The following is a 57,671-nucleotide window of genomic DNA, read 5'->3' as shown; positions in this document are numbered from 1 at the left end:
TGAAAGAAGAACTGGAAGCGATGAAAGAAGAGTTGCTCAGTGTTGAACAGGTGCGACAAAGTCTGAGCGACGAAATGCTGGCCGTGTTTCTCGACCCGCAAGGGCGGATCGAAATGGCCAATACCATGTTCCAGACCGAGATGGGTTACCGGGAATCCGATCTGAAGGGCCGGCCGCTGCTGGAACTGGTGCCGGATGAATTGCGCACGACCGAGTTCTACACCCGTCTTGCCGATGCACTTAATCGCAGAGAACATTTCAGTGGTGCGGTGCGTTTGCGCCGGGCGCAGGGCGATGAGGCCTGGTTGCGTGTGATCCTGCAGCCGATTTTCACCGGCAAGCAGCAATTGCAACGATTCTCGATCTACGCCAATGATCTGACTCGTACCATTGAGTCTTCCTGCGAGCACGAAAACCTGATCAAGGCGCTGCAGCGTTCAACCGCCGTGATCGAGTTTAATCTGGATGGGATTGTGCTCGCCGCCAACGACCATTTTTTGCGCCCCATGGGTTACACCCTCGATCAGATCCAGGGCAAGCATCACCGCATATTTTGTGAACCGGAAGAATACAACTCGGCAGAGTACAAACGCTTCTGGGACACCTTGCGTCAGGGCGAATACGTCACCGGCCGCTTTAAACGGGTCGATGCCCACGGTAATGTCGTCTGGCTGGAAGCCTCTTACAACCCGATCAGCAACGCACAGGGCAAACTCTACAAGGTGGTGAAATTTGCCACCGTGATCACCGAGCAGGTCACGCGTGAGCACGCGGTGGCTGAAGCCGCCACGATTGCTTTTCAGACCTCTCAACAAACCGATGAAGTCTCCAAACGCGGTGCAGGTGTGGTGAAAGAAACGGTGGATGTGATGCGTGATCTGGCCGAGCAAATGCGCGATGCAGCAGACCGTATCGAAGCACTAAGCAAACAATCACAGGTGATCGGCACCATCGTTGCCAGTATCACGGACATTGCTGCACAAACCAATCTGCTGGCCTTGAACGCGGCTATTGAAGCGGCCCGCGCGGGTGAACAGGGACGTGGTTTTGCAGTGGTCGCCGACGAGGTACGCAAGCTGGCCTCACGCACCACCGAAGCCACGCAAGAGATCGTTGGTGTTGTCCAGAAAAACCAGGCCCTGGCCGAACATGCGGTCCAGGTGATTGATGCCGGCAAACAACAGGCTGAACGGGGTCTGCAACTGGCTGGTGAGGCTGGCAATGTGATCATCGATATCCAGGACGGTGCACAACGGGTAGTCAGCGCAGTCGGGCGCTTTTCCAGCCAGTTGCAGGTTGCAGGATAACGGTCTGCCCATCACACAAAAAACGGCGCGCCAGTGCCGTTTTTTTTTATGCCTCGTAGGCCCACGCCGACGGCATAACACGTCCTGGCCCGGCGTCAGGTCGGCCAGTCTCTGACAGGGCTCAATGGCTAAACGGCGCACCATGAAGTTGTCGCCAGGGCACCGCATCTGCCTCCATACCGAGCCTGCAAGCCGGTTATTGACTCCATCACCCTGCGGTGCCGCGAAGCAACTGGAGAAAATCATGATCGATACCCGCGAAGCACTGTTTTGCATGGGTCTACTGATGTCTACCACTGCGACCGCCGCCGAAATCAGTCCGGATGAGGGCGACGGCGCCGAAAAACCGCGCGCTGCCAACGCGCCCTCCCGGCGATCCATCCCCGATGCCGGGTTTGTAAAGGAAGCCAGCAGAGCCAAAGAGGAAGACATTGCCGCCGCCAGACTGGCCTTGCAGCACACCCGGACACCCGCCGTGCAGCGCTTTGCCCGGCACGTTATTCGCGAGCAGTCTGCTGCGGGTCATCAACTTGAGATTATTGCGCCCCCGAGTATCGACAGAGCAGCCCGCACCCAAGCCAGTCAGGAAGATGACCTCGCGTCACTGCACGGACTGCGTGGCAAAGCCTTCGACAAGGCCTACATCCACATGCAAGTGGCCGCGAATGAACAGGCAGTCCAACTCTTTCAGACCGAAGCCCGATCCGGGCAAGACCCGGATCTCAAAACTTTTGCCGCGCGCACACTACCCATGCTCCAGCAGCATTTGCAAAGCGCACGCCAACTGGCAGATGAACTGGCTTGATGCTCAGTGCGGCCTGGGCGTGCCAGCCAGCGGTGCACGCCCGGTTAAGGCTGCACCACCTTATGCCCGTGCTGGACGGGTGGTGGTGTCTGCTTGTGCGGTAAATGGTGATAGTGATCAATTGCAATCGCGTTCTGGCGCAATTGTTGTTGTACCTGCAAACGCGGTTCGAGCGGGCTGTGGGCATCTTTGCCGTCTGGATCGTGCCTCATGATGGGTACTCCGGTAGAACATGCTTTCACCGTATACCTCTCCTCACCAGCAGCCTGTCAGTGCTCTGGCAATCCAGCGTACGGACGGTACCCACAGCCAGAAGGTCACGCGGTAGCAGAGTATCTGGCAGCAAACGGTTTTTGCCAGCACTGCGCCAGGATCACGCCGGCCAGCGCGACACTCCCACCCGCAAGATGATAGGCATGCACGGCTTCACCAAACCAGCCTGCGGCGATCACCGCCGTCACCACTGGCAACAAGTTCATGAAGATGGCGCAACGATTGGGTCCCAGCAGCTTCACTCCTTGCATCCAGAAAAACGGCAACACCACGCTGGCCAGCACGCCCGCATAAGCAATCAGCGGCAAGCTGGCACGGTTGGGCAAGGCTGCGTCGGGCGGCAAGCGCAATACCACGATCAGCATGAATGCCATGGCGCAGACCGCCTGAATGTAGGTGGATTGCCAGGACGGCAATCCGGTCTGCCAACGCCGCAATAGCACGCCATAAAGTGCATAAGACAATGCGGCCGCCAGCATCAGCAGGTCACCGGTGTGCACCCCGCCAGACACCAGCAGAAGCGGATGACCCGCAGTGATCAGATAAACCAGTCCGCCAAACGACATCAGCCCGCCTGCCAGCATGCCCAGTGTTGGTGATTCGCCCAGCAGCAAGACCGACCACAGCATGGTCAAGAGCGGCACCAGCGCAGTCATGATCGCCATATTGGTCGCCGTAGTGGTGTGGGCCGCCTGATAAGACAAACACTGGAACAACGCCATGGCGAGGAAACCCAACAAGGCGAGTTTGGGCCAGTGCGCCTTGATCGCGGCCCGATTGCGCCAGGCCCCACGGAGCACAAATGTACTCATCACCAGCACAGCCAGCACCAGCCGCCAGAAGGTGATGGCAAAAGGGTCGATGGTATGGGCCGATAACCGCGACACCATGACATTGCCTGCCCATAACAAGATGGCAAACAGTGGAAACAAAGATGGAAATGCGGACATGGCGATCAGCCCTGTTGAGATAGAGCCCTGATCGTGCAACCACTCAACCAGGCCGTCTCACGCTAAACTGGCAATAACTATCGCAAAAATGCCAGACATGATCGCCACCCCTTCACCCGATGTGCATATCCATCATGAAGACACGCCCATGCCGGTAGCCGTGCTCGCTGCGGATTACCCGAACGGGGCATTTGTCGCGCCACACCGGCATCGTCGCGCACAGCTTTTGTATGCGGTGGAAGGCGTCATGCTGATTGAGGCCGCGAACGGGCGTTGGGTTGTGCCACCTACTCGCGGTGTCTGGCTGGATGCCGGCCTGGAACATACCGTACGTATGAGCGGCCATGTGCGTATGCGCACGGTGTTTGTCGAACCCGGCACCGTCGCGCACTTGCCCCAGGGCAGTTGCGTGGTGGACGTCCAGCCTTTGCTGCGTGAGCTGATTCTGGCGGCGGTCGCAATCCCGTTCGATTACGCACCAGGCAGCCGTGACGAGATGGTGATGCAACTGCTGCTGGCTGAACTGGCCGCCATTGAACGTCTCCCCCTGTACTTGCCCTGGCCGGAGGACGAACGACTGCGCCGCCTGTGCGATGCCATTCTCCACGCGCCGCATGAAGAACATGCCACAGCAGGCTGGGCCACAACACTGGGCATGGCCCCCCGGACACTGCACCGGTCATTCCAGCGTGAGACCGGCATGACTCCTGGCCGTTGGCGTCAGCATGCGCGTTTATTGCTGGCACTGGAACGGCTGGCGCATGGCGAGAAAATTGTCACGGTAGCGCTAGACCACGGCTACACCAGCCAAAGTGCCTTCACCGCCATGTTCAAGCGCCATTTTGGCGTCGCGCCGTCCGCCTTCTATGGCTGAGCCAATAAAACCCCGACGCCCCGGTGAAAACCTTTGAAGAGACGGGTTGCCCGATCCTTCACACCATGAAAACGGCGCCCCGCAGGGCGCCGTGTTTGCATGCCGGACACGTAGCAATGCTTAGCTGTGGACGTGGCCGTCTTTGTCGATCACGGTCAAGTCAACAAAGCTGGAACCTTCATGGTTGCCGGAAGTGAACTTCACGCGGAACCCGCCCAGATCGTAGTCACGCAGATCTTCCAGCGAAGAAATCAGCTTTTCACGCGTGAGGGCTTTGCCAGAACGCTTCAGGCCTTCCACCAGCACGCGAGCGCCGATATAACCTTCCAGACTTGGGTAATCGACATTTTCAATGCCGCTGGCTTTCAGCGCCTTCACGTAGTCAATGGTGACCGGCTTGATCGGGTTGTACGGCGAAGGCATGACTTGCGACACGATCACGCCAGAGCCGTCGTTCTTCAACGCAGTAATGAGGGCCTCGGTACCGACAAACGACACGTTATAGAACGGGCCAATAAAGTTCTGGGCGCGTGAGGCCGTGATGAACGCGGCACTGGAGGTATATGCCGTGACCATGAACACCGCGCTGGCCGGTTTCTTCACAACCAGTTCTTCCACCGCCTTCTTCACGTCGGCGCTGTTACGCTGCACGGTGGCAGTGGCGTTGATCTTGATCCCGTTCTTGGCGGCGGCTTCTTGCATGGCCTTCAGACCGGCTTGACCGTAGGCATCGTTCTGATAGAACACGTTGATGCTTTGCATGCCCATCTTTTTCATGGAGCCTGCAATTTCTTCAGCTTCATCGCGGTAGCTGGCGCGGATGTTGAACACGTTGCGGTTCACCGGGCTGCGCAAGCCTTCTGCGCCAGTAAACGGCGCGACGAACGGAATGCCACTCTGGTTCACCAGCGGCAGCGCGGCGTTGGAGGTCGGGGTACCGACGTAACCAAACAGGGCAAATACGCCTTGATCCTTGATCAGCTTTTGCGTGTTGGCCGCAGTGCGATCCGGCTCATAGCCATCATCCAGCGAGACCAGCTTGATCTTGCGGCCGTTCACGCCACCGTGCTGATTGACCCAGTCGAAATACGCTTTGGCGCCACGGTTTACGCCCTTGCCCAGTTCTGCGGCAGGGCCGGAGAGTGCGGCAGATTGGCCGATCACGATTTCATTGTCGGTCACGCCGGTTTCAGCGTGCGCCAACACGGCGGCAAAAGACAGGGCGGCCAGAAGGCCCATACGCAACGACTTCATTGTGTCTCCAGTGGGGTCGTGTAGTTGGTGTTAACGATAACAAATGCCTCAGAGCCACCGGTCACATGAGTAGACGGGTTGGTCTGAGGAGGTGCAACAGTGGGTCCGCGCCATACAGGCACAGCCAGAAATAAAAGGATGTTCAAGCAGATTACGCAGGCACTTGTGCCAGCGCAGAGACCGAACAGGCAGTGCCGGAAGGCCAGGCCCTCCTTCACCACGACAATCTGACCCGCCGGTTGACCGGTATGCCATGAGGCATATCGCAACGCCGGGTGTTCTGTTTTGTATGCCGTTGTAATATATCAGAATTTGCTAAAACGTGCTCATCTACACGTAGTCCATTCAGCGCCGCCAGGCGGATTGAACCTTTGATCCTGGCAACAAAAAAGCCAGATCAGTGTGGCGCCGTCCGGCACCTGGCTCTTTACGCAAGAGCGCGGCAAGGCTTTGATTCTGTTATAGTTCGCAGCCTTGTTTGCCATGCCCGGATACACCCATGAGTCTCTTGTCGCACCAACTGGAACTTCTCTCCCCCGCCAAAACGGTTGAAATTGGCCGGGAAGCGATCCTGCATGGCGCAGACGCGGTGTATATCGGCGGGCCATCGTTTGGTGCGCGCCATAACGCCAGCAATACGATCAGCGAAATCGCAGGGCTGGTGGAATTTGCCCACCGCTTCCACAGCCGCATTTTCGTCACGCTCAATACCATCTTGCATGATGCCGAACTGGAACCGGCTCGCCAGCTGATTCACCAGCTCTATGATGCCGGCGTGGATGCACTGATCGTGCAAGACATGGGCCTTGCAGAGCTGGATCTGCCGCCGATCCAGCTGCATGCCTCAACACAATGCGATATCCGCACACCAGAAAAAGCACGGTTCCTGGCAGATAGCGGGTTCTCACAAGTGGTGCTGGCCCGTGAACTGACGCTGGAAAAAATCCGTGCAGTGCGTGATGCGCTGCCGACCGATACCACCGTCGAGTTCTTTATTCATGGTGCGTTGTGTGTCGCGTATTCCGGCCAGTGCTTTATCAGCCACGCCGATACCGGTCGCAGCGCCAACCGCGGCGATTGCTCCCAGGCCTGTCGTTTGCCCTATACGCTGACAGATAACACAGGCGGCGTGGTGGCGTTCGACAAGCATCTGTTGTCGATGAAAGACAACGACCAGAGTGCCAATCTGGAAGCGTTGATTGATGCCGGTGTGCGCTCCTTCAAGATTGAAGGCCGTTACAAGGACATGGGCTACGTGAAGAACATCACCGCCCATTACCGTATGTTGCTGGATGAAATTCTCTCCCGTCGTCCGGAACTGGCCCGCGCCGCCAGCGGCCGTACGGACATCTTCTTTACGCCAGACGTGGACAAGAATTTCCACCGCGGCCACACCGACTATTTTGTGAATGGCCGCCTTGAAGATATTGGCGCGTTTGATTCGCCCAAGTATGTCGGCGTAGAAATCGGCACCGTCACCCGTCTGGGAAAGACCTGGTTCGAGATCGACACGGCAGCATCACTGGCCAATGGCGATGGTCTGAACTTCATGAAAAAACGTGAGGTGATCGGCCTGCAAGCCAACGTGGTTGAACGCATGGGCACCGGCGAACGCGGCGAGATCTGGCGCGTGCACCCCAACGAATACATGAGCGAACTGGAAGGCCTCAAACCTGGCCTGACCATCAACCGCAACCGCGATCACGACTGGGAACAAGCGCTGACGCGCAAGTCCGCTGAGCGCAAGATCGACGCGTGGCTCAAACTGACCGATCACACCGACGGCCTGATGCTGACCATCACTGATGAAGACGGTTGCAGCGCCAGCGTGCACGCCCCGCTGGATCTGCAAGTGGCCCAGAACGTCGAAAAAGCCCAGTCGACCTTGCGTGAAAACCTGGCCAAGCTGGGCAACACCATCTTCAACCCGGTCGATGTCAGCATTGCCACCCGTGACACCTGGTTTGTGCCCGCCGGGGCGATCAACGCACTGCGCCGTGATGCCGTCGCTGCACTGGAAACCGCCCGCATTGCGGCCTGGCAGCGTCCGGAGCGCAAGCCAGAAGTACTGCCGCCAGTGGCGTATCCAGAGACATCCCTCTCTTATCTGGCCAACGTTTACAACGATGCTGCCCGCGCCTTCTACACCCGTCACGGCGTGCAACTGATCGCTGCTGCGTACGAAGCGCACGAAGAACCGGGCGAAGTGTCGCTCATGATCACCAAGCACTGCCTGCGGTTCTCTTACAACCTGTGTCCCAAACAGGCCAAGGGCGTGAAGGGCGTACAAGGCCAGGTTCGCGCCGAACCCATGACCCTGAAGACCGGCAACGAGACTTATACCCTGCGCTTTGACTGCAAACCCTGTGAGATGCATGTGGTCGGCAAGATGAAGAGTCACATCTTCAAAGAACCACCGCCCTCTTCCGTGCCGTTGCAAACCATCCAGTTCCACAAGAGTGCGCCGGCGGGTATTGGTGGTCGCAAAGTGTAACGGACGCGTTTGGTCCGACCATGAAAAAACCCGGCAGCCTGCGCTGACCGGGTTTTTTCATGGCGAGCAGTGATGTGTTACTCCGCCGTACTGCTGGTTCCAGCTTTGGCTTGTGTCGGCGGGAAGGCTTTGGCTTCTTCTTTTTGATCAACATAGTGACCGGTGTAGCGGGCGACGATGGTTTCTGTCGGCACACCCTTCATGCAATCAGCCATCACTTTGTTGCCAATCGGGAAGGTCTGGTGATGCACACTGCCGCTGGCGTGCACCACGATCTGCACGGCGGGCAATCCGGCTTCTTGTGCCTTCTGGATAAAGTATTGCTGCGAATCAAAGGGCACATCGCCATCAAGCTTGTCACTAGTAGCGAACAGCCGGAATCCTGGCATGGGCCGCGCGCGAGGCAACTGATCAACCGGGTCCCACACTTCTGACGTGCCGATGCCCGTGATATCTGCGGTCCAGCCCTTTTCCTGAATGCGGTATTTCACCGCCGTCACGCCGGATGAGGCCACGCCGCACAATACGTCCTGCCGCTCTGAAATCAGCGCACCGACGAGCCCGCCCCCTCCAGACTGGCCGATGATGCCCAGTTGCTGGATCTGGTATTTGCGTTTGATCTGGTCCAGCGCCGCGTTGACCACCAGGGTTTCATAGTGGGTTCGGCGCACTCGCTGGCTGCCGCTGCTGCCATCCGTACCCGGCCGGCCCAATATCAGGTACGGCAAACCGGCACGTTGCTGTTCGCGCTCTGCAGCACGCGTCAGCACACGGGGTGAGCTTTTTTCGTACTGTGCTTCTGCCATCTGTTTGCCATCCAGCCGATCGCCTTCCATAAACACAATCGCGCGATCAATCGGCGCACCGGCGGCAAAGGCAGAGGACGGAAAATACACCACGCATTCGTGGTAGGCGCCCACATCCACCCAGACCGCATTGACTGTACGTGCGCACTGATCCGCTGTCGCGGTCGAGCCCGACATGATTTCACTGCTGGAAAAATGATCGTCCATGCCATAGGTTTTGACGACCGGGGCGGCGCAGCCACCCAGCAAAGTCGCTACCAACGCCAGACAACTCACTGCTGCAATCCGGTACTGCTTGCTCATTTCTTGTTCTCTTTTGTTCTGGTTGTAAATGGACAACGAAACTCAGCCACACACCTGCGCATACAACAACGCCCGCACAAGGCGGGCGGTAGACAACGAGTAGCCTGCGGCATTCTGACAAGCCTGCGCGAACTTTTGTTTACAAGTGTTGCGTCTCAGTGCGGGTCTGCCGCAATCAACTGCGCCAGACGCTGAACCACACGGCCATCCAGTCCGTGCCCCAGATTGGGGAAGAGATCGCAAGTCACGTTGCCACCCAGCGCTTGCAACTGTTGGTAGGCATCCATGGCATTTTGTGCGGCGATGACCTGATCGTTCTGCCCATGCAGCAAGTGGAATGCAATCTGGGCCGGTGCCACGGAGGGCGGTGCTCCGAAACGGCCGGCGAGTGACACCACACGTTTTGCCAAAGGTGGGGACTGCTGCGTGGACTCTAACGCCATGATCGCGCCTTGCGAGAACCCGGCCAGCGTTGTGGCAACCGGGTGCACACCCGTTTGCTGTTGCCAGTGGCGGACAACCTCGACAAACCGTGGCATGGCAGCAGCGATGCGTGCGGGCCGTGAAGCTTCGGTAACGCCTTGCACGGAGAACCACTGCCAGCCCTGGCCAAAGTCGGACGGATCAGGCGAACGCACACTCACGATCCACGCTTTGGGCAATACCGGCGCCAGCGCCTCGCCCAATGGCACCAGGTCTTCCGGCCGGGAGCCAACACCATGAAAAAACAACCAGAGTTCGCGGTCGGGGGCAGCTACATCGGCCGGTTGCTGAATGATCAAGGCGTCTTGCATGGCGGGTTTCCTGATTAAAAAGCGCAGATAGCGCCATTGTCATCCGGCCCAGGCTTGAGCACCACCTGCAATTTGGCAGTAAAACTTGGTAGTTTACCTTCGTATATGCTAATTTGTGAGCATGAACTCATATTCACCCGACGCCGAACAGGCCCAGGCTGCCGCATTAGCCAGCAACACGCGTTCGCTAATGGGCAAATTGCGTCGTCAGCTGCGAGAGCACTCCAACCACGCCACCCTGACGCAGTCGCAGATCAATGTCGTGCTGCATCTGGAGAAATCCGGGCCGGCCACAGTGTCTGAACTGGCCCGGGCCGAGCACATGCGTTCGCAATCCATGAGTCCTATCGTGGCCAGCCTGATCAAGGTCGGGTTTGTCACTGGCACGCCCGATGAGGTCGATGGCCGCAAAACCTTGCTGGCTTTGACGGATGCGGGATTGGGCTGGTTGCAAACGGGCCGCAGTGCTCGGCAAGACTGGCTAAGTCATCGCATTGAAGAGCGCCTGAGTGATGCTGAACGCGCGGCCTTTGCCAGCGCGCTTGATCTGCTGACCCGGCTGGTTGAGGACTGACCCGGCCACCTTGTCACAGATCTGTTGAAAACCTGGAATACCGATGTCTCCCACGACTGTGTTGTTGTTTCTCCTATCCGCAAAGGCCCACGCATGAAAACCCGCGTCGGCCTGTTTCGGGCCATGAACAGTTTCAACTTCAAGTTGTGGACGGTGGGCTCGCTGGTGTCCAACGTAGGCACCTGGATGCAGCGCACTGCGCAAGACTGGCTGGTGCTCACCCAACTGACGCACCATGATGCTTCCGCCGTTGGCACGGTCATGGCCTTGCAGTTTGGCCCCCAACTGTTGCTGATGCCCTGGACAGGCGCAGCGGCGGACTACTTCAACCAGCGCAAGCTCTTGCTGGTCACCCAGGCCATCATGGGCGTACTGGCTCTGGCGTTGGGTTTGATGACAGTGCTGGGCGTGGTGCAGTTGTGGCAGGTCTACGTGTTTGCCTTTCTGTTCGGTTGCGCCTCTGCGTTTGATGCGCCTGTCCGGCAAATTTTTGTGACCGAGCTCGTCGGTGACAAAGACTTGCCCAATGCCGTGGCGTTGAACTCGACGTCGTTCAATGCCGCCCGGATGATCGGGCCGGGCGTAGCGGGCCTGGTGATCGCCGCCGTGGGAACGGGCTGGGCCTTCCTGATCAACGGGCTATCGTTCATTGCCGTGCTGGTCTCGTTACTGATGCTGCGCGTGTCAGAACTACACCCCAATGCGCGTGCAACCAGCACGCGGGGCGGAATCATGGTGGGCCTGCGTTATACCTGGGCAAGACCAGACCTGCGCGCGACGCTGATCATGCTGTTCCTGATTGGCACTTTCGGGCTCAACTTCCCGATCTTTATTTCGACCATGGCGGTCGGCGCCTTTCATGCCGATGCCAAGGCCTTCGGGCTGTTGTCATCGATCATGGCCGTCGGCACGGTAGCAGGTGCCTTGCTCGCGGCGGGCAGAGAAAAACCCGAATTCAGTACGTTGCTGACCGGTGCCGCCGTATTCGGGCTGGGCTGTGCCCTGGCCGCCATTGCGCCTGACTACTGGTTGTTTGCCGCAGCGCTGGTCGTGATCGGCATTGCGGCGCTGACCTTCACCAACACCACCAACAGCCTGATGCAACTGGCCACCGAGCCCGCCATGCGCGGCCGGGTGATGGCATTACGGCTGGGCGTGGCCGTGGGGAGTACGCCCATTGGTGCGCCTATTGTCGGTTGGGTTGCCAACGTCTACGGTCCGCGCTGGGCCATGGCGGTTGGGGCTGCATCCGGCTTTGCTGCCGCGCTGGTAGCACTGGCCGCGCGCAAGAACATCAGTGAATCTGCTGTGGCCGAGACTGCGGCCACGTAAATGAAAAACGGCGCCCACGGCGCCGTTTTTGGTATCGCCCATGCCAGAATGGATCAGCAACTGGCAGCTTCAAGCACGCTGCATTCTCGCCCTTTGGCCGGGTTGCGCATGGCTTCGCGCGTCATCAGATTAATGTCGGCGCCCATCTGGTCGCTATAGCCCTTGAGCAGCGCCAGCGACTCGTTGGGCTTGGCGAAGATCTTGCGCAAACCAGCATCGATCAGTTGACCAAAATCAGCGTCGCCCTTGCGCGTCATGATGGCAAAAGGCTCGACAGAGATCGGCGCGCCATAGACAAAGCGGTCATCCGGCAAACCGGCCTTGCGGATGGCGCTCTGGCTCAGGATTTCCCCATCTACATAAGCATGTGCCTTCCCCTGGCTCACGGCGGCAATGCCATGCGCGGCATCCGGCACCGGCAGGACTTTAACGCCACTGGCCACGCGGGCAATCAGGGCGGCTTGCGATGATCCCGTTTGCACGGCCAGTGTTTTGCCGGAAATCGTCGATAGTGACTGTGCGCCACTGCTCTTCAGGCTTACGAGGCGGGACTCGGTGATATAGGTCACGAGCGAGAAATCCGCTTGCTGCAAACGCGCCCGTGTCACGGTGGTCGAGCCGCACTCCATATCGATCTTGCCGCTGGCCAGTAAATCAAAACGGTTCTGCGCCGTGACCGGCACATACTGGATACGCAGGTTCTTGTTGTGGACCGCAGGTCCGATTTGCTCCGTGACGATCTTTTCACACAACGAGACCATAAAGCCCGTGGGTTTTTCATTGTCTGACCAAGACAGGGGCATGGATGATTGCCGATACCCGATGCGCACTTCACCATTGCTGGCGATCTGATCCAGCGTGCCGGCCACGGCAGGCAGCGCAAGGGCCGCGATAACAACGAACAAAGAAGATTTGAGTGGCATATGCATTTCCTGGCAGCTGTATCCTCAATCACGGCCATTACGATCAATGACATCAAGCTGCGTATAAATTGATAATTTGAGAGCCTCCGATGTTGGCCTCACGCCACTACTGCTCCTTTGCTGTGCATCAACAAGCCATGGGCAGATGTGGGTGGGTCCGCCAGGCGGCGGACAAATAAAAACGGCCGGCATCCGCAGATGTCGGCCGTTTTGTGTTCTGGCAGTGCCTCAGGCGTGGAGCGCCCTGGCGTGCCAGTCCACGTGTTCACCTATAAAACTGGCAATGAAGTAATAGCTGTGATCGTAATCAGGCCGCAGATTCAGCTGCAGCGGGTGGCCCACCGCATCGCACGCGGTTTGTAGCAACGTTGGCCGGAGCTGTTTTTCCAGAAATTCATCACCCAGCCCCTGCTCCACCAAAAGCGGCAAGCGCTCCGTGGCGTGGGCAATCAGCGCCGTGGCATCCCAAGCTTGCCAGTCTGCCTGGTCCGGCCCCAGATAGGCGTTGAATGCCTTTTCTCCCCACGGCACCTGGCTGGGGGCCACGATGGGAGAAAAGGCCGATACGCTGCGATAGCGCCCCGGATTACGCAGTGCCAGAACCAGTGCGCCGTGCCCGCCCATGGAGTGCCCGCTGAGGGCACGGGCCTGGCTAACCGGGAAGCGGGCCTCGATCAACGCGGGCAGCTCGGTGACCACATAGTCATACATACGGTAGTGGTTTGCCCACGGTGCCTGGGTGGCGTTGAGGTAAAACCCGGCGCCTTTGCCCAGATCGTATGCCGCATCATCGGCCACATCATCACCACGCGGGCTGGTATCCGGCGCGACAATGGCAATGCCGTGTTCTGCCGCATAACGCTGCGCGCCTGCCTTGGTGATGAAGTTCTGTTCCGTGCAAGTCAGCCCGGACAACCAGTACAACACCGGTACCGGGCCATGCTCTGCCTGCGGCGGCAGATAAATGGCGAAGTTCATGGCACAACCCAACGTCACGGACTGATGCCGATACACGTCTTGCCAGCCGCCCGCGCAGGCGCGATGTTCAATGCGTTCCATTGTTCACCTTGATCAGTAATGAACAACAGAGCGGATCGATTTGCCTTCGTGCATGAGATCAAACGCCTCGTTGATCTTGTCCAGCGGCATGGTGTGCGTCACAAACGGGGCGAGTTCGATCTTGCCCTGCATGGCCTCTTCCACCATACCCGGCAGCTGGCTACGGCCCTTCACCCCGCCAAACGCCGTGCCTTTCCAGGAGCGGCCAGTCACCAGCTGGAACGGGCGAGTCGAGATCTCTTGCCCTGCGCCAGCCACGCCGATCACCACCGACTGGCCCCAGCCACGATGCGCGCATTCCAGTGCAGCACGCATGACGTTCACATTGCCGATGCACTCAAACGTGTGATCAACACCCCAGGTCGTCATCTCGACAATGACTTGCTGAATGGGTTTGTCGTAATCCTTGGGGTTGATGCAATCCGTCGCGCCAAACTGTTTGGCCAGCGTGAACTTGGAAGGGTTGGTATCGATCGCGAAAATCCGGCCAGCCTTGGCCTGACGTGCCCCCTGAATAACTGCCAGACCAATACCGCCCAGCCCGAACACGGCCACGCTGTCACCTTCTTGCACCTTGGCAGTGTTATGCACCGCGCCAATACCCGTGGTCACACCACAACCCAGCAGACACACTTGTTCCGGGTTGGCATCCGGGTTGATTTTGGCCAGCGAGACCTCGGCCACAACGGTGTACTCAGAGAACGTCGAGCAGCCCATGTAGTGATAAACCGGCTTGCCCTCGTACGAGAACCGCGAGGTGCCATCAGGCATCACGCCCTTGCCTTGGGTCGCACGCACCGACACACACAAGTTGGTTTTGCCCGACTTGCAGAACAAACATTCGCCACATTCTGCGGTATACAGGGGAATGACGTGATCGCCCGGCTTGACACTGGTCACACCCTCGCCCACTTCAACCACCACGCCCGCGCCTTCATGGCCCAGCACGACCGGGAAAAGGCCTTCCGGATCATCGCCCGACAAGGTAAAGGCATCGGTATGACACACGCCGGTATGGGTGATTTTGACCAGCACTTCGCCTTTTTGCGGCGGCGCGACGTCAATTTCAACAATTTCCAGTGGCTTGCCTGGGGCAAAGGCGACGGCGGCACGTGATTTCATGATGATCCTCTTGCGGTGGGGCCGGCTCGGACGAGCAGGTGTGAATGAGACATGCAATGCCCGGACGGGCATGCAAGATGACTGGTCCAATAGAGCGCGCAGTATAGCCGTGACAAGGCAAGCTGCGAAACCCGCAGCGCTGGCTTGTCACGCTTTGAATGCGCGCCGATTCACCCGTTGTAGCTCATCTGCCTGCAGATGAGCAGCGGTTTACTTTGCCGGGCTGCGGCCTGCGGCTTTGGCATTGCTGGCGGCCAGTTGGCGGATCAGGCCATCCACCCCGTCCTTCTGGATCACCGAGCCAAACTGGTTGCGGTGACTGTTGATAAAGCTGATGCCCTCAACCGAGATGTCGTACACCTTCCAGCCAGCAGCGGTGTTCTCAAAATCCAGATCAAGTGCAATGGCTTGCTGTCCAGGCTGATTCACCACGCTGTGCACGGTTTGTTCATCCGCCGAATCCCCTGGGCGAGCGCCTTTGACATCCACTTGCGCGCCCTTGTGATTACTGAGCACCGCCACCCAGGTTCTGACCAGCATGGCTCTGAATTCGGTGGTCAGCGCCTGTTGCTGTTCCGGTGTGGCCGATCGCCAGTACTTGCCGACAGCCAGCGCAGTCATGCGGCCAAAATCAGCCAGCGGCACCAGTCGTGCGTCAGCCAGTGTTTGCTGTCTGGCTGGATCCTGGGTGTTGGCGTTGATGATCTCCAGCACGTCTTTGCTAACGCCCCGCACAATCTCCTGGGGTGAGGTCGGGTCGGCCTGGACGGCCAAAGCAAAAACAGGCAGCAATAATAGTGCAGCTGCAAACCAAACCTTGATACGAGTCATCAGTCGATCCCCGACGTTAAGTCACTGGCTACAGGCCAGACCGGCACCATGCCAGCCAGCCGAACAGCAACAGTGCATGAACCGCATTACCATCAGATGACCCAGCACAGGCAAGAGCCCGTCGCGCGACAAACACCTCATCATCAAGGTAATGACGCCAGGGCCACAACGGCATCAACCAGCGCATTGGGCCGCGCCTCACACCAGAGCATCACCGTATCAGCCAGCGTCATCTGCCCTTGCAATGGCCGCACCACCACGCGTTCTGGCGCCACCTGCGCCATGGCCAGCGGGACCAGTGCCACCCCTTGCCCGCACCCCACGAACGCCACCTGCGAGGTCAATGCACGGACCTCATGCAAGATGCGCGGCGAGAACCCGTTGGCCTGGCAGCAGGCGATCAGTGCATCAAAGTACGCCGGGTTCAACTGCCGCGAGAACATGACGAAGTCTTCATCGGCCAGCGCCGGTAAAGCTACCGTGTCTTGCGCTGCCAACGGATGCGATCGGTGCAGCGCCACGCCCAGCGGCTCTTCATTCAGCGGCAACACGCGGATTCCTTTGCCGGACTGGCCCTCATGCCGCACGAAGGCCAGATCAATATCACCAGTCTGCAAAGCATCCACGGCCTCGCCACTATCGATTTCCTTGATGGCAACGGTCACACGCGGGTGCGTGGTTTTCAGCTTTTCCAGCAATGGCGGCAAGACATCCAGCATGGCGACCGTAATCGCGCCAATGGTCAACACACCCGTCTGTCCATTGCGCACCTCTGTCACCGTGCGCTCCAGTTGTTCCATCTGTGCGGCAAATTTGCGTACTGCCGGCAAGATCGCCAGGCCTTCTGGCGTCAGTTTCGCGCCGCGGCGGGAGCGCTCGAACAACTTGATCTTGAGCGCGTGTTCAAGGGTCTGGATGTGTTCTGTCAGCGGCGGTTGCGTCATGCCCAGACGCCTGGCCGCACGGCCAAAGTGTTCTTCTTCAGCAACCGCAAGAAACAACCACAAGTGGCGCATCAATCTGAAATTGATCATTTTTGATTGGTTTTCCGTATCACAGATATCTTTATATTCGATTTTACGGAATAAAACGGTTCATCAACAATTTGCCCTGCCACGGCGACAGGGCATACCGGATGCCTCCGGCCAGTGGCGGGAGCCTGCCTTGAACCAATATCCGTTGTTTGTACTCATGGCCGTTATCACGCTGTTGAGCCCTGGTCCGGGTGTACTCAAATCGGTGACGAATTCGCTCAACTACGGCTTGCGCCGCGCCATGATCGGGGTGGCCGGGCTGGCAACCGGCGTGTTTTGCGTCGCAGCACTGTGTGCCACCAGCCTGGGCGCGCTGCTGGCGGCTTCTCCAGCCATGTTCTGGCTGGTGCGCATCGCAGGCGCTGCGTATCTGGTTTACCTCGGGATCAAACTCTGGCGAGCCGCCGGCCTGGCCGTCAACCGCGAATCCGGACAGATGAAGTCTCACCGGGCCCTGTTTGTGGAAGGCTGGCTGCTGCAGTTTTCCAACCCCAACGGCATTTTCTTTTTTTTGTCGGTCCTGCCGCAGTTCATTGATCATCACAGCCGCTATCTGCCCCAGTTAACCTTGCTGGTACTGACATTCTGTGGCCTGCTGATACTGGTCCACAGTGGTTACGCGGGCTTTGCCGGGCAGTTACAGCGTTGGGCGGGACAAGGACGCAGCGGTCAATGGCTCAATCGGCTGGGTGGACTGGTGTTCATCTTGTTCGGGGTACTTTTGCTGAAACCCATGTTCTGACCACGCGTGGTACCGGTGTGCTCATCATGGATCGGTTCATCATCATTCTTTATTGACAGATAATTCCATAACATCTAGCCTTGAACCATGGTGAGACCTAGAGAATTTGATCGGGATGAAGCGCTGGACCGCGCAATGCGTGTGTTCTGGGCCAAAGGCTATGCCGCCACGTCGACGGAAGATTTGCTCGGCGCGATGGGTATTGGCCGGCAAAGCCTGTACAACGCGTTCGGCGACAAGCGCACGCTGTACCTGGAAGCGCTGGAGCACTATCAGCAAGAAAGCACCTCGGCCCATCTGGCACGGCTGAATGCGCCTGCGTCTGCGCTGGAGGGGCTTGCGGCTTTGTTGATCGGGCTGATTGAAGAGGATGACGCCGAACGAGCCCTGGGCTGCATGGGCGTTGGTGCCACCTGCGAATTTGGCGCAACCGATCCGGAACTCGTCAAGCTGCGTAGCAAGGCTGGCCCGCTATTAACCCGACGGGTAGCAGAGCGCGTGGCAGAGGGTCAGGCCCGTGGCGAGATCGACCCCACACTCAATGCTGAAGAAGCGGCCGGTTTTATTCTGATGTCCATGGAGGGGCTACAATTGAGCGCCCGTGCCGGCGGTGAGGCAGAAGCTTTGCGCACGCTGGCCCGCTTTGCCATAGGCCGGATCAAGGCACACTAAACCGCGCTGACAGATCATGCCGGGCACCAGGCCGGCATATTTTTTTACTTTGTTATTGACTGAAATGTCAAAAATGGAACTGATCATGACTCACACTCAACCCTTTGCAGGAAAAACAGCCATTGTCTTCGGAGGCTCTCGCGGGATAGGTGCAGCAGCAGCCCGGCGACTGGCGCGGGATGGCGCGGATGTCGTCATTACATATGTTTCGGCCCCTGAAAAAGCAGCCGAGACGGTGAAAGCCATCGAGGAACAGGGTGGCAAAGCACTGGCCGTGAAGGCCGACAGCGCTGACCCGGCAGCGATCAAAGCAGCAGTGATTCACGCCGTAGAACGCTTTGGCCAGCTGGACATCGCGGTGGTGAATGCCGGCATCCTCATGATCAAGGATGTAGCCGACTTCAGCGTGGAAGACCTGGATCGCATGCTCAATATCAACGTGCGTGGTGTGTACCTGGCCATTCAGGCGGCAGCGGGGTTCATGCAACGTGGTGGGCGCATCATTACCATTGGCAGCAACGCCGCCGTACGCAGCGGTCACCCCGGTTCCAGTGTGTACTCCATGACCAAGGGTGCCGTGGCCATCATGGTGAAAGGCATCGCGGTTGACCTGGCCCCGCAAGGGATCACCGTGAATAACATTCAACCGGGCCCGATCGCGACCGACATGACCTCAGACATGATCGACGCGCTCAAGCCGATGATCCCGGTTCGGCGCGCGGGCGAGCCAGATGAAATTGGCGGTCTGGTGGCCTATCTGGCCAGCGCGGAATCGGGTTATATGACGGGATCGAGCATTACGATCGACGGCGGGCTGGCGCTCTGAGCACGCGACCACACCGGGCGTGCCATGCCAGCGGTTCGTAGAGCACGCCCAGGCCGCGTTCCTCGTTGTTGCGGCTATCTGTCAACGCAACCGGCACACAGCCCCGTCGCCCATAAAAAAACGGCGCTCTGCACAATTTGCCTGGAAAGATCGTAACCGCAGACCTGCGCGAGAACCCAGGAACGACGTCTGGCTACAAGCCGCCGCCCCATCGCACCTGCCAGGCCAGGTTGAGCACGTTGAAGTCGGTACCAGTGCGGACCGCCACGCCGGAGCTGTAATTGAGCTTCACCGAGTTGTAGCGATTGATGGGGGCGGCAATCGTCACGCCAATTCTGGTGTTTTGCTGCAAGTCGTTATTGAGCACCCCGTTGACCGTGGTACGCCCACCCTGCAACCACGCGCCACTGAGTGCCGCCCAGACACCAGCCGGAAAGAACCGGACCAGATTGATTTGCGCGCTATAGACCGGGTCTTGCTCCCGCTGTTTGCCCCCAAAGAAATCGTGATTGGTGCTAAACACCGTGACTCCCGTCGCGCCTTCGATAGACCAGTTTCCCAATCTTTCGGTAAACCCGACTTCCGGTTTGACGTACCAGCGATGGGTACCGACATTCACGAGCTTGCTGCTGTCGTACTGCCCGGTCGGGGCGGAGATCTGGATACTGCCCCCTGCGACAAAATCTTCGGCATAGGCGGGAAATTCAGCCGCACTCAATGCCGGTGCGCCGATAAAGTTGGCTGAAATCTGGAATTTGCTGTCACCCACGCCAGAGATATCCCGCCCGACTTGCTGCCCGCCGTAGCTGGCGGTGCCGTGGATGCTGGAGTACGGCACGCTGACATTGAACCGGGCCGATTGCCCACCCAGTTCAAACACGTGAACAAACGCCGCCACTTCGGTCTGGACGCGCAATTGTGCGTCATCCAGCGGGATAGCTTGATCCAGTGACATGCCGCCGTCCGCCCGCGACAAGCCAACCACCAGAAAATTGAGGCCGATGGGTGCATTGGTATAAGAACGTGGTTCGATGTCTGTGGCCTGAGCCACCACGCCCGACACCATGAGAATCACGCCGGGCAGACCGATGAGTTTCCAGTTCAGGAAAAGCAAGACTGGGCGATAGGCCCGGTTATGCCTTTGCCTCATCTGATTGCCCCCTTGAATAATTGTTTATCTGCGTCTTTTTTCCTGATCAACATAGCCCACGCCGGTGATGCTGTCAGTGTTGGCGTGGGTACTGCACCCGTCATGCCCGTGGCGCCGTCGGGCCTGGGTCACCCGGGTACCTGGGCACAAGTCAGGCTGTCTGCCTAAGATGACTCATTGCCTTTGGCCGCTTTGCAGCAACGCGTGGCTATCGGGTGTGCAACGAAGTGAACCAGGGAGACCGATGTGGATCGACGTAATTTTCTGCTGGCCAGCGCAGCAACGGCGGTGGCCAGCGCAGTGACGCTTTCTGCCAGTGAGGTGCAAGCCGATACCGAGCCCGTCAAACTGACCGGCGCGGCCGGTGCTGACGGTGAGCCACTTGGCGGGCAGCCGCCTGCCGGGGCAAAGACGTCCATCAAGGATTTCGATTACGAGGTCAAATACCACCGGGCCTTTGAGGCCATTCTCTGGAATATGCCCGCGATTGCGATCTACACTTTCCGGCGTGCGGCCTTTGAGACCCTGGGCCTCAAAGACAACGACATCATCACGTATTCCAGACCCGCCACGCCGTTACTGGAAGCCATCACCGCCAATAGCACCACGCCTTATATCTCTGCGTTCTCCGATTTACGCCAGGGCCCGGTGGTGCTCGAACTGCCCGCAGCCGGGCCGGATGGCAGTCTGTACGGCCAGGTGGTGGATGCCTGGCAATTCACCATCGCGGATGTCGGTCCATCCGGGCTGGACAAGGGTAAGGGCGGCAAAATCCTGTTCACGCCGCCCGGTTATACCGGCACGGTGCCAAGCGGATATATCCACGTGCCCTCCCCCAACTACCGGATCGCGTTTGCGTTCCGGTCGGTGCCTGCTGCGGGCAAGTCGGCAGACGATGCCTATCGCTACTCGCAAAAGCTGCGGATGTATTACCTTTCCGAGGCCAGTAACCCGCCTCGGCAAAAATTTGTTGATCCGGCCAATGTCCGGTATCCCACCTTGCCGTTCTACGACGAGCGTCACTTTGCCGACATGCACGAAATCATGACGGTTGAGCCGGTCAAGGAACAAGACAAAGTCATGATGGGGATGCTGACCTCACTGGGTATCGAGAAAGGTAAACCGTTTGCGCCGGATGACACCGCCAAACGGGCGATGCGCCAGGCTGCCATTGACGCCTGGTTCTACCTGCAATGGTGGTTTGACACCGAAATGGTCAAGCGCGTGTTCTGGCCAGACCGGCAATACGTGTCACTAATGCAGACCGACAAGAACCACACGTTCACATTTACCTATCCAGACCGGATCGATATCACCGAGCGTGCGGCAGAGTACTTCTGGTGTACGTACATGCCCAAAGAGATCACCGCGTCTCCGGCCAACCAGTACCTGATGGCGATGGGCGATAAAAGTGGCAAGCCGCTGGAAGCAGGCAGGTTGTACAAGGTGGACGTCCCGCCCAATATGCCGGTGAAGCAATTCTGGGCTCTCACCGTGTACGACCGGGCCACCTTCTCTTTCATTTACAGCGACTCCAATCGCACTACGCTATCCACGTATGACGTGGACAAAATGAAAAAGAACGCTGACGGCAGCGTCACGCTGTATGTTGGTCCCAAAGCGCCCGCCGGGCTGGAAGCAAACTGGATTCCCACCAGCGGCAAGCGGCCCTTGCCGGCGTTCCGTTTTTACGGTGCCAAGGATGAGTTGAACCAGAAGACCTTCAAAATGCCGGACTTTGAAGAAGTGACTGGCTGAGCCTGACCAGCCGTTGACAGCCCCGACGCGGGTAGCGCCGGGGCTGTTATCCCGCTATTTGTTCACACGCTCAAACTCCGGCAATTTCCAGGCACCGGACAACACTTCTTCCTTGGGTTGGTAGATACGCAGAATGGCGTAGAACCCGCCCTTGGGTGAAGGCAACCAGTTCCCGCCATCGGCTGGTTTGTTGGGCGAGACCGTGACGGTAAAGCTACCATCGGCATTTTTCTTGATGCCTTTCGTGTCGCTGCCAAACTTGTAACGGCTGATGGAATTCTCGATCAACATCTTGGTCGTGGCATCGTAAATGGTCAGCGACCAGAACGCGTTGTTGGGGGGCTCGCCCGAGAACTTCACCGTATAGTCATTCGCCCCATCCAGCGGCTGGTTCTGGCTGTCGGTATAACGCAGCGGATAGACTGCTTCTTTCTCGCCGTTGCCGCCCAGATACGCGCCGGCCACTACGGCTCTCATGGGGTAGTTGTAACCAAAACTGTCCAGACCACGGTTAAAGCTCCAGCCTTGCCGCGACTCAGAAGCCTGGGCAACCGCAGCGATCGGAATAAACGGGGCATCCTGAATGGCCCGCATCAGCCCCTTTTTCTATGGATCAGTGAGTTTGCTGGGATCAAAGCCCTTGTCGGTCAGACCTATCCGCTCAAACTGCGCGTACAGCGCCTTGTCATCCGGGCGCACCGGGTTGTCTTTCAGCGCAGCGGCCAGATGCGTGTAGAAGCCAAGCGGATCATCACCAATCTCTGGCAACGGGGTCAGCGAGGCCGCCGGTGCTTTCCAGTTCTTCTTCCCCAGTTCAGCAAGCGGACGCAGATCAAACTGATCCTGCAAGGCGTGCAGCTTGTTCATGTCCTCGCCCGGCGAGACACGGATACGACCCCACAGCCAGACCTTGCTGGTCTTGATATCGAGGCGCTTCACGCCAGCCGGTAGCTTGCCCTTCCAGCCCGGCCCGACCAGGGCAAAGCGGCCGGCCTTGGTGCCGGTAGTACGGCGGCCAATGTAGTGTTCCAGCTCCTGCCACATGTTGAAGGTATCCACCACGTAGTAGCGATCGTGGGTGTCGGGTACCGATAACACATAGGGCCCATGTGACAGATCCACCACCGCGCTCAGGTAGGCGGTGTCGTTATTGGCCGTGGGCATATCCAGTGCTTTTGGCGTGGCCAGCTCACGGGCCCAGCCGATCTGGTTCATGGGTGCACGGTAGCTGGTGTCTGGCTTGGGGCTGGGTACGTCGGTGTACTCCCGCACGACACGCTCCATCCGTACCAGTGGGTACCCCCAGGCGTAGGCGGATAACCCCAGTTCGTAGGCATCGTATTCCATGCCTTTGGCCACGTTCTCCGGTGTGCCCGCAGTTTTGAGCAGCGGATCAGGCCAGTCCTTGGCCCAGACCGGCGCACTGCTTGCCAGGCTTGCAGCAATCAGTGTCATGACCAACAACGTTTTACGAGCGGTAAGCAATTGAATTCTCCTGACGGGCCAATGCGGTGTGACGACGCTCTGGAACAGGCATAGCCGAGCGCCGCTCAAGGGGATGTGTAGCCTGCGACTGATCAACAAAAAAGTACGACGGGCTCTCAATCAGCATAGACGGGAGAACCATGAGTGCAACGTACGAGGCCAGACCAGCGCACTCGCCGTCAGCTGTCAGCGTCCCTTCCGGGCCGCCCTGTTTGGCGGCCTGCAGGCTTGTAAACACCATCGAGGCTGCAACGGATTACCCCAAATCGGCCAGGCGTGGTTCTGGTGAATTCCTGGCGCCAAATCGACATTCTGTTTATATGCTGGTTTATGCGATTCGCCCGTACTCCGGCCCAGGACTGATCAGACAGCAGAAGGAGCGTACAACTTGGTGCAGCCTAATCCTGATGCCACGGGTGAGTGGCCCGCGAGCAACCCTGTCGGGCAATGGTCACTGATACGCAATGACCCGGCTTTTCGTCTGCAGCAAAAACTGGGGCTGATTCCCCGAAACAGCCTGGGCATCCGCCGCAGAGTGCTCGTGTTTGTCGCCGCTGCCTGGCTGCCCATCATCATCTGGAGTATCGCCACTGGCCAGGCCTGGTACGGCGGTGGGCCAGAGACGGTGCTCGGGCATTTCGTGTTTCATGTGCGTTGCCTGATCGCGATTCCGCTGCTGGTGGTGGCAGAGGGCATTGCTCAGCAAAGTCTGCCGCCGTTGCTGGGCTATTTTGTCCAGTCCGGGCTCGTCCCGCCTGAACGTGTGACGGGTTTCGAGGCACTCCTGGCCAGTGTGAATCGCCTCAAAAACCAGACTGGCCCGTGGATCATCATCACGGCAGTGGTGCTGGCCTGGGCGATTGCGGGCATTGCTTATGCCGCACTCGAAGACCACACCTGGGGCTCCGCTGCAGCAGCCCAACACATCACCTTTGCCGGTTACTGGGTGGCACTGGTGGTGCGTCCGCTGTTTGTGGCACTGGCCATGATCTGGCTCTGGCGGGCGATCTTGCTGCTCTTGCTCTTGCATCGGCTGGTGCGATTGCCCTTGCAATTGTTGCCGACGCATCCCGATCAGGCGGCCGGGCTGGCTTTTACCAAATACATGGTCAATACATTCAGTCTGGTGGCATTGGCGCTGGCCTCGGTCATTGCCGCCTCATTTGCCGAGGAAATGGTGTACCAGGGGCTGACCGTGACGCAGTTACGCCTGGAGATGCTGGTCGCAGTGGTGCTGATTACGTTGTTGTTCCTGTTGCCATTTCTTCCGCTGGCAATACCTCTGGCCAAGCTGAAACGGCAGGGCTTGCTGCAATACGGCGTGCTGGTCAGTCACCACCATCGGCTGGTCGATCAGCGCTGGATTGGTCGCCAGCAGGTGGAAGACGAACCCATCCTGGATTCCCCGGAGCTGGGCCCCGTGGCAGATGTGCAGACGATCTATCAGGCAGTCAAACAAATGCGGCTATTTCCTTTTGGCAAGGGCGGCATCTTGTTGATTGCCTTGCCTGCGGCGGTGCCGTTTTTGATTGTTTGCCTGACCCAGTTTCCGCTCAAGGTGGTGCTTGCCAAATTAATGGGTGCACTGCTCTGAAATCACCTTTCAGCCATCAAATTAACGGCCACCTGATGTCCTTTGGTCGCCCACATCTGGAATCGCGTCATGAAAAACATCCAGTTGGTCGCGCTGCTCGCAGCTGCAGCAGCCTCACAAGTAAAAGCCGGTGGGATCTATCTGTACGAAACCGCTGGCCCGGAAGTCGGCCTTGCCAATGCCGGTAGCGCGGCACGCGCGCAGGATGCCACCACCATTCTGGGTAACCCGGCGGGCATGACCCATCTGGCCGGAGATCAACTCACCACCGGAGTCCAGGTGCTGGCCGGTAACAGTAGTTACCACCTCGACAATGACGCCCAGATCAGCGGCGCCAGCCCCGGCAATGTGCTGGAACCCTTCCCTTCCGCCAGTTTTTTCTGGAGCCACTCTGTCGATGACCGGCTCAAGCTGGGCGTAGGCATGTATGGCAATTTCGGTCTGGCTTTGCACTATGGCGACTGGGCTGCCTCCGGCCTCGTGACCGATGCCACGCTGACAGCGCTCAACATCCAGCCCACTGCGGCGTACCGGCTCAATGATCAATGGTCCGTCGGCGCAGGCGTAGGGATCAGCTACGGGTATTTCTCGCTCAAGCATGACAGCGTAGAGGGCGAGCAAAAGAGCAAGGATCACGACTGGGCCCTGAACGCCCATCTGGGCGTTTTGTATGATGCCGATCCGGCCACGCGCTTTGGCCTGACCTACACCAGCAAGACCGACTACCACTTTGCCATTGATGACAAGATCGTCTTCACCCATACCTTCCCGGCTACCGGCGCCACCATCACTGACACGTTCTCGTTGCCACTGGCCGCGTTGGTCAATACGCCCCAACAGGTCATGTTCAGCGCGTATCACGATATCAACCGCCAGTTTGCCATCATGGGCAATCTGGGCTGGCAAGACTGGTCGGCCTATTCAGACAGTACGGTAGAGATTGGCAGCATCCAGACGCAAAGCGGCAGCCGTCTGCAAGATACCGGGCATGTGGCCGTCGGCTTGCAATACCGGCCAGATGAGAAATGGCGCATTGATGGTGGCATTGCCTGGGATTCCTCCATGTACAAAAACCAGGGCGATGGCTCACTGACCATGCCAGCCGGCGCGGCGTGGCGCTTTGGTACCGGCGCCCAATACAAGCTCGACGCCCAGTCTGCCGTCGGCGCGACCTTTGAATATCTGCGCATGCAGGGTAATGGCGTGCAGAACCCGACCATCAAGGGCGCGTTTGATACGGGCGATCTGTTCTTCGTGGCGCTGAATTATTCCCGCGCGTTCTGAGGCCGCAGTGTCTGGCCGTGGGGCCGCGCTTGCCTGCCCGGAATCCTTAACTATGATTCCTGTGTAGGGCTCGCCGGTATTGCACGTCGACGCCTGCACCTTTAGCCGGCCTGCTTGCGGGCCTGGCACACATCTTACGGGCTGGCTGTTGGCCGTTAGTCCGTCATGCCGCGACCGTCTACTGGTCAGCCAACACCGCTGGCTGGTGGTCTGGATTTCACAACTCATGGCTTGAGCCGCGCGTCACTACGCCACTTCGCCCGCCCTGCAACAGACAGCCAGATTGCCCATTCAGGGCGGCAGTTTGCCCGACTGACCTGAAAGTATTCGTCCAGAGGAATGGCATGTTCAGAAATTTCTTCACCAGTACGCGAGCCGCCGGCACGGCGCTCCTGCTTTTCCCCGCCACGCAGGCGCTGGCACAAGACAACGCCGATCTGGCCCAGCAACTGAGTAACCCGGTCGCGGCGCTCATCAGCGTGCCCTTCCAGTTCAATTACGATGACGACATTGGCCCGGCACGGGATGGCGACAGGTACCTGCTTAATTTCCAGCCAGTCATACCGTTCCACCTGAATGATGAGTGGAACCTGATCTCGCGCACCATTGTGCCGATCCAGTCACAAACCGACATCACGCCAGATGGCGGCACACAAAGCGGCTTGGGCGATGTCGTGCAGAGCTTTTTCTTTTCGCCGCAAAAACCAACAGCCAGCGGCCTGATCTGGGGTGTGGGCCCGGTCTTGTTGCTCCCCACCGATACCAATAGTGCACTTGGCGCCGAGAAATGGGGCGCTGGCCCTACCGCAGTGCTGCTTTGGCAAGACCATGGCTGGACCTACGGCGCGCTGGCCAATCACATCTGGTCATTTGCCGGGAAAAGCGACCGCCCGGAAGTCAACGCGACCTTCGTGCAACCCTTTCTGGCCTATACCACCAAGGATGCCTGGACGTATTCGCTGAATACGGAATCCACCTATGACTGGCGCAATCGCCAATGGTCTGTTCCCATTAACGGACAGATCACCAAGCTGGTGAAATTTGGCAATCAGCCCGTCAGCCTGGGCGGCGGGCTGCGCTATTGGGCAGACTCGCCAGATTCTGGCGCGCACGGTTGGGGTGTGCGATTGCTGGCAACACTGTTGTTCCCGAAATGATCCGCCTTTGAACAACGCCAATGGCCGCTTTCCCGTGATCATCTCGTCCGACAGGCTGTTTCCACGCCATTCTGTGCATCGACCACCCCCAGGCAAGAGATGTTGTCCGATATCTGGAAACTGCCTGGGTTTGAACGTGTGACCAGGTAAACCAAAGCAAGCCCCGGTACGTACAGCGCCGGGGCAGCCTGGTCCGGTTGATCAGGCCGCACTCATTGGCACACGGAGATCAGTCATCGTCCATCGAAGCCATGCCGATCCCCGGCGAGCCTTTTTGCGAGGGCGGGAAATCTTTCATGCTCTTCTGGAACGCCTCAATGTACGGCTGCAGGATGGGAATCACCCAGCTGCGCTGTTGCTGCCAGCGGAAATGGTCACCGGCTTCGGGCGAGCGTTCATAGGGATCAATCTTGATGTCGATCACCAACCCGCCTGGAACCTGGCTGGCGGCCTCCATCCACTTGTCCTTGATGGCCGTGTGGATTTTCCATTGATCAACCCGGACTGCGTTCATGCTGGTTTCGGCAAAGTAGAAGAACTCATGCCGTTTGGACTTGCCACCAGGCTGAGTCAGCATGTCTAGCTGGTTGTAGCCGTCCAGGTGGTTTTTGAAGGTGCGGTCACCCACCTTCAGGCCAGTCAGCAATTGGGTTTTGACATCTGGCTTGCCCACTGCCGCCATCAGCGTCGGCACCCAGTCTTCAGAAGTCATGAACTCGCCGGTCCAGGTGTCCGGTTTGATGTGGTCCGGCCAGCGGGCCAGCATGGGCACCCGGAAGCCGCCATCCCAGGTCAGCCCTTTCTCGCCCCGGAACGAAGCGGCACCGGAATCCGGCCAGTGCGACAGGTTCACCCCGTTGTCAGAGGTAAACAAAACAATGGTGTTTTTGCTCAAACCTTGCTGATCAAGCGTATCCAGCAGCTTGCCTACCAGTGAATCCAGTTGCATGACCGCATCGGTGTATTCGGTATGGCCACTCTTGCCCAGCCACTGATCGCTGACGTGAATCTTCTGGTGCATGCGTGACGGGTTAAACCACAGGAAGAACGGCTTGTTGGCAGCCTTCTGCTTTTTGATCCAGTCAATCGACATATCAGTGAACGTGTCATCAACGGTCTTCATCCGCTCAATGGTCAGCGGGCCTTCATCCGTGATTTTCTGCTTGCCGACCCGTCCCCAGCGTGGCTCTTCGGTGGGGTCATCTGTATTGGTTGCCACCGCGTGAATCATGTTGCGGGGAATCCCGGGGAACTTCGGGTCTTTCGGGAAGTTGGTCATTTCTGCCACTTCCATCACGTTCAAGTGATAAAGAAAACCGTAGAACTCATCGAACCCGTGCACGGTGGGCAGGTATTCATCGCGATCACCCACGTGAGATTTGCCAAACATACCGGTCGCATACCCTTCGGCCTTGAGCAACTGCGCCAGGGTGACATCACTGGCTTGCAGGCCGATTTTGGCGCCCGGTTGGCCCACGGCAGTCAGACCCGTGCGGATAGGATATTGCCCGGTGATGAACGCTGCGCGCCCCGCGGTACAACTGGGCTGGGCGTAATAGTCCGAGATCATCACCCCTTCTTTGGCAATGCGATCAATATTGGGGGTGGTGACAGCGCCAAGGCCACGGTTGTAGGCCGACACGTCCATAGGCGCCATATCATCGACCATGATGACGACAATATTGGGCTTGTCTGCAGCCATCGCCGAAGCCATGGCCGCCATCACGAGGCCCAGAGACAACAAGATATTTCTCACAATACGCATGATCAAGACGCCCTATCTTCTGGAAGACAATCCCGCAAATCGAGTGACCGCTGAGCGCAGCGCGGGTCATCGTCGGGTTGGAGTCTGTATAGCACAGGGCTTTTCAGCTCACCGAAGAAGGCCTGGATAGCCACCACGCCCACCCGTCCCTACTCGAATGGATACACCTTTTTCCAGTCGTGCTTCATATCGACCAGGATCCAGCCATTGGCGGCGGCGATATCCAGACCTTTATCCAGCTTGCCCACGGAAGACTGCCGGTCATAGGCCACTTCTCGCGTGGCATCCGTATGGTGGACGATGACCCCCAGATGCGGGCCGCTACCCCCGGTGGTGTATTGCAGCATCTGGATATCGCCATCCGAATTGCCAAAAGCCATCACTGGTTTACGCCCGATAAAGCGGGCGATCCCCACTGGCTTGCCTGGCCCGTCATTGACGAAATCAATCTGCGGCAGGCGGATAATCTGCGGCTTGCCGTCTTTCATTTCAAACTTCGTCTTGATACTGCTACCAATGGTTTGCTCTGGCGGAATACCGTAGGTTTTCTCTGCAAACACGCGCATGAACTCAATGCCGCCGCCAGACACAATGAACGTCTTGTAGCCATTTGCACGCAGGTAATCGAGCAATTGCAGCATGGGGGCGTACACCAGTTCGGTGTAATGGCGTTTCAGCGTGGGGTGTTCTGCGGTCGCAAGCCATTGCGCGACGATGCTGGAAAACTCATCCGCAGTCATGCCTGCGTGCGTTGCCATCACCAGGGTAATGAGTGCTTTGTCGCCACCGGCCAGCGCTTTTTTGTAATCCCCTTTCAGAATGGAGGCATAGGGCTCCTTCGTCTTCCATTCCGGGTGCTGGGGAGCCAGTTCACGAATACGGTCAAAGACAAACAACCCCTGGAAATACATGGGTTGTTCGCTCCACAACGTGCCGTCGTTATCGAAAACAGCAACGCGCTGCTCGGGCGGCAGAAAATCCGACGAGCCATTGGTGGTTGTGCGCGTCACAAAGTCGATGATGGCATTGCGCGACGGGCTGTCATTCCATAATGAGAGCGGCTCATCTGCCGCCCGCGCCGGACTGGTCAGGGTCAGCAACAACATCACACTGGCAAGGACTCTGGCAAGAAACATCTTTCAACTCCTGTCGCGTCAAAACAATGTGGAACATTTGATATCTGAACGGGCGGATCACCCATCCTGCCAGGCCTGCCCCGTCTTGTGCGCCGGACCGGATGAAGACTGGAATGGCTAGAATCGGGCGGAGTCGGCTTTTGAGCCGTACTCAACACGCACGGCCTTGACGTTGCCCGGCACTGCCTCGGCAGTCGGCGTCTCCATGGCTTGGGCGTGGTGCGATAAACCCGGAAACCATCACATACCCACCCCGGACGCGCGCTCGGGGTGGGTGGTGATACCGTCAGGTCATATCAACCCGAAGGCATCGGAATGCTGAAACCTTCCCTGGATAACTGCTCCCGGATGTACTGAAAGCGCTGGTATTGCGAGAGCGTGATCGCGCTGGTGTAGCTCTCGCTCTGCCGTTTGCGGGCGGATACTTCACGTACGTGGCCATCAAATCCTTGATTGCCTTGTTGAACGTCACCAGCGTCCCGGTGTGCTCTGTGTAGTTGTTCATGAAAATGTCGTAACGCTCTTGCGGGTCTTGCTACATAAGACTCGGGACCTTTCCAGCCAAGGTTGGAGTCCACGGCCAGACCACCCGTGGCTGCACCGTTATCTCCCCGCAGATTGAACTCGGCCTTGGGGTAACCGACTGGGGAACGCACGACCATCTTCTCCACGTGATCGGTCAAAACCCGACATGCCAAAACATGCGGGCGCATGCCAGGGCTGATTGTTATTGAGCGGGAATTCTGTCTGACAGGGCTGTTTTGAGTGCGATTTGCACAATGCGCTGGCGGTGGCTCGCTTTTCACTTACCACCAATGAGTTATTGGCGTTCTGCTTCAACAAGTCAAAGGCTTTGTTCTACCGCGGCAGCCCGCACGGCTCGCCGGTGAAAACGCGACATGCTCGCTCATATCGACATCATTGGCCGCCTTGTTGCAGCAGCCTTGCCGGGCGGGTTGATTCAACGGGCCATCAGTGGCGGACCATGTGTTTCCAGACTGCCGGGCTCACCCCGACGAAGGTCTTGAACACGCGCGTGAGATGACTTTGATCTGCGAACCCGCAGCTGATCGCCACCTCAGCGAGCGTGGCCTGGGTGCCTGTCAGCAAATCTTTGGCACGTTCGACGCGATGACGCAGCATCCAGCGGTGTGGCGCTTCGCCCGTGCTGGCCGTGAATGCGCGGATAAAATGACGAACCGACAAACCACTGGCCTCAGCGAGCATTTTGAGAGAGACATCAGTATCCATCTGCGCTTCCATGGCATCCATGGCGCGTTTGAGCCAGGGCGCAAGCGTGTCAGCACGTTCTTTACCCGGACGGACGCCCCCAAAGGTTTGTGCGAAATAGATATAAGCAGCCAGCATCACGTACTCGGCATACATTGAATTCACTTCATGCGGGCGTTGCAGCGCGGGCAGCAGGGAGCTTCCCAGGTGCCACACTTTTTCATCCAGCACACCGCCGGGCGGGCAGTGGAGGTGGTCAATCCGCCCAACGCGGGCCTCATCAGCGATCTCGTTCAGCGCACTTTGCGGGACGGTGAATATCAGGCAATCAAACGGGCTGATCAAGTTGGCTCTGGGCAGCTCAAGGTGATTGACCACGCTGGTGGTGCGCTCAGCGTACGAACCGCGATGAACGCAATGATTGTCCAGAAATAATTCTCTCTCTTTCTGCTCACGCAGTTGCAGCACGACTGAAAATACAGCGTCGCCAGGCGGCAGCGTGGTCAGACCATGTCCACCGGTATCCCGGCGCAAGCGGGATACCAGCAAGCGAGCGCTTTGCGGACTCCGGGTGACGAGTTGCGACACGGAGTCTGCCTTGAATTGCTCTACATAGTTCCGGCTGTATTCAAGATCGGATTGCATGGTTTGCGTCTCAATGAGGAATCCCTGACCCGGCAAGGCCCTCCCCGGCCGGCATTCCGGCTTGCTTTTGTCGGGCCCCTGGCAAGCCATGAATATGAGTTGATCATAAATCTTTCGGCGGTTCCGGGTCTTGAAGGTAGGTGCTGTGCTTTGCCCAAAATTGCCGGATTTTAGCGAGGCACAACCTGATCCGGGCGCAAAACTGCCCAAACGCACTTGCGCGCAATTCAAAGGGACGGGCGGCCTGGAACCGGCACTTTTTCCCCAGGAGAGCCGAGTATGGCGGTGGTCGAGGACAAGAACAGTCAGTGGCGAACCGTGCGTTTCCAGGCCGCCGGGCTGACCCCAACAAAGTTCCTGAAAACACGCGTGAAATGACTTTGATCCGCGAACCCACAGCTGACCGCCACTTCAGCCAGCGTGGCCTCGGTCCCCAGGAGGAGCTCTTTGGCACGCTCAACCCGATGACGCAGCATCCAGCGGTGTGGCGGTTCACCCGTGCAGGATTTAAACGCCCGAATAAAGTAACTGACCGACAAACCACTGGCCTCGGCAAGCATTTTGAGCGAGACATCTTCGTCAATCTGCGACTTCATGGCCTCTATGGCGCGCTTCAATTGCCAGGGTGCAAGCAGCCCTGTCCGTTCTCTGGACGGGCGCATGCCGCCAAATGTTTGCGCAAAATAGGTATACGCACCCAGCATCACGGACTCAGCGTACATAGAACTCACCTCATGCGGACGCGCCAGTGCCGGTAGCAGGGACTGGCCCAGATGCCATACGGTTTCATCGAGGACGCCACCAGGCTGGCAGTACAGGTGATCAATTCGCCCAACACGCGACTCGTCCGCGATGTCGTTCAGTGCACTTTGCGGGACAGTAAACATCAGGAAATCAAATGGGCTACTCAGGTTTGCGCGGGGTAGTTCAAGGTGATTGACCATGCTGGTGGAACGTGCCAGATAAGTACCACGGTGAACGCACTTGCCATCCAGAAAAAGCTCTCTGTAGTTTTGCTCGCGCAATTGCAGCATGACAGAAAAGACCGCATCGCCAGGTGTTGGCATTGCCAAACCATGTCCTTCGGTATCCCGGTGCAAGCGGGAAACCAGCAAGCGAGCGCCTTTGGGGCCCCGAGTGATGAGTTGCGAGACCGAGATCGAGTCTGTCTTGAATGGTTTTACGAAATCCCGGCCGTAATCTCGATCAGATTGCATGAATGGTGTCTCAACAATTAGTCATTAACCCGGCTTTGCCCGCCCCCTTCAGCCGGCACGCGGCTTGCATTGGTCTGCCCATTGGCGGGCAATCAATATGACAAGATCATAAATCTTTCGCATATTCTGGGGTCTTGAATACTGTTGCTGCTTTTTGCTCAAAATTGCCGGACTCCGGATAGGGGTGCTTGAACTCCAGGCCAAGCGTATCCAGGATGCCCCCGCTCGGGCGTCATACCTGCACGTTACGTACTTTTTAAGCAATTTACGGCAACCAGATTCAATACACGCCGAACCATGTCTCGCAATACTCAACCCCGATGTTGGTTGAACCGTGCGGGGCAGCGTGTTCAGGGTCCTGCAATTTCTTCTAAGGAAAACGCATGCCCCTTCCCATCCTTGCGCTGGCGCTGAGCGCCTTCGCCATCGGAACGACCGAGTTCGTCATCATGGGCATCCTGCCCGATGTCGCACATTCATTGTCTGTATCTATCCCGGATGCGGGTTTGCTGGTGAGTGGTTACGCCCTGGGTGTGGCATTCGGCGCACCGTTGCTGGCACTCCTGACCAGCCGGATACCGCACAAACTGGCCCTGCTGTTGCTGATGGGGCTTTTCATTGTCGGCAACGTATTGTGTGCCACGGCATCCAGCTACCAGAGCCTGATGATTGCGCGGGTGATTACCTCGTTCGCCCACGGTTCGTTCTTCGGGATTGGCTCGGTGGTGGCTGCATCGCTGGTGTCCACAGATAAACAAGCCAGCGCGGTGGCCATGATGTTCACCGGTCTGGCGCTGGCCAATGTATTGGGTGTGCCGCTGGGCACGTTTATTGGCCAATCACACGGCTGGCGGGTGGCATTCTGGGCGGTGGTGGTCGCTGGTGTTGTAGCGGCCATGGCGCTGGCGCTGTGGGTACCCGACAAGCGGGAGGCCAAATCCGGCGGTTTGGCACACGAGATCAGTGCGCTCAAGCAAGGCCAGCTCTGGCTCGCGTTGTTGATGACAGTGCTCGGGTTCGGCGGAGTGTTCGTGGTCTTTACCTATATCACGCCGATTCTTGAGGACATGAGTGGATTCGCCGCGCATGCCGTGACGCCTGTTCTGGTCATGTTCGGTGTCGGTCTGGCGGTTGGAAACTGGGTCGGCGGCAAGTTTGCCGACCGAGGCGCACTCAAGGCACTGACCGTGGTGTTTGCAGCGCTCATCGTGATCATGGGGCTGTTCAGCTACACGATGCATCACCAACTCCTCTCACTGATCACCATCTTTGTCTGGGGTATTGCAGCGTTCGCCACCATCCCCGGCCTGCAAATGCGTGTCCTGAGCAAAGCCAGCCATGCCCCGAACCTGGCCTCGACCCTGAATATTGGTGCGTTCAACGTCGGCAATGCCATGGGGGCCTGGCTGGGCGGGCGGGCTTTGTCGCACGGCCAGCCGCTGGATGTTTTGCCCTGGGTTGCCGCTGCGGTCACGGCGGGTGCGCTCGTTCTCACTGTCTTCGCCCGCAAACTCGATGGATCAGCCGTGCAGCCGGAAGATGCCCACACCAATGCGTCGGGCAAGCCCTCACTGGGCAAAGCCGCGACCCGTTCCATCTGAATGTGGCCATTCCCCGCACGCCTACTTACCTTGCACATCAAGGAATGCATTATGCAAAGCAACACACGCTCAATTGTGACCGGCTGCCCGCCATGGCTGGTTGCTGCCAGCCTGTTACTGGTCGCACTGCAAACCAGCGCTGCCACCGATGATCTCGTCAAACCCAGTGTGCTGATTGTGGATAAAACACTGCCCAAAAAGCAGTTGGAACAGCAAATACACGCCGCCCGCTTGTACGACACCTTCTGGACAACCGGGGATGAAGCGACAGAGCGCGCGGCGTTAGCCCCGGATTTCATGGACCGCACGTTGCCACCGGGACGACCACAAGGGATTACTGGCCCCCTCACGGCGTGGAAAGGGTTTCATGGCGCGGTGCCTGATATTCACGCGGAAGTAACCCAGATGATCGTGACCGGAGATCGCGTTGTAACTCACTTGCGTTTCACCGGTCATTTCACGGGCAGCTTTAACGGCGTACAGGGTCGTGGTCAACCTGTGGATTTTATTGCGACGGATATTTATCGCATCCACGACGGCAAGATCGCCGAGAACTGGCATCTGGAAGACAATCTCACGTTCCTGCAGCAACTGGGTCTTGTTGCCAGATAGCGGGCCCCACCGCCTTCACCGGTTTACTTGTTGCCGGCGTTTGACTCCTGGGGGAGCACCACAATGAAAACCGCGCCCGACAAGGCAAGCCGGTTCTTGAATTGATTGTGGGGTGGTTTCTGACCGATGAAACTGGCCGAGCAATGAGGATGAATTGTTCGGCTGCAAAAAAGCGCCTTCCGGTGCTTTTTTGTTTTAATGCGAGGATTCGATTGCTTGCCCTGGAACGCCTGGCCGCTTGGTCAGCGCAATTTATAGGGCGTTTTCACGACATCCCCTTGAGCAATTGAGATTCTGCTGGGTCGCTTTGCGGTTTTTTGTATCCGCCACGGTTGTGATTGCCCATGCAGCCGAACACCCAAAGTGATGCATCAGTTGCCATTTTTCTCATCAAATCAAAGATCTGAAACAGACCCCCTGTCAGCAAGGTCACGGTATATGTCTGTATTACACCCGCGACACAACGCTGCGCTTATCGCCTTGTGACTTACCCGGTAGAGTGCTGCAGTTGCCCCAAAGTGGCACATGAACGCTCTGTCGAAACCGGTTTTCTCCTCCCGGCTTCTTCCCGACTCACACTACCGCTCAACGTCTTCGAGCCGGGACTTCCATGACCGCCATTTTCTGGCTGCTTTCCTTGCTCCCGCTGTCCTGGGCGCAAGCACTTGGCGCTTTGCTGGGCGCTAGCGTCGCCCGTTTGCCGGGGCGCTACGGCACCCGGTTGCAGCAAAATTATCTGCAAGCCTATCCGGATTCGTCTGCCATCCAATTACGTGAGGCCAGCCGCGCCGCCGGGCGCATGGTGCTGGAAATGCCGTATTTCTGGATGCGTGAAAACCCGATGTCACGGCTGGATATTTCTCCAGCCAATTTCCACGAAACCACTGACGCACTACTGGCCCAGGGAAAGGGGCTCATTCTGTTGTCGCCGCATCTGGGCGGGTTTGAATTGCTGGGGCCGCTGTTTGCACAGTACTCGCCCTCCACCGTGCTGTTCAAACCGCCGCACCAGCCCTGGCTGCGCGACTGGATAGAACGCATGCGCAGTCGCCCCAACCTGGCCATGGCCCCGGCCACGCCGCGTGGCGTGCGCATGTTGGTCAAGGCACTCAAGCGCGGTGAAACCATTGGCATTCTGCCAGACCAATGTCCCGGTGGCGGCGAAGGCGACTGGGCACCCTTCTTTGGTAAACCGGCGTACACCATGAACCTGGTGCAGCGTCTGCAGGCCATCAGCGGTGCGCCCATTGTGATGGTGTTTGCAGAACGCCTGGCGGCATCTTGTGCTTACCATATCCATCTGAAAGTGCTGACCGAGCCACTGTCTACAGACCGCCAGGCCGCAGCGGCGCATCTAAACAATCAGATCGAACAACTGATTGCCCGCGCGCCTACCCAATATCTGTGGGGTTACAACCGCTACAAACGGCCGCGTGGCGCGTAATTTGCAGATGCGTGCATACAGATGCGGCGAGGGCGCGGCCCGCTGGCCTTCTCGCCGATCACAACGCTCAACCAGCTGAGGTCAGCGCCCAGCTATCCTCTTGCTTCCAGAGAACGTCGCCCTCGCGGATGACGACGCCCACAGGGATGCAGTCCTGCGGTTTGGGCTGCGGCTTGTTTTAAGGCCATCAAGTTCAGGGCACTGGCAATTGCGGGGTGACTCTTTCGGCTAAAGCGGACGTTCACCGATATTGGTTTGGCAGGCTGTTTTCGGCCCGGAGCGAACCTTCGCATCGGCAATCGCCTTGCCTGAAAGCCATCATGCGGCGGTTCACCCAGACTGCGTTATCGGTGCCATGCGCGATGCGTCCGGGTGAATCGAAATCGGCCTTCGCGGTGCTTAAGATGCCAGTTCGATCCCGTAGCGCTTCATCACAGACGCGATCATCTCCATATTCGGTGGGCCGCCTGCACCCAATACATCGGCCACCTCGCGGAAATACTCAGGCCCGATGTTGGCAGGCGAAAACACCACGAGCACGCGCGCGGGGACGTCGCCAGGATTGGAGAAATGATGCACGCTGCCACGCGGCGAGAACCCATAGTCGCCCTTGTTGAGGACGCTTACGCAGTCGTCAACCCGGCAGGTGAGCGATCCTTCCAGGATGTGGATTGTCTCATCAACGTCGACATGGCGGTGCGGGGGCGGGACTTTGGCGAGCGGCTGGACAATCATCTCCGCCATCGCCATATGACCTGCGGTGTCCCGACCATCGACCAGGAACCGCATCGACAGCGAGCCAATGGTGATCAAGTCATTACCTGACGAATTCATCACGCAACTCCTTCGAAACGTAGTAAAGTGACTTTACCATATGCCTACCCAACGTCAATCCCCTTCCGCCCGGAGATTTTCCGGCGATCCAGATCCAGATGATCCGCTCATCGGGGCGCGGCTGCGCTACTGCCTCGGCCAGGTAGAACAACGCCTGGTGCAGGCATTGACTTCGGCCGGCCTGACTGACATTCAGACAGCCCACTTCAAAGTGTTGCGCTTTCCACCTCCGGAGAACGAGCGCCCTATTGACCTGGCACAGCGCGCTGGCATGTCCAAGCAAGCAATGAACTACCTGCTGCAGCAACTTGAAGAAATGGGTTATGTGCAGCGGGTCGAGATGGCGGGATCGCTTGCGCGTCTGGTTTCCCTGACCGAGAAGGGCTGGAAAGTGGCCGAAATACAGCGCGCCACGGTGCATGAGATCGAACGCGAATGGGCGCTGCAGATCGGCGCAGAGCGCTTCCAGACGTTTTACGCCGTCCTCAAGGAACTGACCGACGGTTGAGATGAGTTGGGGGCATGCAGGCGGACGCGACGCGTTATGGGGCCGCTGTCCTGGGTATTCTGCACTGCGCCACCCCGCTCTGGCGCGAATGGCCGTCAAGCCAACGCTTTTAAGGCACAGGAGGGTGATTCGCCAAACAGTTTCTTGTAGTCACAGGAAAACTGGCTGAAATTGCGAAAGCCCCACGCCGCCGCGACATCGCCTACGCGTAATTCACCGCCGCGGACCAGTTGGCGCCGCACCTCATTCAGGCGCAGATAGCGCAGATAGGCCATCGGGCTCAGGCCCAGCACATTTTCAAAACAGTATTGCAGCGTGCGGCGGCTGACGTGCAGTTGCTCGCACAATTGCGGCACGGTGACGGACTCACCTTGATGACCCAGCACGTATTCATGGGTTTCCCGCACAATGCGCCGCCTGCGCGCCAGGCTTGGGCAGGTATCGCTATCGACCGCGCTGGAATCCAGCAGATCAATGAGTGATGCGACGACCTGATCCGCGCCGTTCTCCGTTTCGCAACTGGCCAGTAGTTCACCAATACGCTGGCGACAGGCCTGCAACACCTGGTGCTCGACGTGCAATAGCTCCGCCCCGGTCAGCCGCTGGATATCGATATTGCGCCCCTCCCGTTCTGCCGCCTCCAGCAAGGTGCTGCGGCCAATCACAATCCCCAGGATTTCGTGCTGATCTGGCGTCATCAGTTCAAAGGCGTGATGGCCCGGTCGGGTCATGATCATGTCGGCGTCGACCTGACGGCCATTGATACGCATGCCACGCGCCTCAGCCTCAATACCAAACCACAGCGCATCGGGCCGCACATTGCAGATCTGGTGCAGAGCGCAGCTATTGCGCTCGCGGAAGATCTGCAAGTCTCCGGTCCGCCATTCATCCAGCACCCCGCAAAAGCGGCCGGCGGTGACCTGGTCGTAATGTTGCTCCCACTGGGTCAGGTTCTGCGCTTGTTCATCGACATCATGCGCAATGATGGTGCGCCGGGCAGGGTCTGCGCTGCACGCTGACTGGCCCGCCGGGTGTGTGAAATGGTGCATGACAGGGGCGGCTCCCACGCGTGGCAAAGCAGCAAACATGGGGGCCGCCACATGTTTGTCATCTTTGCCGATTTTCGATAACGGCCATTTTTTGCTCGTTGCTATATTCGTCGCCAAGGGCAATCACAACCTGTTCAAGCAAGCGTTGTGCCCGCAGTCAGTCGTTGATTTATCTGGCGTTGTTTAGGGGCTGGCAGTTCGTCTGCCACACCGTCATCGGGTATCGCACAGGAGCATGCAATGGAAGCATCCGCATCCGGTCTCAGACCCGTTCTGAGCACATGGCAGTTATGGGGGATTGCCGTAGGGTTGGTGATCTCTGGTGAATATTTTGGCTGGAGTTACGGCTGGGCATCAGCCGGCACGTTGGGCTTTACGATCACCGCGCTGTTTATCGCGGCCATGTACGCGACGTTCATTTTCAGCTTTACCGAACTGACCACTTCCATCCCGCATGCCGGCGGCCCGTTTGCCTATAGCAAGCGTGCATTTGGCCCCACGGGCGGTTATCTGGCTGGCGTGGCGACGTTGATTGAGTTTGTCTTCGCCCCGCCTGCCATCGCGCTGGCGATTGGCGCTTACCTGAACGTGCAGTTCCCCAATATCGACCCTAAACACGCGGCGGTTGCGGCGTATCTGGTCTTCATGGGGCTCAATATTGTCGGCGTACAGGTGGCGGCCACGTTTGAGTTGTGTGTCACCTTGTTGGCCATTTTCGAGCTACTGGTGTTCATGGGAGTGGTCTCGCCGGGCTTCTCTACCGCTAATTTTGTAAAGGGCGGCTGGTCAGGCAGCGATCATTTCTCACTGGCGGCGATTCCTGGCATGTTTGCGGCCATTCCGTTTGCCATCTGGTTCTTTCTGGCGATTGAAGGTGTGGCCATGGCGGCGGAAGAAGCCAAAGACCCCAAGCGTTCTATCCCCATTGCCTACATTGCCGGGATTCTGACGCTGGTTGTGCTGGCCATTGGCGTGATGCTGTTTGCAGGCGGCGCGGGCGACTGGACCAAGCTTTCCAACATCAACGATCCGCTACCCCAAGCCATGAAGCTGATTGTCGGCCCGCATAGCGACTGGTTGCACATGCTGGTGTGGCTGGGTCTGTTTGGGCTGGTGGCGTCCTTCCACGGCATTATTCTGGGCTACTCCCGCCAGATTTTTGCCCTGGCACGTGAGGCGTATCTGCCGGCGTATTTTGCCAAGGTGCACCCACGGTTCAAGACACCGCATCGCGCCATTATTGCAGGTGGCGTGATCGGGATTGCGGCCATCTACAGTGACCAGTTGCTCACGCTGGGTGGTCAGACACTGACAGCCAATATCGTCACCATGTCGGTATTCGGGGCGATTCTGATGTACATCCTGAGCATGCTGAGCCTGTTCAAGCTCCGCCGCACAGAAGCCGGCCTGAACCGCCCGTTCCGCGCGCCGGTCTACCCATTCTTCCCGGCTTTTGCGTTGTTTGGCGCGGTGGTTTGCATGGCCACCATGATTTACTACAACTTGCTGATTTTCGGCATCTTTGTGGTGTTTCTGGCGGTGGGCTACGCTTACTTTCTGCTCACTGGTCAGCGCCGGGCCGATGCCATGGCAGTGGCACCAGAAGCTGCTTTGTAAGACCGCACCAGGGCGGGTCTGGCCCCGCCCTGGTGCCCGTCAATGGAAAGAGGAGCCCGTCTGTGCCGATGTTCAGCCATACAGTAGGGCCCATCACGCATCAATTTGCTGATCTGAAAGACCTGATGGCCAAAGCCACACCACTGCGTTCAGGCGATGTGCTGGCCGGCGTGGCGGCCGCCAGCGCAGAGCAACGCGTGGTCGCACAAATGGCGCTGGCGCAGTTACCGTTGCGGGTGTTTCTGGATCACGCACTGGTCCCGTACGAAGACGACGAAATCACCCGCCTGATCATCGACGACCATGATGTTCACGCCTTTGCCGCTATCAGCCATCTAACGGTGGGGGACTTCCGGAACTGGTTGCTCAGTGATGACGTCACCAGTGATGTTCTCGCGGCTACCGCCCCGGGCATCACGCCAGAAATGGCGGCTGCAGTGAGCAAGATCATGCGCAACCAGGACCTGATCCTGGTCGCAAAGAAATGCCGGGTGGTGACGGCGTTCAGAAGCACCATTGGGCTGGAAGGACGCTTGTCTACCCGCCTGCAACCCAACCATCCTACCGATGACGCCACGGGTATTGCGGCCAGTTTGCTGGATGGCTTGCTCTATGGCAGTGGCGACGCGGTATTCGGCATCAACCCGGCCACGGACAACGTGCCGCAGGTGATCAATCTGGTCAGCATGATGGCGGAAATCATCAGCCGTTATCAGATTCCCACACAGTCTTGCGTGCTGACCCACGTCACCAACACGCTTGCCGCCATCGAGCGTGGCGCACCGGTTGATCTGGTGTTCCAGTCGATTGCCGGGACCGAGGCCGCCAACCGCAGTTTTGGTATCGATCTGGCCATATTGGGCGAGGCGCGCAGTGCGGCATTGTCGCTCAAGCGCGGTACGGTGGGCGATAACGTCATGTACTTCGAGACGGGTCAGGGCAGCGCGTTGTCCGCCAACGGACACCATGGTGTTGACCAACAAACCTGTGAGGCGCGTGCTTACGCCGTGGCGCGCAAGTTCAAGCCGTTGCTGGTGAACACCGTGGTCGGGTTTATTGGCCCGGAATATCTGTACGACGGCAAACAGATTATCCGCGCCGGGCTGGAAGACCATTTCTGCGCCAAGCTGCTAGGCCTGCCGATGGGCTGCGACGTGTGCTACACCAACCACGCCGAGGCCGACCAGAACGATATGGATAACCTCTTGACGCTGCTGGCCGCCGCTGGCTGCAATTTTGTAATGGGCATTCCGGGCTCGGACGACATCATGCTGAACTACCAGACCACCTCGTTTCACGATGCACTTTATGTTCGGCGCGTGCTGGGTTTGCGCCCGGCACCGGAGTTTGAAGCCTGGTTACAGCAAACGCAGATTTTCAGCGCCGATCCGCAATTCAGATTACATGACGGCCTGCCACCCGTATTTGGCGAGGCGCTGCGGCGCCTGGCCTGAGGAATACCATGCCTGGATCCTCATCACCCGTGATTGAAAATCCGTGGCAAACGCTGCGGCGTTTTACCTCTGCCCGCATTGCGCTTGGCCGCGCCGGAGTCAGTTTGCCCACTGACGCCCAATTGGCCTTTCAACTGGCCCACGCCCAGGCGCGTGATGCCGTACACCTGGCGCTGGATGCAGAACATCTGCAAGCCGCACTGCGCGCTGCAGAGATCCCTGGCGCAGCAGAGAGCTACATCCTCCATAGCGCTGCCCAAGATCGGCTGACGTATTTGCAGCGGCCTGATCTGGGGCGACGATTGAGTGATGCATCGCGCGGCATGCTGACAGATGCCGATCACCAGTTCATCCAGCAAGCACCCTTGTATGACGTCGGCTTTGTGGTGGCGGATGGCCTCTCTGCCCTGGCCATCAGCAACAATACCGTGCCGTTTTTGGCGACTTTACAGACGCGTATAGCGGCTCACGGCTGGCGGCAAGCGCCGCTTGCCATTGTGCGGCAAGGGCGGGTGGCCGTCGGCGATGAAGTCGGCAGCCTGTTACGAACGCGACTGGTGGTGGTACTCATTGGCGAGCGGCCAGGCCTCAGTTCACCCGACAGCATGGGTCTTTATATCAGCTGGATGCCGCGTGTCGGCATGAGCGATGCCGAGCGCAACTGCATCTCCAACATCCGCCCGGGCGGTATGAGCTATAGCGAAGCGGCTTATCGACTTGATTACCTGTTAGTCGAAGCACGGCGACGACAACTCACAGGCGTGCAGTTGAAAGATGAAAGCGGCGTAGAAGCGGTGCTGGAAGATGCCAGCAAACGACCGCAAGTGCCGGCTAGCCTGTCGTTTCTAACACCCGTGACGCCCGCCAACGAGGGGTAGTGATCCGTATCGCTCAGCGCCCGCCACCAGCCTGAAAGCCGAAGACCGGCATGGTTGCGAGGGTCGGGACTGGCGACTGGCTCCGGATAGTTCGAAGCGGTGCGGAAGGGGTCGGTGGGAAAATCGACGTCATCCCGGACGTCAGCAGCACGACGAGATAGAGTCCAGGGCGACCGCGGCAGACCCGTTTGACGGCTCAGGCATGAGTCCATGCCAAACACCAAAATCATGGCCGGACAATTGCATCTCTCAAGAAGAATGCAACACGCTGACGGTGATAAGGTGCACAACACTGGCTAGCGCTTTAACATCCGCCCAACTTCCCTACGTGATGCGATTGTCATGAATTTGCCCTCGTATTTTCTCGCCGGTGTAATGGCGCTAGCACTGACTGGCTGCGTACTTGATTCCAGTGATTCCGCGCCGGCTGCGGCCAGTTCGGCAGCGGAGCCCGCCGCCACCCCCACACCGACGCCGGTTGTTACCACCTACACAGTTGGCGGTTCTGTATCCGGTTTGACCAGTGGCACGCTGGTGCTGAAGAACAACGGTACAGATGCCTTGACCGTGACGGCGAATGGCGCATTCAAATTCGCCAATGGCCTCACACTCAATGGCAGTTATAACGTCACGGTAGGCACACAACCGGCCGGGCTGATCTGTACCATCAGTGGGGGGAGTGGCACTCACGTCGTCACGGATATCACCAATGTCTCAGTCGTGTGCGGTCAGACTCTACAGCTTGCCCCCAGTACCACATTCCCGGCCCTTGGCAGTGTCGTGGTGGCTAGCGATGGCACTGTTTATACCTGCAAGGCCTTCGATTCAACGATCTACAGAATCCCGCCCGGTGCAGCAACGGCGACCATCATTGCCGCTGGTTCCGGTATTACCTCGTGCGCAAGTATGAACCTGGACGCCAGCGACAATCTGTATATCGCGGATGACCGCAGCCGGGTGATCTGGAAAATTGCCGCCGGGGCAAATACAGCAACCGCACTCCCGCTCACCTCGCCCACATTCACTGCACCGACAGGCGTCGCCGTCGATGCGGCAGGGACGGTGTATGTGGCGGATCCAACCCCCCGGAATATTTACAAATTTGCGGCGGGGTCTTCAACCGGCACGATATTGAACGCTTCACTGGTGGCCCCGTCATTCCTTAGCGTGGATGCCAGCGGGAATTTGTATGTGTCAAGCGGAACAGCCTTGGGCATTTTCCAAATCCCTGCTGGTAGTTCAATCGGCACGCTGGTGCCCGGCTCGATCGGCCTTCAAACCTGGCAAACTGCAGTGGATGCACAGGGTAATCTGTTTGCGGCCGGTTTTTCTGACCACGTGCTTTACAAGTTTGCCGCAGGCGCGTCGTCGGCCAGTATTGTTCAGACAGGGTCGTTGAGCTTGGGGTTCGTCGAGGGCATTGCGGTAGATGCTTCGGGCAATGTGTACTTTGCGGGTGAAAGCCCGAATCAGCTCTACGAGGTTGCGGCCCCCTGATTGAATGCTGGCTTGATCATCTCCCGTCTGGCCTTTTAGCCAGACGGGAGATGGTCACCGCGCTGGGCCCTGATTTTGGCCGAACGGGGTATCGGTTAGTCCAGGCAGAATCCTGTACCTGGCAAGCCGCCGAGTGACCGTTCTGATCGGCCGTCAACGTCGCGGCGCAAAGCGGGTCTGGCAAGCGGTGCATGTGCAACGCTGGCGAGTCTCCATGTCGACTCGATCTTGCTAACCATGGGCTTCGCGTTCTTCATTGAGCGCTTGCCGCTTTTTCGTAAAAAAGCCTTTGCGGTTCTTTAAAAGCATCGCGGTGGCTCCGTCGGGCGTTCACCCTGTAGATTAGTGTCTGCTTTGCCCCGAAAAGCTGGCAGTCCAACTGGCTCACATGAAAACCCAAACAGACTCTCGCACCTCGCCCGATGTGCCCATCGCAGTGCGCGCGCAAAAGCGAAGCTTCATGGCCTACCCACGCGGGGTGTTCGGCCTCGCGCTATCGTGTGCGTTGCTTATCGCCTGTACAAGCACCGCGCCTGAGCGAACCCCGGACTACCCACCATCAATGAAGCGGGCCGAAGCGGCCACCAGCGGGCCACCCCGTTTTTTCCATGCACAGGGCACGCGGATTGTTGACGAGACCGGCCAGCCAGTACGGCTACGCGGCGTGGCCTTTGGCAATCAGGTTTACGGCAAGGTGCGCCTGCCAGTGACGCATCATGACGAGGCCGACTACGCGCGGCTTCAGGCGATGGGAATGAACCTCGTCCGCTTCTATATCTATTACGGCACGCTCGAAAGCGATGCCGAGCCCTATCACTATCGCGACGATGGCTGGGCCTGGCTGGATCGCAACGTCGAATGGGCGCGACGTCATGGCGTTTACCTGATCTTCAACATGCACGTACCACCAGGCGGCTTCCAGTCACTGGGGCAAGGTGGCGCACTGTGGCGCGATCAGGCAAACCAGAAGCGTTTCATTGCCCTGTGGCGAGCCATCGCCGCCCGCTATGCCAATGAGCCCGTCGTGGCCGGCTATGACCTCCTTAACGAACCCAACGTGCTCAAGAACAAACGCGAATGGCAACAACTTGCCCAGGCCACAGCCCAGGCCATCCGCGAAGTGGACACGCATCATCCGGTCATCGTCGAACGCGTTAACGCCGTGGCAGGGTCATGGAACAATGATGGGGAAATGAATTTCGTCACCATTGATGATCCCAACGTCGTTTACACCTTTCATTTCTACGAGCCTTTCCGCTTCACCCACACGCACGCACCCTGGGCGAACATGCAGAACGTCGAAGGTGGGCAATGGAATGCCGAGGGCGCCGCAAAACTGCGGCTGGCGATGGCACCCTATCTGGCATGGGGCGCACAACACGATGTACCGCTCTACCTGGGTGAATTCGGCCTCATTCGCACCGCATTCCAGAACAACCGCAACGGCCTCGCCTGGGCGGCAGACATGATTGATCTGGCCGATGAAGCCGACCTGCCCTGGACCTGGCACGCTTACCATGAGGACTACTTCGCGCTCTACTACGGCGACCGCCAACCGATCTCTGGCACCACACCAAACCAGGGGCTGATCGATCTTTTCACCGCCAAGCTAGCGCCACGCTGAGAGAACCGTTTACTGCCCAGCGATACGCAGACGCAGCAGGTCCAGCCTCGCCATTGAATGTCTTCAGTGACCCGACCGACACCATTCAGTCATGGATCTTTGACATATCAGCCAGGAATTCTGGGTATTCGAAATACTGACCGTTCAGGATGTTGGGCTGATGGCAGTGCCAGAGCTCGCGGGTGCTCGCATTGGCCCGAAATGTGGTCTGGAGGATAGCTCGACTGGCTGCGAATCGGCCAAAGCGGAATTTGGCGCGGGCGGCCGTCTAAGTCTGCTTTGCACCGGAAATCGGCCATCATGTGCGTTGAAAACCTGCGCGATGCATGGACTCAGAACCACAGTACTACCCAAATCCGGGTAGACGCTGCTGGAAAAAAGCCGCATACGAATTGATGCGGCTTTTTTGTACCCGCTATAAAAGGCACCAGGTTGTTCATCTATCCGAAAACAGCACCCCACCTTTCATCTTGTGATCAAGCGCAGACTCCATCACCTGCACCACAACAGCTTCCTTCGGAACACTGAACTCTTCAACCACCGCGCTGGTGATTCGTTCCATCAAACGTTTCTTCTGCTCGGAAGTACGGCCTGCAGCAGCGTAAACAATAATTTCTGGCATGATTTTCTCCGGGTGTTTCAGTTAAACAATGGTTGGGGAGTTCTGTGCGGCCAAGCGGGTTCCGGTATTCAGGACGCGGGCGCAGACACAGTGACCAGGCCGCGATCCCTGGCAATCGCTGCCGCGCGAGTACGAGTATCGGCCTCCAGCTTGTCCAGAATGGAAGCCACATGGGTCTTGGCGGTGCCTAAAGAGATGCCCAGCGTGGAGGCGATGTCACGGTTGCAGTTTCCGTTGGCCAGTAGCGCCAGTACGTCCTGCTCACGTGCGGTGAGAGCCGCGCGGGAGAGGGAGTCGACTAGCCGCCGGGATAGCGCGTCGCTTAAGTAACGGTGGCCCGCGGCAAGTTTGCGGATGCTCTCTTCCAGCACATCAGCATCGCAATCGATCAACAGGTAGCCGTGGACACCCAGATCAAAGGCATTGCGCATGTCCCGCTCGTTGTCACGGACGGTTAACAGCAATACGCGCGGAGCGCTCCCCGGATAACGAGAGCCCCCACGCAACCTTTGTAGAAACAGGCACGCGGTATCGTAGTCACCCACAATGACATCAACGCCGGTAAAGCGCCGCGCCTCGACCCATTCAACGGGATGAATCGAGACAATGATGTCCGGCGCAGATGACAACAGCCCCTTAATGCCACAGGCCACCAGCGGATTGCGGTGGGCTACGGCAACATGCAATGGCACGGTCTCAGTCATGGCAATCTCTTGTCTATCGAGGATGGTTGCCCAGCTACCTGCGAATAGATTGCTGGATTCCATTTGTGGCAGCGCCTCTTGCAATGAAGGGGCACGCGCCCTGTTACGCAATCGCGCCACCGCCGTCGACCAGTACCGTCGAGCCCGTCGCATAACGGGTTGAGGCAAGGTAAATGACGGCGTTGGCAATATCCTCTGGCGCGCCGACCCGTTTTGCCGGCAGGCGGGCGGCCACGCTTTCGTACATCCGCTCGCGTGCCGACGCGTCCAGATTTGCCCACAGTTCGGTCGCGATCAATCCTGGAGAAACCACGTTGACCCGAATCGGTGACAACTCCAGCGCGAGACCACGCCCCAACGATTCGAGCGCAGCATTGATCGCACCTTGAAGGACAGAAGACTTGCTGGGGCGCACCGACAAAAAGCCGGACACCAGTGTCAGTGAACCCGCTTCGCGAATGTGAACTGCGCGTGCCACGCGATAGGCACCCCAGAACTTGCTGTTCATGGCGCTGTACGCATCCTCAAGTTCAAGACCATGAACCGGGCCGGTCGCTGTCTGGGCTGCTGAAACCACCACATGATCAAATTCGCCCAGTTCACGCAGCACGTGACTGACTTGTTCATCATGGGTGATGTCCAGAACGACGGTTTCAACCTTCCCGACAATCTGACTGGCGACATGATCAAGCTTGGCCTTGTTGCGCGATGCGATATAGACGTGAGCGCCGTGTTGCGCAAAGCTCGCAGCGGTTGCAGCGCCAATCCCCGAGCTGCCACCGACAACCAATACACGTTGATCTTTGAAAAGCATGTTGTTGCTCCTGAAGTCGTGATTCATGGTGAGCACCGGTGGCGGGCATTATTTGGCGACAACACCCAACTGCTGCAGGAAGGTGAGGTTGTCTTCCAGATGCCAGTTTTCCGCGATCTTGCCGTCGTGGATGCGATAGATATCCGTGGCGATAAAGTCGACAGGTTGGCCAGTGCCCTGGACACCGTTAAAGCTGCCGGTGAAATGGCCGGTGAATCGCAGGTGGGTTACAACGCGGTCACCCGTCACGATCATTTGGGTGATTTCGGCGTGGACATCCGGCACAGCGCCATGAAAGCCCTTGGAGGCGGCCAAAGGGCCTGCCACGCCTTGCGGACGGCCCGCCGGCAATGTGCGATCCATAAAGTCAGCGGCGAGTGCTTCACGCGCCATGGCTTCATCGCCGGTGGTCCAGAACGTGTCGTACAGGCGTGCCGCATGAATTTGTTGCTCCAGTTGCTTTTTGGGCAGCGTTTTATCCACGATCAGAACACCTGGTTTGGCCAGATCATCCGATGCGGCTTTGGCATGCGAGGCGATCAGCAGGGCTGCAACGATGGGCAATGCTGACAGAGCGGTAGTGATCGAAAGCGTTTTGGTGGTCATGATGAGTTCCCTGATTGGCAAAGTTGAGACGACGTTAGTTGTGTTGCCGCATTCAGATAGAACGGGTGGCGGCCTCACCCAGTGATGGCTTGCCGGGTGCCTCTGCGTGTGAGGCCTCCACGTGTACTTCCGCCCCGTCGAGCCGGCGGGCAAAGATGGTGAGGATCAGCGCACCGGCGGTGACTGCCGCGGCAACCCAAGGCAAAACATCAAGCGATTGACCGTGCGACAGGGCCAGACCGCCCAGCCAGGCCCCCATGGCGTTGCCCACGTTGAAAGCGCCGATATTCAGGGTTGATGCCAGATTGGGTGCGTGGCTGGCTTTGCTCAGGACACGCATTTGCAGGCCGGGGATGGTGGCGAATGCGGCAATGCCCCAGATAAAGATGGTGATCAACGAGAGCACCTGGTTGTGCATCGTGTAGCTGAACAGCCCCATGATCACGATGAGGGCAGCAAAGATGACAATCAGTGCCTTGAGTGCCCCACGGTCCGCAAATTTGCCGCCCACCCAATTACCGATCGCCAGGCCGATCCCGAACATGACGAGGATGGGTGTGACCGCATGCGCAGCGAACCCGCTCATCTCTTCAAGAATCGGCGTGATATAGGTGAACACCACAAATACGCCGCCAAACCCAAGCACGGTCATCAACAAGGCCAGCCAGACCTGGCCTTGCTTGAGTACGCTGAGTTCATGGGCCAGCCCGCCAGATTTGCCGTCTCGTTTGTCGGGCACCAGCAAAGCCAGTGCGATGGCAGCAGCAACACCGGCAACCGCAACGGCCCAGAATGCCACCCGCCATCCATGTGATTGACCAATAAACGTGCCGAGTGGAACGCCGAGCACGTTGGCAAGCGCCAGCCCGGTAAACATCATGGCAACCGCGCTGGCTTGCTTGTCCTTGGGCACCAGCGAAGCCGCAACCACTGATCCGATCCCGAAGAACGAACCATGGGCGAATGAGGTAATCACCCGCGCGACCATCAGGCTTTGGTAGCTGGATGCAGTGGCGCAAAGGACATTGCCGACAATGAAGATGCCCATCAGCAACAGCAGCGCCAGTTTATGTGGCATGCGGCTGGTCAACAGGGCCAGTAGTGGTGCGCCAAACGCGACACCGAGGGCATAGCCGCTGACCAGCAGGCCGGCAGAAGGGATGGAGACGGACAGCGAATGCGCCACGTCGGGCAAGATGCCCATGATGACGAACTCGGTGGTCCCGATGGCAAACGCGCTTAATGCCAAGGCAATGATGGGGAGAGACATTGCATTTTCCTTGAAAGTAAATGCAGGACCCTGAAAACGCCGCCCTGCGCAGTTCATTCAAAATCGGGATCGAGTATTGCGACGCTTCTCCCCAACGGTCTTGGATGGGGTTGCCATTCATTGCTCAAAAAAGGCGTTACGTTGGGGGTTAGGCCGCAGCAGGCGGATCGCCCAATGTTTTTACGATCAGCTCAGACAAAGTGCTGAGACTGAACGGCTTTTGCATCAGGCCAAGAACCTTCAACTGGCCCACCCGGCGTTGATGCTCGGGTGTGCAGTAAGAGGAAACGAACAATGTCGGTGGTTGTTTCCCGGTCTTGACCAACTGGTCAAACATCTCGATCCCTGACATGCCCGGCATCCGGATATCGGCAATGAGCAGTGCAATCTCGTGACGCGCCGAGAAAGCAAGCAAGGCTGCTGCGCTATCGAAGGTCTCAACGGCCCAGCCGGATGAACGAATAAAACTGGACAGTGCAACGCGGACAGCTTCGTCGTCGTCCACTACACAAATGGGCTTTGTTATGGACACGTGAGACTCAATATCTGGATGGCGGGTGGATCGCTTTTCGTTGTGTCAAAGATAATTTCTGACGCAATTCAAAACTACCAGGCTGATGGCGGGTTTTGCTACGCCCAAGGTACTGGCGGGCTATACCTTGGTACAGGTTCACTGTACGTTGATACTGTATGACAATGGAATGGCCGGCATGCCTGCCAGTACATAGCCTGTCGGCTCCGCTGGCGCGCCGGCAATGGGCGTCTGTCTGATGGCGCCCGGGATGTGGATGATCTGTTAATGGCCCTGAACCAGCACACTCCTGAACCCGGCTGTGTGCGCAAATGACTGCCGCGCCTATGCTCCGCTCATTCGTTAGTCTTGCCACCCTACGAAGTGACCACCTCACGGTTAAGCGAGGTCTTGCAGAAGCGGGCGAGCCGATTCTCGTCGTCACCCCGACAGCCATCAATCCTGCCCCGGATATCTACGCGCGTTTCGAAAATGAAATGGCGCTCGAACCCATGCTTGAGCGGGAATGGTCGGTGCTCCCCCTGCGCCACGCGCGCCACGACAATGCGTCTGCATTGCTACTGCGTGATCCAGGGGGTGACCTGCTTGCCAGCATTCAGGTCGCATCGCTTGGGTTGACACAACGGCTTGTACTTGCACTCAGCGTGATTGAAGCGATCCGGCGTATGCACCTCAAAGGCATTGTGCATGCGGGTTTGAGCCTTCAAACCTTCTTTGTCAGCGTGGATTTGCGTGCGGCATGGATTACAGATTTCGGTGTCGCGTCCCGGATCCGTTTCATGCAAGGAGAGCGTGGTTCAGCGGCAAATCCGCGGTTTCTGGTTCCGGAACAAATGCCGGGATCTGGCCGGTATATGGATCACGCTGCTGATATTTACGCATTTGGCGAGATACTGCAGCATCTGATGGGGCATACTGAGCCTGCTCCAGCCCTTGTTGAGCCTTATGGATTTGCGCTGGAATTGCTGGCCGAAATCACCGCGCGTCTGCTGCACACGGATCACCACGCCCGTTATCCGTCTGCATCTGCAATTCAGGCCGACCTCTACCGTGTTCTGGCCGCGCTGAAGGGGCTCGATAATGAGCCCGCCACGCAAACCATCGCGCAAACTGGCATTCGTGACAGGTCTGCCCTGGCCTTTCGGCCACCTCGTGTTTACGGACGAAAACGAGAGTTCTCACGCTTATTCGAGCACATGGCGCGGGTCGCGGAAACGGGCGATTCCGCAGCAGTGCTGATCAGTGGTGCTGCCGGTTCAGGCAAGTCGACGTTGATCGAAGCGCTGCGTGCAGACGGAAAAAGCACCTCCTGGCGATTTGCCAGCGGCAAGTTTGATCAGCAAAAACTGGATTCACCTTATCAAGCGTTGCTGGAGGCAACAGGTAGCCTGATCTCACGACTGCAGACGTCGGGCGAGAGTCCGGAGCTTCTGCAAATAGAAGCACAGCAGGCCGTCGGAGGGCTTGGAAGGTTAATTACAGATGCGATCCCCGAGGCGGCCTGGCTGCTGGGTCAACCCGCCCCGGCGCCGGAGGTCAGCACAGAACGGGTGAAGGCACGCTGGCATGACACGCTGGCCCGATTCATTGGCGTGTTTGCGCGGCCGGCCAATCCGTTGCTGCTGTTTATCGATGATTTGCAATGGGCAGATACTGCCACGCTGGAGTTCATGGCCGAGACAATGACGCATCGGCCGATCAAGTGGCTGTTTTTGGCCGGAGCAACACGGGACACGGAGAATCTGCTTGAGACCGGTTGGCCTGCAAGGGTACGGGCAGCCAGTCATGATGCCGCTGATATTGAGGTCCTTGCACTGTCGCCATTGTCGCGAGAAGCAATCGGCAACCTGCTGAATGACTTTCTGGGAACGGGTCAGGATGAGGTGACACAACTTGTCGACTTTGTTCACACCAAGGCAGCAGGCAATCCACTTTTCGCCATTCAGCTTGTCCGCAAAATAGTGGATGAGCGCATTGTCACAAAAAACTACGTCAGCCAGCGTTGGGAATGGGTACCGGCGCAATTGTTAGCCGCACTCGAGACCACTGATCTCCCATCCCTGGTTCGTTTCCGGGTGAATGCTCTGCCTTTGCCATCACAGGGTGTCATCGCTTTGTTTGCCTGTATGGGCAATGTCGCGACAAACAAGCGTCTTGGTCTGGTCACAAAACTGGATGAGGCCGTTCTTTACGAGCAGTTGTTACCCGCGTTGCGGGCAGGGCTGATCCTGAACCGGGGCGAAGAATATTTCTTTGTGCACGACCGGATCCGTGAAGTCATGTACGCCATGCTGGATGCCGAAGTACGGGCGCAATGTCATCTGCGAATTGCAGAAACCATCAAGCTCGATAGGCCGGTCGTTGCCCGGCAATTTGAATTGGCCACCCATTTGAACAAGGCGGCGGTGTTGCTTGACTCTGAGTCCCTGCGTCTTGACGCAGCACAAGAGAATTTTGAGGCAGCACAACTGGCCAAAGTCACCGGCGCGCTCGATGCTGCCGTGTTTTATCTGGATAGCGCGCAACAGCTGCTTGGGCCAATCGATCCGGATATCGCCCATCCATTGCGCACCCGGATACTGGTAGAAGCCGCGCGTTGTGAACTGGCTCGTGGCAACCTCCAGGCTTGCCAGAATGTGCTGGGCATCCTGGAGAAGCCGGATCTTTCGAAAGAACGGACCATCGAAAAAACGCTGATTGCTGTCACCCTGAACGTGATGCAGTCAAACAATGTCGAAGCCGCGCAAATCGCGCTGGCCTGCTTGCGCCAATACTGCGGCGTCGATCTGTCTCAGTACCCGGATGAAGCGGAAATTCATGCAGCATTCGATGCGGTATTTTCCAAATTGGGCAACCGTGAAATCGAGTCTCTGGTTTCATTGCCTGACTTGAATGACGTCGACGCCACGCAAACAATGAGTTTGCTGTCCAGCCTGCTGCTGCCCAGCTTTTACACCAGCCTGGGGCTTTTCCTGCTGCATATCGCCAAAATGGCTGAGCTGGCACTTGATCGCGGCATCAATGCCACGGCAGCCTATTCCTTTAGTGCATTGGGCGTTGCAATAGGCGAACTGCTCGGCCGCTACGAAGATGGCTATCGCTTCGGCGTACTCGCCAAGGAGCTGGTGTTCTCCCGGGGCTACGATGCAGTTAAAGCCAGAACGCTTGTCAGCCTGCAGATGGCCAGCCTGTGGACACAGCCGCTCGATGTGGCGCTTAAAGTGATCAAAATGGCGCGTGATGCGGCCGATGAGTCCGGGGAAATTGATATTTCCTGTACAACGCGCAGTTTGCTCGTGACCAATATGCTGGCTATTGGCTCACCGCTGGACGAAGTACGGCAAGCTGCACTCTCTGGACAGCTTTTTGTAGTACGTGCCGGCTTTGGTGATTTGGCAGACATGCTGGCCATTCAGCTGGCGTTTATTGATGCACTGGCGGACCCGGAGGCCGGCACGCAAACACTGGATAATGCCGTGTTCGCAGAAGCGGGATTCGAACAAAAACTGACCAGCAACGCCAACGCCAGCCTGGTTTGCATGTATTGGGTGATGAAGGGCCGGTTGCGCTGTATGGCCGGGCAGTTTGATGAAGCAGAGGCCGCCTTTCTGGAGGCGGAGAAAGTAGCCTGGTCACTGCCCGGGTTCTTTCAGATGTGCGACTACCATTTCTTTGGGGGATTGACCGCAGCCGCTTTGCTGCGAGATAAAAAAAGTCCCCATGTCACCCGCCGGGCCGAACGCCTGCAGGTTGCCATCGAACGGTTGTCCCGGTGGGCCTATTCGTGTGAATCCACGTTTTCTGGCAAACACGAACTCTTGTTAGCCGAAGCGGCCCGTGCTGAGGGTAATCAGCTCGAAGCGCTCGCCCGCTATGACGCTGCTATACGGGCCTCCAGCATTTATGGGCTGGCTCATGATGAAGGCTTGGTGCTGGAGCGCGCCGCGGGGTATTGCCAGGAGCATGGGCTCACCGGCATTTCGCGCGGCTGGCTACAACAGGCTCATCAAGCCTGGTCCCGCTGGGGGGCAATGGCGAAGGCTGCCGAACTGGAACGACAGAATGTTCATCTGCTCTCCAGAACAGATCTGGCTGGACAAGCCGGCCCGCGGCTCCGCGATAAAGACATCCAGTTTCTGGCGGAGACGACCAGAGCCATGTCGAGCGAGATTGTGGTGGAGCAACTGATTGAGAAACTGCTTGCCGCTACGCTGACCTATACGGGGGCCAGCTTCGGCCTGTTTGTACGCCGCAATACGCAACCCGAAGTACTCGCATCCCTGGTGCGTGATCTCTCCTCCGAAACCGGATTTAGAACCACCGCAAGCGCAACGCCTTCAACCCCCTTCTGGCACGGCATGCTCATGGAGCAACATCCCGTCGTCTTTGACGGGACGGAAGTCAAACTTCGCTTTCCCGATGAAGAATATTTCCGCACGCATGGCGCTTCGTTCATCGTCTGCATCCCCTTGATCAAGCAAGGTCGTTCACTGGGTGTGCTTTATCTGGAGCAACACGAACCTGCGAAACTGCCCACACCGGGCAAATTGGCGGTGCTTGAAATGATTGCCGCACAGGCTGCGGTTTCGATGGAAGTTGCCAGGCTTTACGCCGACGCTTCAGAGGAAAACCATCAGCGCAAACGCATCGAGTTGACGCTCAGAGAAAACGAAACTGTGCTGGCCCAGACCCAGAGAGTGGGCGGGACAGCACACTGGATCTGGCACGTGACCTCGGGGCAGGTCGACTGCTCACCCGAATTGGCCCATATGCTCAGAATTGAACAGGCCGAAGCTGTAGGCACCATTCCTCTTGAGGTCATTCTTGAGCGGCTCCATCATGACGATCGCTCTGCTGTGATACAGAATCTCAATGACGCTGCCCTGCATCAGCGCGGATTCCGTATCCAGTTTCGCAGCCTTGGTCGTGAAGACGTCCGCTATTTTCAGGCAATTGGCGAGCCGCAACTTGCGGGACCGGATACGTTGAGATTTATCGGCACCACGATTGACATCACCGAACGTGAACTGCGTGAGCAAGCATTGCAACTTGCGCGTAGCCAGCTCTCCCAAGCCACGCGTGTTTACACGTTGGGCCAATTGGCTGCATCGATTACCCATGAAGTCAATCAGCCCCTTGCCGCGATTATCGCAAACGGGTTAGCCGGTTTGCGATGGCTGCAAAGAGACACACCTGACTTTGGGGAGGTGGTTAGCGCATTGCAGCGAGTAGTTCAGGAAGGGGAACGGGCGAATCAGGTCATCGGGAGGACCCGTGGCCTGATCAAGGGCTCGCAACCCCAGCGTAGTTCGATCCATCTGGGTGAACTGCTGCAGGAAACACTGGCTCTGATGCGACGGGAAGTGCAAACCCATTCGATTTCAATCCAGCTTTCGCTGGAAGAGAACATCCCGGCCACGTTGATCGATCAGGTTCAAATCCAGCAGGTTCTCATCAACTTGCTGGCCAACGCGATTGATGTTCTTTCTACCGTGCATGATCGGCGCAGGATCATTAGTGTCTTTCTGTCCTTCATTGCGGGTGACGGCATCTTGTTGCAGATCACCGACAACGGACCGGGCGTCGCGCCTGTGAATCGGGAAAGAATCTTCACGCCGTTTTATTCGACGAAATCAGAAGGGCTGGGCATCGGGTTGTCGATGTGCCGAACCATTGTCGAAGCCCATGGCGGAACGATTGTGCTGGACGAACAAACCGAAGGCGCCACGTTCAGCGTGCGCCTTCCGCTCACCGCTGAAACCAGCGCTTAGGAACATTCAATGGGTTGGAAAGACACCGATCGAGGTGGCTTTGATCACCAGATCAGCGATATTGCGTGCGCCCATTTTCTTCATGATCTGACCACGATGAGCCTTCACCGTCACCTCGCTGAGATGGATCTTTGACGCGATTTGCTTGTTCATCAGTCCACTCAAAACCAGATCAAGGACTTGCCGCTCTCGGGAGGTGAGTGAGTTATAGCCATATCGTAGTGGCGACAATCCCTTTTCGCGTTGCAAGCGTTCCTGATCCTTGGCGAGCGCGGCGTTGACCGCATCCAGCATGTTCTGCTCACGGAACGGCTTGGGCAGAAAGTCGAAAGCACCACCTTTCATTGCCGCCACGGACATTTCCACATCGCCATGCCCTGTCATGAAAATGATCGGAATATCCATTTCCCTGGCCGCAATTTCCTTCTGCAGAGCAAGACCACTGGCACCACTGAGCCGAACATCCAGCACAAGGCAGCTCGGGTGGCCTGCATTGTAGGCTGCGAGAAACTCCCCTGGCGCCGAGAACGAAGCGACCTCAAGGCCAACGGACCGCAAAAGGCTGTCCAGCCCGTTTCGAAAGGGCTCGTCGTCATCTACGAGATAAACAACCTGGCGTTCAAGGTTTGGCATGATTGGCTGAGCGGTTGGCAAGGACATCTGCAACGGGATATACACGCGGACTATAGCTCATTGAGTGCCGGGAAATAACCTTCTCAGTGGCAGGGCACTGATCAGTCGAACGACCAAGGCATGGCGTACTGGCTCTGGCGGGTAATCGGTGTGGATTCAACCGGTCGATGCAACACACTAGAACCTGCGCAGGCAGGAGGAGTGT

Annotated in this window: 52 protein-coding genes (1 of these 52 running past the window's edge); 24 read left to right on the top strand and 28 right to left on the bottom strand. The window is 58.0% G+C overall.

Annotation, left to right across the window (positions count from 1 at the left end; all coding sequences use genetic code 11):
* Together IEX44_RS21395 and IEX44_RS14575 are read left to right on the top strand one after the other, a co-directional pair.
* Positions 1-1,307: the 3' portion of a methyl-accepting chemotaxis protein gene (locus tag IEX44_RS21395; protein ID WP_188695359.1), read on the top strand. The gene continues 19 nt to the left of window position 1, outside the view; 1,307 of the gene's 1,326 nt are visible here — the last part of the coding sequence; its start codon lies off the left edge, out of view; its stop codon occupies positions 1,305-1,307.
* 244 nt (positions 1,308-1,551) lie between these two features.
* Entirely contained in the window at positions 1,552-2,112 is a 561-nt protein-coding gene (locus tag IEX44_RS14575) for a DUF4142 domain-containing protein (RefSeq protein WP_188695356.1), read from the top strand.
* A gap of 44 nt (positions 2,113-2,156) precedes the next feature.
* Here the strand turns inward: IEX44_RS14575 and IEX44_RS14570 are convergent, their stop codons facing one another.
* Positions 2,157-2,324, bottom strand: coding sequence for a hypothetical protein (locus IEX44_RS14570; protein WP_188695354.1), 168 nt, complete (start codon positions 2,322-2,324; stop codon positions 2,157-2,159).
* A 105-nt stretch (positions 2,325-2,429) separates the two neighbouring features.
* Complete coding sequence (locus IEX44_RS14565; protein ID WP_188695351.1) at positions 2,430-3,335, bottom strand: DMT family transporter; 906 nt, start codon at positions 3,333-3,335, stop codon at positions 2,430-2,432.
* A gap of 88 nt (positions 3,336-3,423) precedes the next feature.
* Between IEX44_RS14565 and IEX44_RS14560 the strand changes: the two genes are divergently transcribed.
* The gene (locus tag IEX44_RS14560; protein ID WP_229679176.1) at positions 3,424-4,209 is read left to right on the top strand and encodes an AraC family transcriptional regulator; all 786 of its coding nucleotides are present in this window, start codon (positions 3,424-3,426) and stop codon (positions 4,207-4,209) included.
* Between the two features lie 120 nt (positions 4,210-4,329).
* On the opposite strand, the gene IEX44_RS14555 is transcribed toward IEX44_RS14560, so the two are convergent.
* Positions 4,330-5,463 carry an ABC transporter substrate-binding protein gene (locus tag IEX44_RS14555; protein ID WP_188695348.1) on the bottom strand — a complete coding sequence of 378 codons (1,134 nt, stop codon included), beginning with the start codon at positions 5,461-5,463 and terminating at the stop codon, positions 4,330-4,332.
* A 499-nt stretch (positions 5,464-5,962) separates the two neighbouring features.
* Between IEX44_RS14555 and IEX44_RS14550 the strand changes: the two genes are divergently transcribed.
* Positions 5,963-7,957, top strand: coding sequence for a peptidase U32 family protein (locus tag IEX44_RS14550; RefSeq protein WP_188695345.1), 1,995 nt, complete (start codon positions 5,963-5,965; stop codon positions 7,955-7,957).
* A 77-nt stretch (positions 7,958-8,034) separates the two neighbouring features.
* Here the strand turns inward: IEX44_RS14550 and IEX44_RS14545 are convergent, their stop codons facing one another.
* Together IEX44_RS14545 and ypfH are read right to left on the bottom strand one after the other, a co-directional pair.
* A complete protein-coding gene (locus IEX44_RS14545) occupies positions 8,035-9,066 on the bottom strand; it encodes a hypothetical protein (protein WP_188695342.1) in 1,032 nt (343 codons plus the stop codon).
* 155 nt (positions 9,067-9,221) lie between these two features.
* Positions 9,222-9,860 carry an esterase gene (gene ypfH, locus IEX44_RS14540; protein WP_188695337.1) on the bottom strand — a complete coding sequence of 213 codons (639 nt, stop codon included), beginning with the start codon at positions 9,858-9,860 and terminating at the stop codon, positions 9,222-9,224.
* A gap of 121 nt (positions 9,861-9,981) precedes the next feature.
* On the opposite strand from ypfH, the gene IEX44_RS14535 reads away from it, so the two are divergent.
* A complete protein-coding gene (locus IEX44_RS14535) occupies positions 9,982-10,434 on the top strand; it encodes a MarR family winged helix-turn-helix transcriptional regulator (RefSeq protein ID WP_188695334.1) in 453 nt (150 codons plus the stop codon).
* A gap of 93 nt (positions 10,435-10,527) precedes the next feature.
* Positions 10,528-11,766: an MFS transporter gene (locus tag IEX44_RS14530; RefSeq protein WP_188695331.1), complete on the top strand. Its 1,239-nt coding sequence runs from the start codon at positions 10,528-10,530 to the stop codon at positions 11,764-11,766.
* A 53-nt stretch (positions 11,767-11,819) separates the two neighbouring features.
* Here IEX44_RS14530 and IEX44_RS14525 read toward each other — a convergent pair whose 3' ends face one another.
* The 5 genes from IEX44_RS14525 to IEX44_RS14505 all read right to left on the bottom strand — a co-directional run bounded on the left by IEX44_RS14525 (position 11,820) and on the right by IEX44_RS14505 (position 16,735).
* Positions 11,820-12,689 (bottom strand): transporter substrate-binding domain-containing protein, encoded by an 870-nt coding sequence (locus IEX44_RS14525; protein WP_188695328.1) that lies wholly within the window; start codon positions 12,687-12,689, stop codon positions 11,820-11,822.
* Between the two features lie 228 nt (positions 12,690-12,917).
* Entirely contained in the window at positions 12,918-13,748 is an 831-nt protein-coding gene (fghA, locus tag IEX44_RS14520; RefSeq protein ID WP_188695326.1) for an S-formylglutathione hydrolase, read from the bottom strand.
* A 12-nt stretch (positions 13,749-13,760) separates the two neighbouring features.
* On the bottom strand, positions 13,761-14,870 hold the full coding sequence (locus IEX44_RS14515) for an S-(hydroxymethyl)glutathione dehydrogenase/class III alcohol dehydrogenase (RefSeq protein ID WP_188695323.1): 1,110 nt from the start codon (positions 14,868-14,870) through the stop codon (positions 13,761-13,763).
* 210 nt (positions 14,871-15,080) lie between these two features.
* A complete protein-coding gene (locus tag IEX44_RS14510; protein ID WP_229679173.1) occupies positions 15,081-15,701 on the bottom strand; it encodes an MlaC/ttg2D family ABC transporter substrate-binding protein in 621 nt (206 codons plus the stop codon).
* Positions 15,702-15,844: 143 nt separating this feature from the next.
* Positions 15,845-16,735 (bottom strand): LysR family transcriptional regulator, encoded by an 891-nt coding sequence (locus tag IEX44_RS14505; RefSeq protein ID WP_188695320.1) that lies wholly within the window; start codon positions 16,733-16,735, stop codon positions 15,845-15,847.
* Between the two features lie 130 nt (positions 16,736-16,865).
* Between IEX44_RS14505 and IEX44_RS14500 the strand changes: the two genes are divergently transcribed.
* The 3 genes from IEX44_RS14500 (at position 16,866) to IEX44_RS14490 (ending at position 18,975) form a co-directional block, all read left to right on the top strand.
* The gene (locus IEX44_RS14500) at positions 16,866-17,477 is read left to right on the top strand and encodes a LysE family translocator (RefSeq protein ID WP_188695317.1); all 612 of its coding nucleotides are present in this window, start codon (positions 16,866-16,868) and stop codon (positions 17,475-17,477) included.
* Between the two features lie 87 nt (positions 17,478-17,564).
* Positions 17,565-18,149, top strand: a complete 585-nt coding sequence (locus IEX44_RS14495; RefSeq protein ID WP_188695314.1) for a TetR/AcrR family transcriptional regulator — start codon at positions 17,565-17,567, stop codon at positions 18,147-18,149.
* Between the two features lie 85 nt (positions 18,150-18,234).
* Positions 18,235-18,975, top strand: a complete 741-nt coding sequence (locus tag IEX44_RS14490; protein ID WP_188695311.1) for an SDR family NAD(P)-dependent oxidoreductase — start codon at positions 18,235-18,237, stop codon at positions 18,973-18,975.
* Positions 18,976-19,168: 193 nt separating this feature from the next.
* Here IEX44_RS14490 and IEX44_RS14485 read toward each other — a convergent pair whose 3' ends face one another.
* A complete protein-coding gene (locus tag IEX44_RS14485; protein WP_188695308.1) occupies positions 19,169-20,125 on the bottom strand; it encodes a transporter in 957 nt (318 codons plus the stop codon).
* Between the two features lie 246 nt (positions 20,126-20,371).
* Between IEX44_RS14485 and IEX44_RS14480 the strand changes: the two genes are divergently transcribed.
* Positions 20,372-21,883 (top strand): DUF1254 domain-containing protein, encoded by a 1,512-nt coding sequence (locus IEX44_RS14480; RefSeq protein ID WP_188695306.1) that lies wholly within the window; start codon positions 20,372-20,374, stop codon positions 21,881-21,883.
* 54 nt (positions 21,884-21,937) lie between these two features.
* On the opposite strand, the gene IEX44_RS21105 is transcribed toward IEX44_RS14480, so the two are convergent.
* Positions 21,938-22,477 (bottom strand): DUF1214 domain-containing protein, encoded by a 540-nt coding sequence (locus IEX44_RS21105; RefSeq protein ID WP_229679171.1) that lies wholly within the window; start codon positions 22,475-22,477, stop codon positions 21,938-21,940.
* Between the two features lie 12 nt (positions 22,478-22,489).
* A complete protein-coding gene (locus tag IEX44_RS21100; RefSeq protein ID WP_229679169.1) occupies positions 22,490-23,368 on the bottom strand; it encodes a DUF1254 domain-containing protein in 879 nt (292 codons plus the stop codon).
* Between the two features lie 388 nt (positions 23,369-23,756).
* Here IEX44_RS21100 and IEX44_RS14470 point away from each other — a divergent pair, with 388 nt between their 5' ends.
* From IEX44_RS14470 to IEX44_RS14460, 4 genes are all read left to right on the top strand, one after another.
* Positions 23,757-24,962 carry a hypothetical protein gene (locus IEX44_RS14470; RefSeq protein ID WP_229679167.1) on the top strand — a complete coding sequence of 402 codons (1,206 nt, stop codon included), beginning with the start codon at positions 23,757-23,759 and terminating at the stop codon, positions 24,960-24,962.
* A 69-nt stretch (positions 24,963-25,031) separates the two neighbouring features.
* Positions 25,032-26,246: an OmpP1/FadL family transporter gene (locus IEX44_RS14465; protein WP_188695301.1), complete on the top strand. Its 1,215-nt coding sequence runs from the start codon at positions 25,032-25,034 to the stop codon at positions 26,244-26,246.
* A 165-nt stretch (positions 26,247-26,411) separates the two neighbouring features.
* Positions 26,412-26,567, top strand: coding sequence for a hypothetical protein (locus IEX44_RS21095; protein ID WP_229679165.1), 156 nt, complete (start codon positions 26,412-26,414; stop codon positions 26,565-26,567).
* A gap of 23 nt (positions 26,568-26,590) precedes the next feature.
* Positions 26,591-27,403, top strand: a complete 813-nt coding sequence (locus IEX44_RS14460; protein WP_229679163.1) for a hypothetical protein — start codon at positions 26,591-26,593, stop codon at positions 27,401-27,403.
* A gap of 229 nt (positions 27,404-27,632) precedes the next feature.
* Here the strand turns inward: IEX44_RS14460 and IEX44_RS14455 are convergent, their stop codons facing one another.
* From IEX44_RS14455 to IEX44_RS14435, 5 genes are all read right to left on the bottom strand, one after another.
* Positions 27,633-29,168, bottom strand: coding sequence for an arylsulfatase (locus IEX44_RS14455; protein WP_229679161.1), 1,536 nt, complete (start codon positions 29,166-29,168; stop codon positions 27,633-27,635).
* 149 nt (positions 29,169-29,317) lie between these two features.
* Positions 29,318-30,304, bottom strand: coding sequence for an HAD family hydrolase (locus tag IEX44_RS14450; protein ID WP_188695297.1), 987 nt, complete (start codon positions 30,302-30,304; stop codon positions 29,318-29,320).
* A gap of 296 nt (positions 30,305-30,600) precedes the next feature.
* A complete protein-coding gene (locus IEX44_RS14445) occupies positions 30,601-30,960 on the bottom strand; it encodes a hypothetical protein (protein ID WP_229679159.1) in 360 nt (119 codons plus the stop codon).
* 316 nt (positions 30,961-31,276) lie between these two features.
* A complete protein-coding gene (locus IEX44_RS14440; RefSeq protein WP_188695293.1) occupies positions 31,277-32,179 on the bottom strand; it encodes an AraC family transcriptional regulator in 903 nt (300 codons plus the stop codon).
* A gap of 305 nt (positions 32,180-32,484) precedes the next feature.
* Positions 32,485-33,396, bottom strand: coding sequence for an AraC family transcriptional regulator (locus tag IEX44_RS14435; RefSeq protein WP_188695290.1), 912 nt, complete (start codon positions 33,394-33,396; stop codon positions 32,485-32,487).
* Between the two features lie 383 nt (positions 33,397-33,779).
* Between IEX44_RS14435 and IEX44_RS14430 the strand changes: the two genes are divergently transcribed.
* Together IEX44_RS14430 and IEX44_RS14425 are read left to right on the top strand one after the other, a co-directional pair.
* Positions 33,780-34,997, top strand: a complete 1,218-nt coding sequence (locus IEX44_RS14430; protein WP_188695287.1) for an MFS transporter — start codon at positions 33,780-33,782, stop codon at positions 34,995-34,997.
* Between the two features lie 51 nt (positions 34,998-35,048).
* Positions 35,049-35,609, top strand: coding sequence for an ester cyclase (locus IEX44_RS14425; protein WP_188695284.1), 561 nt, complete (start codon positions 35,049-35,051; stop codon positions 35,607-35,609).
* A gap of 265 nt (positions 35,610-35,874) precedes the next feature.
* On the opposite strand, the gene IEX44_RS14420 is transcribed toward IEX44_RS14425, so the two are convergent.
* Positions 35,875-36,042 carry a hypothetical protein gene (locus IEX44_RS14420; protein ID WP_188695282.1) on the bottom strand — a complete coding sequence of 56 codons (168 nt, stop codon included), beginning with the start codon at positions 36,040-36,042 and terminating at the stop codon, positions 35,875-35,877.
* A 177-nt stretch (positions 36,043-36,219) separates the two neighbouring features.
* Here IEX44_RS14420 and IEX44_RS14415 point away from each other — a divergent pair, with 177 nt between their 5' ends.
* Positions 36,220-37,053, top strand: a complete 834-nt coding sequence (locus tag IEX44_RS14415) for a lysophospholipid acyltransferase family protein (RefSeq protein ID WP_188695279.1) — start codon at positions 36,220-36,222, stop codon at positions 37,051-37,053.
* A 399-nt stretch (positions 37,054-37,452) separates the two neighbouring features.
* Here IEX44_RS14415 and IEX44_RS14410 read toward each other — a convergent pair whose 3' ends face one another.
* Positions 37,453-37,887: a cupin domain-containing protein gene (locus IEX44_RS14410; RefSeq protein WP_188695274.1), complete on the bottom strand. Its 435-nt coding sequence runs from the start codon at positions 37,885-37,887 to the stop codon at positions 37,453-37,455.
* A gap of 40 nt (positions 37,888-37,927) precedes the next feature.
* Between IEX44_RS14410 and IEX44_RS14405 the strand changes: the two genes are divergently transcribed.
* Positions 37,928-38,395: a MarR family winged helix-turn-helix transcriptional regulator gene (locus IEX44_RS14405; protein WP_188695272.1), complete on the top strand. Its 468-nt coding sequence runs from the start codon at positions 37,928-37,930 to the stop codon at positions 38,393-38,395.
* Between the two features lie 95 nt (positions 38,396-38,490).
* Here the strand turns inward: IEX44_RS14405 and IEX44_RS14400 are convergent, their stop codons facing one another.
* Positions 38,491-39,444, bottom strand: a complete 954-nt coding sequence (locus tag IEX44_RS14400; RefSeq protein ID WP_188695998.1) for a helix-turn-helix domain-containing protein — start codon at positions 39,442-39,444, stop codon at positions 38,491-38,493.
* 240 nt (positions 39,445-39,684) lie between these two features.
* Here IEX44_RS14400 and eat point away from each other — a divergent pair, with 240 nt between their 5' ends.
* The 5 genes from eat (at position 39,685) to IEX44_RS14375 (ending at position 46,514) form a co-directional block, all read left to right on the top strand.
* A complete protein-coding gene (eat, locus tag IEX44_RS14395; RefSeq protein ID WP_188695269.1) occupies positions 39,685-41,061 on the top strand; it encodes an ethanolamine permease in 1,377 nt (458 codons plus the stop codon).
* A 68-nt stretch (positions 41,062-41,129) separates the two neighbouring features.
* On the top strand, positions 41,130-42,515 hold the full coding sequence (locus IEX44_RS14390) for an ethanolamine ammonia-lyase subunit EutB (protein WP_188695266.1): 1,386 nt from the start codon (positions 41,130-41,132) through the stop codon (positions 42,513-42,515).
* Between the two features lie 8 nt (positions 42,516-42,523).
* The gene (eutC, locus tag IEX44_RS14385; protein ID WP_188695264.1) at positions 42,524-43,393 is read left to right on the top strand and encodes an ethanolamine ammonia-lyase subunit EutC; all 870 of its coding nucleotides are present in this window, start codon (positions 42,524-42,526) and stop codon (positions 43,391-43,393) included.
* Positions 43,394-43,735: 342 nt separating this feature from the next.
* Positions 43,736-44,890 carry an NHL repeat-containing protein gene (locus tag IEX44_RS14380; RefSeq protein WP_188695261.1) on the top strand — a complete coding sequence of 385 codons (1,155 nt, stop codon included), beginning with the start codon at positions 43,736-43,738 and terminating at the stop codon, positions 44,888-44,890.
* Positions 44,891-45,278: 388 nt separating this feature from the next.
* Positions 45,279-46,514, top strand: coding sequence for a glycoside hydrolase family 5 protein (locus tag IEX44_RS14375; RefSeq protein WP_229679157.1), 1,236 nt, complete (start codon positions 45,279-45,281; stop codon positions 46,512-46,514).
* 436 nt (positions 46,515-46,950) lie between these two features.
* Here the strand turns inward: IEX44_RS14375 and IEX44_RS14370 are convergent, their stop codons facing one another.
* From IEX44_RS14370 to IEX44_RS14345, 6 genes are all read right to left on the bottom strand, one after another.
* The gene (locus tag IEX44_RS14370; protein ID WP_188695258.1) at positions 46,951-47,136 is read right to left on the bottom strand and encodes a tautomerase family protein; all 186 of its coding nucleotides are present in this window, start codon (positions 47,134-47,136) and stop codon (positions 46,951-46,953) included.
* A gap of 68 nt (positions 47,137-47,204) precedes the next feature.
* Positions 47,205-47,840 carry a LuxR C-terminal-related transcriptional regulator gene (locus tag IEX44_RS14365; RefSeq protein WP_188695255.1) on the bottom strand — a complete coding sequence of 212 codons (636 nt, stop codon included), beginning with the start codon at positions 47,838-47,840 and terminating at the stop codon, positions 47,205-47,207.
* A 103-nt stretch (positions 47,841-47,943) separates the two neighbouring features.
* Positions 47,944-48,654 (bottom strand): SDR family oxidoreductase, encoded by a 711-nt coding sequence (locus IEX44_RS14360; protein WP_188695253.1) that lies wholly within the window; start codon positions 48,652-48,654, stop codon positions 47,944-47,946.
* Between the two features lie 48 nt (positions 48,655-48,702).
* Entirely contained in the window at positions 48,703-49,260 is a 558-nt protein-coding gene (locus IEX44_RS14355; RefSeq protein WP_188695250.1) for an ester cyclase, read from the bottom strand.
* A 52-nt stretch (positions 49,261-49,312) separates the two neighbouring features.
* A complete protein-coding gene (locus IEX44_RS14350) occupies positions 49,313-50,530 on the bottom strand; it encodes an MFS transporter (protein ID WP_188695247.1) in 1,218 nt (405 codons plus the stop codon).
* A 148-nt stretch (positions 50,531-50,678) separates the two neighbouring features.
* Positions 50,679-51,035: a response regulator gene (locus tag IEX44_RS14345; RefSeq protein WP_188695245.1), complete on the bottom strand. Its 357-nt coding sequence runs from the start codon at positions 51,033-51,035 to the stop codon at positions 50,679-50,681.
* Between the two features lie 353 nt (positions 51,036-51,388).
* On the opposite strand from IEX44_RS14345, the gene IEX44_RS14340 reads away from it, so the two are divergent.
* Complete coding sequence (locus tag IEX44_RS14340; protein WP_188695241.1) at positions 51,389-56,833, top strand: AAA family ATPase; 5,445 nt, start codon at positions 51,389-51,391, stop codon at positions 56,831-56,833.
* Between the two features lie 6 nt (positions 56,834-56,839).
* Here the strand turns inward: IEX44_RS14340 and IEX44_RS14335 are convergent, their stop codons facing one another.
* Positions 56,840-57,466, bottom strand: coding sequence for a response regulator transcription factor (locus tag IEX44_RS14335; RefSeq protein ID WP_188695992.1), 627 nt, complete (start codon positions 57,464-57,466; stop codon positions 56,840-56,842).
* Positions 57,467-57,671 lie beyond the last annotated feature (205 nt).

This window comes from Silvimonas amylolytica, from assembly GCF_014645555.1.
Lineage (GTDB): Bacteria > Pseudomonadota > Gammaproteobacteria > Burkholderiales > Chitinibacteraceae > Silvimonas > Silvimonas amylolytica.
This window is presented reverse-complemented; position numbering and strand designations above follow the sequence as displayed.

Bases quoted from the DNA above. Each gene is read 5' to 3' on its own strand.
- IEX44_RS14575 (WP_188695356.1), top strand. From the start codon at position 1,552: ATGATCGATACCCGCGAAGCACTGTTTTGCATGGGTCTACTGATGTCT.
- IEX44_RS14570 (WP_188695354.1), bottom strand. From the start codon at position 2,324: ATGAGGCACGATCCAGACGGCAAAGATGCCCACAGCCCGCTCGAACCG.
- IEX44_RS14565 (WP_188695351.1), bottom strand. From the start codon at position 3,335: ATGTCCGCATTTCCATCTTTGTTTCCACTGTTTGCCATCTTGTTATGG.
- IEX44_RS14560 (WP_229679176.1), top strand. From the start codon at position 3,424: ATGCCAGACATGATCGCCACCCCTTCACCCGATGTGCATATCCATCAT.
- IEX44_RS14555 (WP_188695348.1), bottom strand. From the start codon at position 5,463: ATGAAGTCGTTGCGTATGGGCCTTCTGGCCGCCCTGTCTTTTGCCGCC.
- IEX44_RS14550 (WP_188695345.1), top strand. From the start codon at position 5,963: ATGAGTCTCTTGTCGCACCAACTGGAACTTCTCTCCCCCGCCAAAACG.
- IEX44_RS14545 (WP_188695342.1), bottom strand. From the start codon at position 9,066: ATGAGCAAGCAGTACCGGATTGCAGCAGTGAGTTGTCTGGCGTTGGTA.
- ypfH (WP_188695337.1), bottom strand. From the start codon at position 9,860: ATGCAAGACGCCTTGATCATTCAGCAACCGGCCGATGTAGCTGCCCCC.
- IEX44_RS14535 (WP_188695334.1), top strand. From the start codon at position 9,982: ATGAACTCATATTCACCCGACGCCGAACAGGCCCAGGCTGCCGCATTA.
- IEX44_RS14530 (WP_188695331.1), top strand. From the start codon at position 10,528: ATGAAAACCCGCGTCGGCCTGTTTCGGGCCATGAACAGTTTCAACTTC.
- IEX44_RS14525 (WP_188695328.1), bottom strand. From the start codon at position 12,689: ATGCCACTCAAATCTTCTTTGTTCGTTGTTATCGCGGCCCTTGCGCTG.
- fghA (WP_188695326.1), bottom strand. From the start codon at position 13,748: ATGGAACGCATTGAACATCGCGCCTGCGCGGGCGGCTGGCAAGACGTG.
- IEX44_RS14515 (WP_188695323.1), bottom strand. From the start codon at position 14,870: ATGAAATCACGTGCCGCCGTCGCCTTTGCCCCAGGCAAGCCACTGGAA.
- IEX44_RS14510 (WP_229679173.1), bottom strand. From the start codon at position 15,701: ATGACTCGTATCAAGGTTTGGTTTGCAGCTGCACTATTATTGCTGCCT.
- IEX44_RS14505 (WP_188695320.1), bottom strand. From the start codon at position 16,735: ATGATCAATTTCAGATTGATGCGCCACTTGTGGTTGTTTCTTGCGGTT.
- IEX44_RS14495 (WP_188695314.1), top strand. From the start codon at position 17,565: ATGGTGAGACCTAGAGAATTTGATCGGGATGAAGCGCTGGACCGCGCA.
- IEX44_RS14490 (WP_188695311.1), top strand. From the start codon at position 18,235: ATGACTCACACTCAACCCTTTGCAGGAAAAACAGCCATTGTCTTCGGA.
- IEX44_RS14485 (WP_188695308.1), bottom strand. From the start codon at position 20,125: ATGAGGCAAAGGCATAACCGGGCCTATCGCCCAGTCTTGCTTTTCCTG.
- IEX44_RS21105 (WP_229679171.1), bottom strand. From the start codon at position 22,477: ATGCGGGCCATTCAGGATGCCCCGTTTATTCCGATCGCTGCGGTTGCC.
- IEX44_RS14465 (WP_188695301.1), top strand. From the start codon at position 25,032: ATGAAAAACATCCAGTTGGTCGCGCTGCTCGCAGCTGCAGCAGCCTCA.
- IEX44_RS21095 (WP_229679165.1), top strand. From the start codon at position 26,412: ATGCCGCGACCGTCTACTGGTCAGCCAACACCGCTGGCTGGTGGTCTG.
- IEX44_RS14460 (WP_229679163.1), top strand. From the start codon at position 26,591: ATGTTCAGAAATTTCTTCACCAGTACGCGAGCCGCCGGCACGGCGCTC.
- IEX44_RS14455 (WP_229679161.1), bottom strand. From the start codon at position 29,168: ATGCGTATTGTGAGAAATATCTTGTTGTCTCTGGGCCTCGTGATGGCG.
- IEX44_RS14450 (WP_188695297.1), bottom strand. From the start codon at position 30,304: ATGTTTCTTGCCAGAGTCCTTGCCAGTGTGATGTTGTTGCTGACCCTG.
- IEX44_RS14440 (WP_188695293.1), bottom strand. From the start codon at position 32,179: ATGCAATCCGATCTTGAATACAGCCGGAACTATGTAGAGCAATTCAAG.
- IEX44_RS14435 (WP_188695290.1), bottom strand. From the start codon at position 33,396: ATGCAATCTGATCGAGATTACGGCCGGGATTTCGTAAAACCATTCAAG.
- IEX44_RS14430 (WP_188695287.1), top strand. From the start codon at position 33,780: ATGCCCCTTCCCATCCTTGCGCTGGCGCTGAGCGCCTTCGCCATCGGA.
- IEX44_RS14425 (WP_188695284.1), top strand. From the start codon at position 35,049: ATGCAAAGCAACACACGCTCAATTGTGACCGGCTGCCCGCCATGGCTG.
- IEX44_RS14415 (WP_188695279.1), top strand. From the start codon at position 36,220: ATGACCGCCATTTTCTGGCTGCTTTCCTTGCTCCCGCTGTCCTGGGCG.
- IEX44_RS14410 (WP_188695274.1), bottom strand. From the start codon at position 37,887: ATGAATTCGTCAGGTAATGACTTGATCACCATTGGCTCGCTGTCGATG.
- IEX44_RS14405 (WP_188695272.1), top strand. From the start codon at position 37,928: ATGCCTACCCAACGTCAATCCCCTTCCGCCCGGAGATTTTCCGGCGAT.
- IEX44_RS14400 (WP_188695998.1), bottom strand. From the start codon at position 39,444: ATGCACCATTTCACACACCCGGCGGGCCAGTCAGCGTGCAGCGCAGAC.
- eat (WP_188695269.1), top strand. From the start codon at position 39,685: ATGGAAGCATCCGCATCCGGTCTCAGACCCGTTCTGAGCACATGGCAG.
- IEX44_RS14390 (WP_188695266.1), top strand. From the start codon at position 41,130: ATGTTCAGCCATACAGTAGGGCCCATCACGCATCAATTTGCTGATCTG.
- eutC (WP_188695264.1), top strand. From the start codon at position 42,524: ATGCCTGGATCCTCATCACCCGTGATTGAAAATCCGTGGCAAACGCTG.
- IEX44_RS14380 (WP_188695261.1), top strand. From the start codon at position 43,736: ATGAATTTGCCCTCGTATTTTCTCGCCGGTGTAATGGCGCTAGCACTG.
- IEX44_RS14375 (WP_229679157.1), top strand. From the start codon at position 45,279: ATGAAAACCCAAACAGACTCTCGCACCTCGCCCGATGTGCCCATCGCA.
- IEX44_RS14370 (WP_188695258.1), bottom strand. From the start codon at position 47,136: ATGCCAGAAATTATTGTTTACGCTGCTGCAGGCCGTACTTCCGAGCAG.
- IEX44_RS14365 (WP_188695255.1), bottom strand. From the start codon at position 47,840: ATGACTGAGACCGTGCCATTGCATGTTGCCGTAGCCCACCGCAATCCG.
- IEX44_RS14360 (WP_188695253.1), bottom strand. From the start codon at position 48,654: ATGCTTTTCAAAGATCAACGTGTATTGGTTGTCGGTGGCAGCTCGGGG.
- IEX44_RS14355 (WP_188695250.1), bottom strand. From the start codon at position 49,260: ATGACCACCAAAACGCTTTCGATCACTACCGCTCTGTCAGCATTGCCC.
- IEX44_RS14350 (WP_188695247.1), bottom strand. From the start codon at position 50,530: ATGTCTCTCCCCATCATTGCCTTGGCATTAAGCGCGTTTGCCATCGGG.
- IEX44_RS14340 (WP_188695241.1), top strand. From the start codon at position 51,389: ATGCTCCGCTCATTCGTTAGTCTTGCCACCCTACGAAGTGACCACCTC.
- IEX44_RS14335 (WP_188695992.1), bottom strand. From the start codon at position 57,466: ATGCCAAACCTTGAACGCCAGGTTGTTTATCTCGTAGATGACGACGAG.